This window comes from Methylobacterium sp. JK268 (assembly GCF_054052225.1).
Genome location: NZ_JBSVZN010000007.1, coordinates 166523 through 221691, shown reverse-complemented (window position 1 = coordinate 221691; position 55169 = coordinate 166523). Strand labels below are relative to the sequence as shown.

The window sequence follows — 55169 nt, the reverse complement described above, 5'->3', positions numbered from 1 at the left end:
TCGCGTATCCTCGCCGCCGGCACCGCCTCGTTGACCTTACGTTCCATCGCGTGATACATGTTGCATCGGGTGCAACACGACTCGATGGACGGCGTGGCGATCCTCGGGTTCCACGATCGGCTGACCGAGGCCGTCTTCCGTGGGAGGCGCCTCAAAGGGTTCCCGCCGGATCTCTTCAGGGCCACCCAGCGCAAGCTGAACGCGCTGAACGCCGCGGTCGCCCTGAACGACCTCAAGGTTCCGGCCTCGAACAGGCTCCATCCCCTGACGATGGACCGCAGCGGGCAACATGCCATCGCCGTGAACGATCAGTTCCGGATCTGTTTCGTATGGACCGATGGTGGTTCCACTCGAGTTGAGTTCACGGATTACCATCGATGAGTCGAAGGAGATAACGATGTCTGGAGAGGCCGTTGGCATCGAGGCTTTGCGGCAAGCCTTCGAACAGGCCGAGATCGCGGAGGTTCTTCCGCCGATCCATCCCGGCGAGATCCTGCGCGAAGAGTTCATGGCGCCGCTCGGCCTCACCGCGGGCGCCATCGCTCGCGCGCTTCACCTGCCGCGCTCGCGGATCGAGCGCATCGTGAAGGAAGAGGTCGGCATCAGCACGGATACGGCGCTTCGCCTCTCTCGATTCTTCGGGAACTCACATCAGTTCTGGCTCAACCTCCAGAACCAGTTCGAGAGCGAGGTGCTGATGTCCGAGATCGGGAAGGATTTGGAGAAGATCGAACCCGCCGTGTGGCCGGACGTCGCCTGACGGGATCAACACGGGTCCACGAGCCCTACGGCGACCCGTGCGCACCGTGCGGCATCGGCATCGTCATGCTCCCGCCCATCCCGGGCTCCGGCATCATGTTGCTGTTCATGTGGTGCATGATCCAGACCGAGCCGCCGAACAGCAGCAGGACGATCAGCACCCCGAAGCCGAGCGCCATGACGTTGTTGGTGTTGTCGGGCCCCGTGGTGATGTGCAGGAAGAACACGAGGTGGACGCCCATCTGCGCGATGGCGAAGACGAAGAGGGCGATCGGGATCGCGGGAGCCCACAGGAAATGCGCCTTGAGCACCGCGAAGGACGCCGCGGTGAGCAGGGTGGCGAGGCCCAGCCCGATCAGGTAGCTGCGCAGGCCGCCGCCGGTCTCCTCCTCGGCGAGTTCGTCGCCGGGCGCGAGGTCGGCCTCGTTGCGGGCGTCGTGATGCACCTGGCTCATGCGATCGTTCCCATGAGGTAGACGACGGTGAAGACCGCCACCCAGACGATGTCGAGGGCGTGCCAGAACAGGCTGAAGCACATCACGCGGCGCAGGATGTCGGGGCGAAAGCCCTTGGCGAGCACCTGCGCCATCATGGTCAGAAGCCAGAGCAGGCCGGCGGTGACGTGCAGGCCGTGGCAGCCCACCAGCGTGAAGAAGGCGGACAGGAAGGCGCTGCGGGTTGGGCCGGCGCCCCGCGCCACGAAATCCATGAACTCGCGCAGTTCCAGCACCAGGAAGGCGGCGCCGAACACGAAGGTGGCCGCCATGGCGAGCTGGAAGGCGAAGGCCCGGCGCCGGTCCACCGCGACGGTGGCGAGCCCGCACAGGAAGCTCGAGATCAGGAGGCAGCCGGTCTCGATCGCCGTGTTGGTGAGGTCGAACAGGTCCGGGCCGGTCGGCCCCCCGGCGGTCCCGCCCTGCAGCACGGCGTAGGCCGCGAAGAAGGCCGAGAACATCACGATGTCGCTGAGGAGGAAGATCCAGAACCCGTAGCCGACGACGATGTGCTTGGGCGCCGGGCCGCCGACGCCCCGGCCGGTGGCCCGGGCGTGGCCGGCGCCGCTTGCGTGGTGGCCGAGCTGCGCCGGGTCGGTGCGGTGGCCGGCGATGGGCGGCGAGACGACGGCGCTGTCGGTCATGCCGCCGCCTTCCGGGTCGCCTGCGCCAGGGCCTCCGCGCGGGTCGCCCGGTTGGCGCGGTTGACCCGGGCCACCGTCTCGCGCGGGATCTCGTGCTCGACCCGGTCGCGCCACGCGAAGACCACGAAGGTCGCGAAGGCTCCGGCCAGGCCGAGCCCCGCCATCCACCAGATGTGCCAGATCATGGCGAAGCCGATCACCGTCGCGAAGAAGGCGCAGACGAAGCCGGTCGGGTTGTTGAGCGGCATCTCGATCGGCTCGTAGTCGGGCTCCTCGCGCAGCCGTGCGTGCGCGATGGCGCGCTGCTTGATCGACCAGTAGGCCTCCTCGCCGTGCACGTGCGGCAGGGTCGCGAAGTTGAAGACCGGCGGCGGGGAGGCGGTGGCCCATTCCAGGGAGCGCCCGTCCCAGGGATCGCCGGTGATGTCGCGCAGGCTCTCGCGGTGCCGGATGCTGACCACGAGCTGGATCACCTGGCAGACGACGCCGATCAGCATCACCACGACCCCGCAGCTCGCCGCCAGCACCCAGGGCCGCCAGCCGGCGACGTCGTAGTGCTGCATCCGCCGCGTCATGCCGAGCAGGCCGACGACGTAAAGGGGGATGAACACGATCAGGTAGCCGGCGAGCGAGAACCAGAAGGCCCGCCGGCCCCAGGTCTCGTCCAGGCAAAAGCCGAAGGCCTTCGGGAACCAGTAGGTGTAGCCGGCAAAGCCCGCGAACAGCACGGCGCTGACCATCACGTTGTGGAAGTGGGCCACCAGGAACATGCTGTTGTGCAGGACGAAGTCGGCCGGGGGCACCGCCAGGAGCACGCCCGTGGCGCCGCCCACCACGAAGGTCACCATGAAGGCCAGCGTCCACAGCATCGGGACGGAGATCCGAACCCGGCCCCCGTACATCGTGAACATCCAGTCGAAGATCTTCACGCCGGTCGGCACCGCGATGATCATCGAGGTGATGCCGAAGACGCCGTTGACGTCGCCGCCCGCGCCCATGGTGAAGAAGTGGTGCAGCCAGACCATGAACGAGAGGAGGAAGATCGCCATCGTCGCCAGCACCATCGAGCGGTAGGCGAAGAGCGGTTTCCCCGAGAAGGTCGAGACCACCTCCGAGAACACCCCGTAGGCGGGCAGCGCCAGGATGTAGACCTCCGGGTGCCCCCAGGCCCAGAACAGGTTCATGAACATCATCGAGTTGCCGCCGGCCTCGTCCGTGAAGAAGTGGAAGCCGAGGTAGCGGTCGAGGGTCAGCATCGTCAGCGTCGCGGTCAGGATCGGGAAGGCGGCGACGATGAGCAGGTTCGAGGCCAGCGCGGTCCAGCAGAACATCGGCATGCGCAGGTAGCTCATGCCGGGCGCGCGCATCTTCAGGATGGTGGTGACGAGGTTGACCCCCGAGAGCAGCGTCCCGACGCCGGAGATCTGGACGGCCCAGAGGTAGTAGTCGACGCCGACGCCCGGCGAGTAGGTGACCTCGCTCAAGGGCGGCGCCGGCCACCAGCCGGTGCGGGCGAACTCGCCGATCACCAGGGAGACGTTGACGAGCAGCGCGCCGGTCGCCGTGAGCCAGAAGCTCACCGAGTTCAGGGTCGGGAAGGCGACGTCGCGCACCCCGAGCTGCAGCGGCACCACGAAGTTCATCAGCCCGACCATGAACGGCATGGCGCCGAACAGGATCATGATGGTGCCGTGGGCCGAGAAGATCTGGTCGTAATGCTCGGGCGGCAGGTAGCCGGGGGCCTGGTAGGCGAGGGCCTGCTGCGAGCGCATCAGCATCGCGTCCGTGAAGCCGCGGAGCAGCATCAGGAGGCCGAGGAGGACGTACATTACGCCGATGCGCTTGTGGTCGACGCTGGTGATCCACTCCCGCCACAGGTACGGCAGGTGGCCGGCGAGCACGATCCAGGCGATGACGGCGAGCATGATGGCGACGACCGCGCCGCCGGCCGCGAGCGGGATCGGCTGGTCGAAGGGGATCGCCGACCAGGTGAGCTTGCCCAGCATCCTCACTGTCCTCCCTTGGGCTTCACGCCCGGGCCGGCGCCGTTGCCGGCCGCCTGGGCCGGTCCCGGCCCCGGCGGTACGGTCTGGTCCACGATCTGGCGGAAGAGGTCGGGATCGACCGACCCGTAGGTCCGCGGCGGATCGCCCTGGCTCTGCTTGGCGAGCTCGGCGTAGGCGGCCTTGTCGAGGGCCGGCCCTCCCTGCGCGGAGCGCACCCAGGCCTCGAACGCCGCGGCCGAGACCGATCTCAGCGGGAAATTCATGTCGGAGAAGCCGTCCCCGCTGAAATGCGTCGAGAGGCCGTGCAGCTGCGTCTCCCGATCGGTCATCAGGTTGAGCCGCGTCACCATCCCGCGCATCGTGTAGATCATGCTGCCGAGGCCGGGCACGAAGAACGAGTTCCAGACGCTGCTCGACGTGAGGTGGAAGCGGATCGGCGTCGCGGCCGGCACGACGAGCTGGTTCACCGCCGCGACCTTCTGGTCGGGGTAGATGAACAGCCACTTCCAATCGAGGGAGACGACCTGCACGTCGATCGGCTTGGCGTCGGAGGCGAGCGGCTCGGCGGGATCGAGCTGATGCGCGCCGATCCAGGCGATGCCGCCCAGGAACACGATCGTCAGGAAGGGCACCGACCAGATCACGATCTCGATCCGGCCCGAGAAGGCCCAGTCCGGGCGGTAGCGGGCGCGGGTGTTCGACTCCCGGAACCACCACGCAAAGGCCAGCGTCCCGACGATCGTCGGCACGATGATGGCCAGCATGATGACCGAGGCGATGAGCAGGATGTTGCTCTCGGCCGCGCCCACCGGACCCTGGCCCGCAAGGATATTGGGCTGGCAACCCGCGAGGAGCAGGGGGGTCGCCAGGATGGCGAGGCCCGGGCGCGCGCCGCGCCTCATCGCCGCGTCGGTCGGATCGGCAACGGCCAGCGGTCGGTCTGCCGCATCCTGCTCTCCAGCATGTCAGAGGTCAGCGGCAGATATGGATCCCGGCCCTGCCGCCTCCATGCGGCCGAATAGCGCGGGACGAAATAATTCATGTATGTAAGTCTGCACATTCTCGGCCATGAACCCGCGTTTATTTGAAAATAAAACTCCTGCATCGATAATGAGATACAAATACATGATGTGCAGTGTCGGAGATGTTTGAAGCAGACGGAGCCATGAGGACGGATATTGGCTCGATATACATCAGTTGCCGACGTGGCTACGATCGATCCGGTCGTGCGGCGGCGGCGCGGCGATCCGATCGGATCGCGGCGAGTGCGCCCTCGCCCTGACCTTTCGCCCGGCAACCGGGATGGTCGGGCTACGCGCAATCGTATCGGGTTCCGATCCATCTTACGACGACCGGAACCCGCACCCGCGGATCTCCGCGAAGACGGGCCCGGTCAGTCCGCCGCGCGTCCCTGACCCGGATAATCCGCGTCGAGCACGAAGGGGAACGGTCCCGGATACCGCTCGACATACGCCATGTGGGACACCAGCCCCGTCTCCGGCGCGTAGCGGTGGAGATGGAAGGCCGGGGGCTCCAGCACCAGGCCGCTCTCGCGCCCTGGCACGAGGTCGAGGCCGACCTGGTGCGCGACGCCCGGCGCCACCATGGCGAGGGTGCCGGCGTAGCGCATCTGGATCGGCCGGTGGTGGTGGCCGCAGAGCACCCGCTCGACATTCCGATTGGCGTCGATCAGGGCCCGGAACCGCTCCTCCCCGTCGAGGAGCCGGATCTTGTCCATGCCCTCCATGCCGCAATCGAAGGGCGGGTGGTGCAGGAACACCACCGTGGGCCGGTCGCGGCCGGCGGCCAGCGCATCCTCCAGGAAGGCGAGGCGCCGCTCGCACAGCGCCCCGTGGCTGGCCCCGGACACCAGCGTGTCGAGGCCGATCAGCCGCACGGGCCAGTCCTCGACCACGTACTGGACGAACTCCTCCATCGCGCCCGGCAGCCAGGCCGCCGGCAGCCCGGCGCGCAGGGTCTCGCGGCGGTCGTGGTTGCCCGGCACCACGAAGACCGGGATCGGCAGCCGCCCGAGCAGGCTGCGCAGGAGGGCGTATTCCTCCGGCAGCCCACAATCGGTGAGGTCGCCGGTCACCAGCACCACGTCCGGCCGCGGCTGCAGGGCGATGAGCGCGTCGACGGCGCGCTCCACCAGCATGTTGGTCTCGGCCACCCGGTAGGCGGCCTTGCCGCGGGGCCGCAGGTGCAGGTCCGAGATCTGGGCGATCAGCATGGGCTCACTCCGCGCCCGGCAGGTGCAGGGCCGTGTCCTCGACGTAGGGGCGCATGATCGCGTCCGCGCTCTTCTGCGCGGCGGCGAGCGCCTCCTTGGGCTGGCGCTTGCCCGAGAGCACCGCTTGCAGCTCGTCCTCGATCGCCTTGCGCACCGGCACCGTGCGGTAGGTGGCGAACCAGGGCCGCGCGTTGGCGAGCTGGTCGACGGCGATCTTCGCGTCCGGGTTCTTGTCCAGGAAGGCCTTCATGTCGGGCAGGTCGTAGGCGGCGCGGTTGGGCGCGAAGTAGCCGGTGGCGCGGCTCCAGCGTCCCGAGACCTCCGGCGAGGTCAGCCACTGGATCAGGGTCCAGCCGCCCTTGCGCATCTCCGGGTCGAGGCCGGTCGGCTGCACCAGGGAGGCACCGCCGATCGGCACCGCCTGACGGACGTTCATCGGCACGAAGGCGACCCGGAACGGGAACTTGGCGCTGTCGCGGATGAAGGTGAGCGAGCCCGTCGAGAGGATCATCATCGAGGCCTGGCCCGACAGGAACGAGGCGGTCACCGTCGGCCCCTTGGTCTCGCCCGCCGGGTGGACCTTGGCCTTGTGCACGAGGTCTGACCAGAAGGTCAAGGCGCCGAGCGTGGAGGGGGCGTCGTAGTAGACCTCGCCGCCGTAATCCTCGTTGTACCAGCGCCCGCCATTCGACAGCGTCAGCGCCTGGAGCAGCCAGCCGCCGTAATCGTAGGCGGAGGGCATCATCAGGCCCCAGCGGGTGACGCGCTCGCCCTCGCGCTTGGTGAGCTTGCGGGCGGCCGCCTCCAGCTCGGCCCAGGTCCGCGGCGGCTTGTCGGGGTCGAGGCCGGCCTCCCGGAACTGGTCCGCGTTGTAGTAGAGGAGGGGCGTCGAGTTGTGGAACGGCACCCCGTAGACCTTGCGCTCGACGACCGCGTTGCCCTTCAGGGCCGGGAAGAACTGGTCCATGAAGGCGTCGGGCGTCTTGCCCTCGGCCGCGATCAGGTCGTCGAGGGGCGCGATCTCCCTCTCGATGGCGAGGTCGGTGAGGAAGTTCGCCGACATGATCACCGCGCCCGGCGGCTTGCCGGCCTTGATGGCGGCGCGGGTCTTGAGCAGCGTGTCGTCGTAGGAGCCGGTGAAGACCGGGGTCACCTTCGTGCCGGGATGGCCGTCGTTGAACTCCTTGATCAGCCCCGTCATGGTCTTGGCGAGCGCCCCGTCGACCGGCACCGGGAAGAACAGGTCGAGATCCGCCGCGGACGCGGCGGCCGCGCTGCCGGCGACGAGCGCCGCCGCAAGGCGGGCGGCCTTCCACCAGGAGGTCATGGGTTCGATCCCTCTTACTTGAGCCCGGAGGCCAGGAAGCTGTTCACGAAGCGGCGCTGGAACAGCAGGAAGGCGACGAGGAGCGGCGCGCTCACGATGAGCGTCCCGGCGGCGATCACGCCCCAGGCCTGGGTGCCCTCGGCGGAGAGCGTGAAGCTCGCGAGCCCGAGGGTGAGGGGTCGCCGGTCGGGGGAGTTGATCACCATCAGCGGCCAGACGAACTCGTTCCAGTGCGTCGTCACCGAGACGATCGAGAAGGCGACGAGGGTCGGCTTGGTCAGCGGCAGGTAGACGTGGCGGACGCGCTGGAACCAGCCCGCCCCGTCGATCAGCGCGGCGTCCTCCAGTTCCCGCGGCACCTCGCGGAAGCTCTGGCGGAGCAGGAAGGTCCCGAAGGCCGTGGCGCAGTAGGGCGCCATCACGCCCGGCAGGGTGTCGTAGAGGCCGAGCGCCGCCACCGTCCTGAGGTTCGGCACGATCAGCACCACCGGCACCAGCATGAGCTGGATCAGGAAGGCGTAGAACAGGAGTGTGCGGCCCGGGAAGTCGAGCCGCGCGAAGGCGTAGGCGGCGAGCGACGCCGTGACGAGCTGCACCGCGAGCGTGCCGGCGCAGATGACGAGCGTGTTGAGGAAGTAGAGCGGGAACTCCGCCGAGGCCCAGGCCTCCGCGAGGTTGGCGAGGCTCGGGGCAGCGTCCGGCACCAGTGAGGCCATCGCGGCGGCGAGGCCCGGCGGCCGGAGCGTCGCGACCAGCATCCACAGGAAGGGGACCGCCCAGACGAGGGCGAGGAGAGCCGTCGCGGCGCGGCCGGCGGCGGGGAGCCACTCGCGGGTCACGGCGCGTCCTCCAGGCGCTGCTCGACCTTGCGGAGCGAGGCGGCGGTGAGCGCCACGAGGAGCGCGAGCGTCACGACCGTGGCGGCGGCGGCGCGCCCGGCATCGTAGCGCTCCACCGCCTGCTCGTAGATGTAGAACAGCACGAGCTTGGTGGCGTCGGAAGGGCCGCCCTTGGTGAGCACGAAGACGTGGTCGACCTGCGTCACCACGTTGAGGAGCGCGATCACCAGCACGAAGGCGAGGGTCGGGCGCAGGGCCGGCAGGGTCACGTAAAGCAGCCGCTGCCAGGGACCGGCCCCGTCGAGGAGGGCCGCCTCGCGGTGCTCGGCCGGGATCGCCTGCAGCCCCGCCAGGAAGAACAGCATGTAGTAGCCGGCGTTCTTCCACACGGTGAGCACGCTGATCGACAGGAGCGCGAGGTCCGGATCGCCGAGCCAGTTCGCGCCCGAGAGGCCGAGCTTGGCGAGGTGGTAGTCGATCAGGCCGAGCCCCGGCAGGAACAGGAACAGGAACAGGGCCGCCGCGCCGACGAGCGGGATCATCACCGGCAGGAAGAACACGGCCCGCATCAGGGCCCGCAGGCGGCCGCTGCCGTCGAGGGCGAGCGCGAAGCCGAGCGCCAGGACGAGGCTCGGCCCCACGGTCAGAAGCGCGTAGAGCCCGGTGTGGAGGAGCGAGGTCCGGAAGGTCTCGTCCGCGAACAGGGCGGCGAAGTTGTCGAGCCCGACGAAGCGGGTGCCCCGGCGCGTCGTGGCGTGGGTCGCGTCCCACAGCACCTCGACCACCGGCCAGTAGGTGAAGAGCGCCAGGAAGACGAGCGAGGGCAGCAGCAGGGCGAAGGGCAGGAGCGGCCGGGCCGACACCCTCAGGCCGAGCGGCCGGGCGGCGGCTGCCATGGACTCGGTCTGTGGGAGTGCGTGCGACACGGGAATCCGCCTGGAACCTCGACGGCGCCCTCATCGGAGCCTTCGATGACAAGGGGATGAAGGTGCCGCCCGGGCAAGGGGACGCGGTGGCGAGGCCGACGGGTCTGTCCGTCTCCCGCCCCGGGCACCGCGCCGGGTCCGCGGTGGAGATCCGCGCGCCCGGTGCTCCTGACGCGTTCCGACGGCCTCGTTCGCTCCGACCGGAGGCGCGTGTCCCCTATTCGATGGAGGCCGAGAGCTCAGATCGCATCCAGAATTCGTGTCCATGGCGAAGCTGAGATCCGATGAACGCCTGCCGGATTGGGCGTCTTGAGCGGGATGGAGGCGCTTCATGGATAACATAATACTGTTATTTTCATGTCTGATCGTCGGAATGATCTTGCGCCGCTACGGTCGTGTGCCCGAAAATGCGCATACATCGCTGAATATGTTCATTATACATATCTCGCTTCCGGCATTGATATTATTTCAGATCCACAACATGCAATTCAATACTGGTCTCCTCTACGCGATAGCGATGCCGTGGATCGTCTTCGTGATGAGTATTGCCCTCTTCTGCTTGATCGGAGTGGCGCTGAAGTTGAACAAGAACACGGTCGGCGCATTGGGAGTTGTTTCCGGGCTGGGCAATACGTCCTTCATCGGCTTGCCGATGATCGAAACATTCTACGGCGCGGACAAGATGCAGCTCGGAATCATCATCGACCAACTAGGAACATATCTCGTATTGAGCACGCTCGGCGTGCTCACGATCTGCTTCTATGCTGGAGAAGGCTCGATTTCGAATCGGGAAATTGCAAAGAGGGTGATAACCTTTCTACCTTTGATCGCACTGATCGTGGCATTATGTCTGCTGCCGCTGAGCTATCCGGCTTGGTTTTCGTCCGTTTTGTTGCGCCTTGGAAACACATTGGCGCCATTGGCTCTTGTCTCGGTGGGGCTTCAACTCAAGATGTCGGCATTGCCGGGTAACAAGCTGCCGCTGTCTTTGGGCATCGCTTACAAGCTTGTGATCGCTCCTTTCGTGATCGGAGTCTTGTATATCGGTTTGCTGGGGCTTAGAGGGGTATCGGTGCAAGTCACCTTGCTCGAGGCCGCGATGGCACCGCAAATCGGCGGCTCGATCGTTGCCATTCAGTATGGATTGGATGCGAAGCTCATCACCCTCCTCGTCGGCATCGGAACGTTCTTGTCGTTCCTGACTTTGCCATTTTGGTGGGATATGTTTTTCTATATATGAGTCATACTCTCAATGTGGATAGCATGTTCATCCGCAGCGCGCTTCGACCACGCCGGTCGGTTCCGCTTCGGTCGCGCGCAGGACTGGCGATCCCCGCATGGTGCGGCCGGGGCGGATCAACGACAGCAGAGGGCGGCGCGGTCCGGCCTTGATACCGTCCCCCGGCGCAGCGGCGGCCTCGTCGCCGGGATCGGCTTGCCCGCGCGCCGCTTCGAGAGGGTCTCATGAAGCGGCGGGACGTCGTCACCGGGCTCGCGACGGCCGCGGGCGCGCTGGCCTGCGGCGGGGCTCGCGGCCAGACTCCCTCGCGGGTGTATCGCGTCGGACTGCTTCACGCGGCCGTGCCCCCGAGCGACACCAGCGAGTTCGGAGCCGCGTTCCTGCGGGGCCTCGCCCGGAACGGCTACGAGCTCGGGCGCAACCTCGTCATCGAGCGGCGGGGCGCACAGAGGCAACTCGACCGCTTGCCGTCCCTGCTCCGGGAGTTGATCGACAGCGGCGTCGATGTCGTCGTCGTCCAGTCCTATCCCGCGGCCCTCGTGGCGAAGCAGGAAGGGACGATTCCGACCGTGATCATCTTCGGGACCGGCGATCCCGTCGCGACCGGCCTGGTGGAGAGCTTGTCCAGGCCGGCAGGCAACATCACCGGCATCTCGGACGAGTCGGTTCGCCTGTCGCCGAAGCGTCTGGAAATCCTGAAGCAGCTCCAGCCGACGATGACGCGCGTGGCGATGCTGTGGAACCTCGACGATCTCGGAATGACCCTGAGGGTTCGCGAAGCCGAGAGTGCCGCGGCCGCGCTCGGCCTCGCCGTCCAGGCGGTCGGCGTGCGCGAGCCGGACGACTTCACGCGCGCCTTCGCGGACATCGAACGCGACCGCCCCGACGGCCTTCTGATGGTCAGCGACAGTCTCACCCTGCTGAACCGGAGCCGGGTGCTCGATTTCGCCGCTCGCCTGCGCCTGCCCGCCGTCTACGAGTTCGCATTCCTCGTTCGCGACGGCGGCCTGATGGCCTACGGTCCCGACCTTGTCGGCAGCTTCGAGCGGGCGGCGGGCATGGTCGCGCGTGTTCTGGAAGGGGCGCGGCCGGCCGAACTGCCGTTCGAAGAACCGACGCGGTTCACGTTCACGGTCAATCTCACGACCGCGCGATCGCTCGGGCTCGCCGTGCCCGAGATCCTGCTGGCGCTCGCGACGGAGGTGATCGAGTGACGGGGACCCGGGCGGCGCCATCGGACCACCGCCCGGCGGGCTTCGGACGCGACGCCCCGCGGGGACGGCGGCGAGGGCCAGGGCGGAGGCGACGTTGCGGGCGAACTCGTCGGAGCGGGTGGCGATGCGGCGAAAGTCCTTGAGGCGGCAGAAGACCGCCTCGACCCGCCATCGGTCGCGAGAGCGCCGCGTGTCGAGGCGGATCTTGCGCTTGCGGGCGCGCGTGCCGGGAATGACCACGCGGATGCCCTGCTGACGCCGGTCCTGGCTCAGCCAGTCGGCATCGTAGCCCGTGTCGCCGATCAGCCGGCGCGCGCGGCCGGGCGCCTTTTTCAGGACTGCGGGCGCGGTCGCGTGCTGCTGATATCGTCGCCGCAAGAGACGTCCGACACCGGCATCACTCCGTCACGCCGGTCCGCGCCGCCCGCACCTCCGCCAGGAACGCCCGCGCCAGGCGCGACAGCGGCTCGGCCTCCGACCACAGCATGAAGGCTTCGACCGGCGTGCGAGGTGCGAACGGACGCACCACCACCGGATGCGCGCTCCCTTGCGCGGGCGAGAACGGGTCGACCACCGCGACGCCGACCCCGGCCCCGGCCAGCACGCAGGCGGTGTTGCAGTAGCGCACCTCGACGCTGGCGTCGAACGGCACGCCGGCCCGCGCGAAGGCGTCCCGCACGGCCTCGCCGAGCCGCGTCCCGCGCTCCAGCCCGATGAAGGGGTGGCGGGCGAGATCCGCCGGCGTGACGCTCGGCGTCAGGCTCAGCGGATGGTCGGGGGCCATGACGCAGACCATCTCGCCCCGGTGCACCACCTCGTGGGCGATGCCGACGTGGTTCGACAGGCCGAGTGCGAACCCGAGTTCCGCGACCCGGCTGGATACGCCCTCGATCACCCCCTCGTAGCGGCGCACGTCGAAGAACAGCCGCGTCTGCGGCCGCCCGCGCACGAAGGCGGCGAGCGCGCGGGGCAGCAGGCCGTAGGCCAGCGGCGGGGTCGCCATGATGGCGAGGTGCCCGTGCCGGTTCTCGCGCAGGTCATGCAGGCGGTTCTCCAGCTTGGCATGGAGCGCGAAGATCGCCTCGCTCTCTCGGTAGAGCGTCATCGCCTCGGCGGTCGGAAACAGTCGGTTGTTGATGCGGTCGAACAGGGGAAAGCCGACCTGCGCCTCCATCGCCTTGAGGGCGTTGCTCACCGCCGGCTGCGACACCGCCAGTTCCTCGGCCGCCGCCAGGGTGGTGCGGTGCCGAACCACGGCCCGCAGGATCTCAAGCTGCCGCAGGTTCATCATCACCTCAGCTTATAGTCTGGCGGAATTTATCATAGGCCGCAGGATTGTAGGGGCGTAAGGGATATGCATGATCGGGACATCGCAGGGGGTCGATACGACGTAATGCTTACAGATTAAGCATATCGCCCACGCAGAGGTCATGATGTCCCGTGTCGTCACCGTCGCGGCGGCCCAAATGGGGCCGATCCAGCGCGCCGATTCCCGCGCCCACACCCTCGACCGGTTGATCCGCCTGCTCGAGACGGCGGCGGGGCGCGGCGCGACGCTGGTGGTCTTCCCCGAACTCGCCTTCACGACGTTCTTCCCGCGCTGGCTCCTCGAAGGCGACGCGCTCGACCGGTATTTCGAGCGCGCGATGCCCAATCCGGCGGTCCAGGCGCTGTTCGACCGCGCCCGGGAGCTGAAGGTCGGCTTCAACATCGGCTACGCCGAGCTGACACCGGAGGGGGAGCGCTTCAACAGCACGATCCTGGTCCAACCGGACGGGTCGATTCTCGGGCGCTACCGCAAGGTCCACCTGCCGGGCTCGGTCGAGCCGCGGCCGGGCGCCCGCTTCCAGCAGCTCGAGAAGCGCTACTTCTCCTACGGCAATGCCGGATTCCCGGCCTTCCGGGCCGGCGCGGACTGGGCCGGCGCGATCGTCGGCATGATGATCTGCAACGATCGGCGCTGGCCCGAGGCCTGGCGGGTCCTGGGGCTGCAAGGTGTCGAGCTGGTCTGCGTCGGCTACAACTCGGCCGCCTACGATCCCAACGGCGGCACGAGCGAGGACGCCGCCTTGCGCACCTTCCACTCGACGCTGGTCGTCCAGGCCAACGCCTACATGAACGCCACCTGGGCGGTGGCGGTGGCGAAAGCCGGGGACGAGGACGGATCGGGCCTGATCGGCGGCTCCTGCATCGTCGATCCCGACGGCCGCATCGTCACGCAGGCGCGGAGCCTCGGCGACGAGGTGGTGGTGGCCGAATGCGACCTCGATCGCTGCCGCCAGGGCAAGGAGAAGATGTTCAATTTCGGCCAGCACCGCCAGCCGGCGCAGTACGGGCCGATCACCGAGCGGGCGGGCGTGATCGAGCCGGCGCCGCTCGCGGCGGAGTGACGGCGATGCGGAACGCCCTCGTCCTCGTCATCCTGGCCGCCCTCGCGGCCGGCCGCGCCGCCGCCGCCGGCCTGCCCGACGAGATCCGCCAGCGCGGCAGCTTGCGGCTCTCCGTCAACGCCACCTACGCGCCGATGGAGTACCGCGACCCCGAGACCAACACGCTGAAAGGCCTCGACATCGACCTCGCGACCGAGATGGCCAAGCGCCTCGGGGTCGGCATCGCCTGGAGCGAGGTGCCTTTCGCCGAGCTGATCCTGTCGCTGCAATCCGGCCGGTCGGACTTCATCATCAGCGGCATCTCGGACCGCGCCTCGCGCCGGGACAAGGCCGACTTCATCGACTACCTGACGACCGGCGCGCAGTTCTTCGCCCTCGCCGGCAGCCCGGCACAAGTCCCGGCGGATCTCTGCGGCAAGCGGATCGGAACCACCCGCAGCACCTCGTTCCCGGCCCAGATCGAGGAGTGGAGCAGGACGGCCTGCACCGCCGCCGGCAAGCCGCCGGCCGTCGTCGCACCGGGCGAGAACAGCATCGACGTGCGCAACCAGCTCAAGCAGGGCCGCATCGACGCCGCGGTCCAGGGCAGCGAGACGCTACCCTACGCACAGAGCCTGGAGGCCGGCCGCTACCGCGTGCTCGGCACGCCCTTCACCAAGGGCTACCAGGGCATCATGGTGCGCAAGGAGGATGCTGCCCTGCGCGAGACCCTGACCGCGACCCTGCGGGCGATGATCGCCGACGGCAGCTACGGCACGATCCTGGCCCGATACGGTCTGTCGGCCAATGCCGTGCCCGAACCTCTCCTGAACGCGAGCGAGCAATGAGCAGCGGGCGCGCCCTGGCCGAGGGGTTTCCGGATCTCACCGGCTTGCCGACCGCAAGGCAGCCCCATTGGGGCCGCTGGATCGCGGCCGCCCTGATCCTGATCGTGCTGGCGCTGATCGGGCGCGCCTTCGCGCATGGCCAGATCGAGTGGGCTTACGTCGCCCGCTTCCTCACGGTGCCGGTGATCCTGCACGGCATCGTCAACACCCTGGTGATGGCGGGGCTGGCGATGAGCCTCGGCATCGTGCTCGGCCTCGTCGTGGCGGTGATGCGGCTCTCGCCCAACCCGCTGCTGAAGGGGGTAGCGGTCGGCTATACGTGGCTGTTTCGCGGCACCCCACTGATCCTGCAACTCCTGTTGTGGTTCAACCTGGCGCTGGTCTTTCCGGTCATCGGCATCCCGGGCCTGTGGTCGGCGAAGTCGGTCGAGGTGATGACGCCGTTCCTCGCCGCGCTGCTCGGCCTCGGCATCAACCAGGGCGCCTATACCTCGGAGGTGATGCGGGCCGGCCTGCTCTCGGTCGATGCCGGGCAGTACGAGGCCGCGCAGGCGATCGGCATGGGCCAGCTGAAGGCGCTCCACCGGATCATCCTGCCCCAGGCGATGCGGGTGGTGCTGCCGCCCCTTGGCAACGAGTTCATCGGCCTGGTCAAGGCGACCTCGCTCGCCAGCGTGATCCAGTACCCGGAGGTGCTGCACGCCGCCGAGAACATCTACTACGCCAATTCCCGCGTCATCGAACTGCTGATCGTCGCCGGGCTCTGGTACCTGCTGGTGGTGTCGGCCCTGACGCCCCTGCAGATGTTGCTCGAGCGCCGCTTCTCCCGCGGCACCGCGAGGATCACCCGATGAGCGCGCCGCCCCTCGTCGCCGTCCGCCGCGTCTCGAAGAGCTTCGGCACGTTCAAGGCCCTCGACGACGTCTCCCTCGACGTGCACGCGGGCGAGGTGATGTGCCTGATCGGCGCCTCGGGCTCGGGCAAGACGACGCTCCTGCGCTGCGTCAACCAGCTCACCCGGATCGATGCCGGCGGCATCTGGCTCGACGGCGAGCTTTTAGGGATGCGCGAGGCCGGCGGGCGGCTGCACGGCTTGAGCGAGCGCGAGGTGGCGCGCCAGCGCCTCAAGACCGGCATGGTGTTCCAGCGCTTCAACCTCTTCCCGCACAAGACCGCGCTGGAGAACGTCATCGAGGGCCCGGTCCAGGTCCAGGGCCGCCGGCCGGCGGAGGTGCGGGACGAGGCGGTGGCGCTGCTGGCCCGGGTCGGCCTCGCCGCCAAGGCGGGCAACTATCCCGCCCAGCTCTCCGGCGGGCAGCAGCAGCGCGTCGCCATCGCGCGGGCGCTCGCCATGAAGCCGCGGCTGATGCTGTTCGACGAGCCGACCTCGGCCCTCGACCCCGAGCTCGTCGGCGAGGTGCTGGCGGTGATGCGCGAGCTCGCGCGTTCCGGCATGACCATGATGGTCGTCACCCACGAGCTGGGCTTCGCCCGCGAGGTCGCCGACACCGTCGTCTACATGGACCACGGCGGCATCGTCGAAGCGGGCACGCCGGCCGAGGTCCTGGGCGGGCCGCGCGAGGCCCGCACCCGCAGCTTCCTCTCGGCGGTGATCGGCTGAGAGTTTTCGAGGAGGGTCTGGTGAAGCGCCTGATCGCGATCGGTCTCTTGAGCCTGTCCGCCACGATGGCCGCGGCGCAGGACGCTCCGAAAGCCGCCCTGCCGCCCGAGATCGCCAAGAGCGGCACGCTCAAGGTCGCGATCGTGCCGAACTACCCGCCGATGGAGTTCAAGGACCCGGCGACCGGGCAGCTCACCGGCTTCGACGTCGATCTCGGCGATGCCCTGGCCAAGACGCTCGGGGTCAAGCTCGCCTGGCAGGAGACGAGCTTCGACCAGATGATGCCGGCGCTCGCGACCGGCCGGGTCGACGCCATCCTCTCCGGAATGACCGATCTCGCGACCCGGCACGACACCGCGGCCTTCGTCGACTACCTGCGCAGCGGCCCGCAATTCTTCGTCCGCAAGGCCCGCGAGGGCGACTTCAAGGACGTGACCTCGCTCTGCGGCAAGAAGGCCGGGGCGAGCCGGCGCACCTCTTTCCCGCGCGAGATCGCGGCCTGGAGCGAACAGAACTGCAAGGACAACCCGGTGGTGTTCGTCGGCACGGAAGGCTCGGCCGATGCCCGCACCCAGCTCAAGCAGGGCCGCATCGACGCCGCCGTGCAGGGCAACGAGACGCTGCCCTACGTGATGGGGCTTGAGCCCGACACCTACCTGGCCATCGGCACCCCGATCGCGCTCCAGTACACCGGCATCGCGCTTCCTGTGAAGGAGACCGGCCTGCACCAGGCCGTGGCCGGCGCCCTCGACGCGCTGATCGCCGACGGGACCTACAAGGCGCTCCTGAAGAAATGGATGCTCACCGAGAACGGCGTCGACAAGGCGCTGGTCAACGGGGCGAAATGAACAACCGACTATTATCGGCTGTCCTTTGCAGAATAAAGCGCGGGATCCCCTCTCCCGTGTGGGAGAGGGGAGAGCGCGAACGCGTCGAAGCCGGCGCTCCGCAGTAACCCGACCACACGAGACCGCCCATGAATCGCGCCGCCCTCGACAGCATCCCGCTCACCCCCGCCAATCTCGCCCCGCCGGCCCCGGACTACCCCTGGCCGGCACCGTACCGCTCGGCCATGTTCCTCTCCTTCGACGTCGACGCCGAGAGCGCCTGGACCAGCAAGGATGCCGGCCACGCCGAGCGCCTGGTCACCATGAGCTACGGTGCCTACGAGGCCCGGGTCGGCACGCCGAAGCTCCTCGACCTCCTCGACCAACTCGGCCTCAAGGGCACCTTCTTCATCACCGGCTGGGCGGTCGATGCCTATCCGGCGATGGCCGAGGCGATCGTGCGGGCCGGCCACGAGATCGGGCACCACGGCTACCACCACCTGATGCCGGATCCGGGCGCGCCCTTCATGGAGGAGGAGATCGAGCGCGGCTTCGAGACCCTGAGGCGCCGCCTCGGCGTGGTGCCGACGGGCTACCGCGCCCCCTACGGCGAGTTCACCGAAGACCTGCGCAAGACGCTGGTCGCGCACGGCATCGTCTACACGTCGTCTTTCCGCGACGACGTGCGGCCATACCGCCACGTGCTTCGTGACGGCACCCCGGGCCCGATCGAATTGCCGGTGACGGCGAGCTATGACGACTGGATGCACGGCCTCTCGACCCGGTTCAGCCCGCGCTCGATCTTTCCCAAGGAGCACGTCCTGTCGCTGTGGAAGGACGAGCTCGACGAGGTGCGCGACTGGGGGGCGATGGTGACGACGGTCCTCCATCCCCAGTGCAGCGGCCGGCCGATGCGGCTGCGCCTGCTGCGCGAGTTCCTGACCTACGCCCAGGGCTGCCCCGATCTCTGGATCACCACCGGCGCGGCGATCGCCGGCAACTTCTTGAAGCACGAGAGGGCAGCGTGACCACGGTCGCGATCTTCGGCACGTACCTCCTCACCCTCCAGGACGGCGCGCCGCGCATCCTGCGCGACCGCTGGGTGCTGGTCGAGGGCGGTCGCATTGCCGCGGTCACGCCGGACCGGCCGGCGGCGGACGAGATCTACGACCAGCCCGGCCGCCTCGTGCTGCCGGGCCTGCTCAACCTGCACAACCACTGCTTCAGCGAAGCGATCGCGCGCTCGCACACCGAGGACGGGCGGGGCCGCAAGGGCGGCAAGAGCATCGTCTACACGGTGCTGCTGCCGCTCTCGAAGATCGCGCTCCACGTCCTGTCGCCGCAGGAGCGCTTGGCCGCCGCCCGGCTCGGCGTCCTGCAACTCCTCAAGGGGGGCGCCACGACGGTGATGGAGCCGTTCCGGAACGGCTTGCCCGAGATGTTCGAGGCGGCCGAGGAGATGGGCCTGCGCTTCTATGGCGCGCCCTACCTGTTCTCCACCGCCGACGCCAAGGCCGGCCCGGACGGGCGCGTGACGTACAGGGGCGACGACGGCGAGGCCGACCTCGCGGTGTGGGACGCGCTTCACGCCCGCTGGGAGGGCAAGGGGCAGGGGCGCATCCGCCTCGCGATGAGCCCGCACGCCACCGACACCTGCGGCCCGGACTTGCTCCGCGCCTGCGCCGCCCGGGCTCGCGAACTCGGCGTGCCGATGACCATCCACCTCGCCCAGAGCGACGACGAGGTCGCGACCATCCGGGCGCGCCACGACGGGCGCAGTCCCGCCGAATACCTCGACTGGCTGGGCCTGCTGGCGCCGGACCTGCTGGCCGCCCACTGCGTTGCCAGCAGCGACGACGACCTGCGCCTGATGGCGGCACGGGGCGCCACGGTGCTCAACTGTCCGCGGGTCTTCGCCCGGGCCGGCCGCACCGCAGCCTTCGGTCGCTTCGCCGCCCACGGCCTGCGCACCCTGGTGGGCACCGACGGCTACAACATGGACCTGCTGGGCGAGCTGAACGCCGCCTCGCTGATCTCGAAGGTCGCCGCTGGCCGGGCCGAGGTCGCGGATTCCGCCGCCCTCATCGATGCCGTGACGCGACAGGCCGCCGCGGCCATCCGGCGTCCGGATCTCGGCGTGATCGCGCCGGGCGCCACCGCCGACCTGACGGTGGTGGACATGACGCACCCGCACCTGCAGCCGCTGTACGATCCCTTGCGCGCCCTGATCGCACTGGCCAACCGGGCCGACATCGCCCAGGTCCTCGTCGATGGCCGGGTCCTCATCAACGAAGGCCGCTACCTGGCAGGCGACGAAGGCGCGATCGTTCGCGAGGGCGCCGCCGCGATCGAGCGGGTCTGGGACCTGCCGGAGGTCCGGGCGGCTCTCGCCGAAGACGCCTGAACCGCGGGAGGGACGGGCAAAGTCGCGCCGCAGGCGCCGGGACCGTGCCGCAGAAGGCGGTCGATCGCCGCCTCGATCGCTCGATCGGGGCCGCGAGTTCCACCACCGGTCATTCCCCCTGGCCCGCGGTTCCGTTCTTCCGCCCTTGAGAGGCGTCTCCACGACGGGCAGAGAACCATCCGCAGCGGCCCTTCGCCCGGCCGAGGTGGTTGAGGGTCGACCCTACGCCGCCTCGCGCGACAGTTTCAGCGTCTCGCGCTGGATGAGGTCGCGGTAGAAGCCGTCGAGGTGGACCAGCCGCTCGGGCGAGCCGTCCTGGATCACCTGGCCGCCGTCCAGCACCACGATCCGGTCGAAATCCTTCAGGGTCGACAGGCGGTGCGCGATGGCGATGACGGTGCGACCCTGCATCAGGTTGTGCAGCGCCTCGCGGATCGCCTCCTCGGATTCGGTGTCGAGGGCGGAGGTGGCCTCGTCGAGGAGCAGGATCGGCGAATTCTTCAGGATGGCCCGGGCCACCGCGATGCGCTGGCGCTGCCCGCCCGAGAGCTTCACGCCGCGGTCGCCCACGATCGTGTCGAAGCCCTGCGGCAGGTCGTTGATGAAGTCCGTGCAGCGCGCGGCCTCGGCGGCGGCCCAGACCTCCTCGTCGGTCGCGTCGGGCCGGCCGTAGCGGATGTTCTCGCGCAGGGAGCGGTGGAACAGCGAGATGTCCTGCGGCACCACCGTGATCGCCTCGCGCAGGGATTCCTGCGTGACCCGGCCGATATCCTGGCCGTCGATCAGGATGCGCCCGCCCTGCGGGTCGTAGAAGCGCTGCAGCAGCGTGAACAGGGTCGACTTGCCGCCGCCCGAGCGCCCCACCAGGCCGACGGTCTGGCCCGGCTCGATCGTCAGGGTGAAGTCGCGGAACACCTCCCGCCCGTCCGGGTAGCTGAAGGCGACGCGGTCGAATTCCAGGCGCGCGCCCCCGCCCACCAGGGGCTTCGCCTCCGGATGGTCGCGCAGGTCGTGCGGCTGCAGCAGGGTCTTCAGCGCCTCCGACAGGCGGGCGGTGTGCTGGGTGACGTCGACGAGGGCCACCGCGAGGTCGCGGGTCGCGGCCAGGATGGTGATGCCCAGCGTACAGACCAGCACCACCTGGCCGGCCGTCGCGCTGCCCGCCTCCCACATCTTGACCGCCCAGTAGAGCAGGCCGAGCACCGCCACCACGGTGATCACCGCGTGCATGATGCGCAGCTTCTCCAGGTAGAGCAGGCTGCGGCGGCGGGCCTTCATCTCGGTCCCGATGGTGCCGTCGAAGCGCACGAATTCCCGCTTGAAGGCCGAGAAGGCGCGCACGAGTGGCATGTTGCTGACGAGGTCGACCATCTCGCCGTCGACGGAGGCGGCCTTCTCGGCGAAGTCGTGGTGCAGCGGCTTGCCGGCCGCCGCGATGCGGAACATCAGCACCACGACGCCGCCGCAGATCACCAGCAGCCCGGCCGCCATCGGCACCGAGACCGCGCCCACGTACAGGATCGCCCCGAACGCCGCCGCGCAGGGCGGCATCACGTTCCAGACGAACATGTTCTCGGCGGTGAAGATCGCGTTCGAGGTCGCCGTGATCCGGCTCGCCAGCGTGCCGGGCTGCCGGTCGGCGAAGTAGGAGGGGGAGTGGCCGGTCATGTGCCGGAACAGGTCGCGCCGGATGTCGCCCGTCACCGCCACGAAGGTGAAGCTCGCCACCAGGCTCGCCACGCGCCAGAGCATGTTGTCGGCCGCGATGAAGGCGATCAGCACGCCCAGGGCGCCCCAGATCTCGCCCGATTGCGGCCCCTTGCCGAGCGCGTCGACCACGCCCTTGATCCCGTACTGCGTGCTCACCGAGCAGGTCACGGCGGCCAGGACCGACACCACGATGGCGGCGTGGGGAACCACGCGCCGCCGCAGGTAGCGGGCCACGAAGGCCCAGGGCCGTTCAGCGTAGGCGCAGAGGTCTTCCATCTGGCGATCGATCCCGGTTCTTCGTCCGCGCGCGGCCGGTCGTGGAACGAAAGGGCCGACCCGGTGCCCCGGACCAACCCGCCTTAGCCGCAACGCGAAAGCGTCGCCTTATGTTGCAGGCAAAAACTCGCGGCGCGCAGGATTTATAGCGGGCCTACATGAACGGGAGTTGAGCGGCCCTGCCGCGCTGCGAAAAAAGCCCCGCGCCGCAGCAGGGTGCCGCCGCTCAACCGCCGCGCCCCCGCCGCGTCTCGGGCATCACCAGCAGCAGCAGCACGAGGGCCAGCATCGCCACCCCGGCGAGCCCCAGGAAGGCCGCGTGGGTGCCGAGATGGTCGGCCATGGCGCCCGACAGGGTCGTGCTGATCGCGGCGCCGACGCCCATGCCGGTGCCGATCGCCCCGAGGGCGAGGTTGAAGCGGCCGGTGCCCCGCGTCGCGTCGGCGACCACGAGCGGCACCATGACGCCGATCACCGCCGCCGAGATCCCGTCGAGCACCTGGATCAGCACCAGCACCTCGGGCTCCTGCGTGTAGGCGAAGAGCAGCCCGCGCAGGGGCAGGGCGGCGAAGCCCAGGATCAGGAGCGGGCGGCGGCCGTAGGTCTGCGCCGCCCGGCCGACCGCCGGGGCGATCAGCGCCATCACGATCTGCGGCGCCATGATGCAGGCGGCGATCAGGATGGTGGCGGTCTGGCTCGCCCGCATGGTCAGCACGCTGCCGACGAGCGGCAGCATCGCGGCGTTCGCCACGTAGAAGAGCAGGATGCAGGCGGAGAAGCAGAGCAGCGCCCGGTTGGTGAGGACGAGCCGCAGGCTCGCCCAGCCGCTCGGCGGCGGCGCGCCCTCCCGGCCCTGCGGCCGCACCACCTCGATCTCGCCGGGGCGGATGAAGGACAGGGCGACCAGGGTCGGCACCACGAGCGCCGCCGTCACGTAGAAGACCGCGGCGTTGGACAGGTAGTAGCCGCAGGCTCCCATTCCGGCCGCCGCCAGCGCGTTGCCGATCGAGGAGAACCGGGCGTTGCGCCCGAGCCGCTCGCCGAGCCGGGCATGGCCCGACAGGCCGAGGCTGATCGCCGCGATGGCCGGCGTGAGCGTGCAGCTCGCGACCGAGTGCGCCGCCATGGCGAGCGCCGCGATCAGGAAGCTCGGCCACAGGCCGAGCCCGGCCGCGCTCGCCCCGATGATCGCGACCGAGAGGGCGGCGACGAGGCGCTTGCGCCTCACCCAATCCACGAAGGCGCCGCCCGGCACCTGCCCGAACAGGCTGAACAGGCCCCCGATGGTGAGCACGAGGCCGATATCGGCCTGGGTCCACTGGTGAGCCGTGAAGTGGACGGCGATGAAGGGGCCGAACCCGGTCTGCAGGTTGGCGACGAAGAACGTGAAGGCGTCGAGGCCCCGGCTGCTCGCCGCCGAGGGCGCGGGCTTCTCCCGGCGCGTGCCCGGGAGGGGCACCGCGGGGGCGGGCCTCTCCCGGACCGGCTCGCGGGCCACGGCCTCCGCCCGTGTCTCGAAGCGGGGGATGTCCCGGTGGGCGAGCGCCCGGCGCTGGGATCGGCGCGCCGCCGTCATTTCTCTTGTGGGCCGCGCGCGGCGGCCTGATCCGCGTCGGGCGCGGGCGCCGAGGGGGTCGCGGCCGCCGGAGCCGGCGAGGCCGGGCCCAGCACCACGATCGGGTCGCCGGGCTTGTACTCGGGCGAGACGCGCACCTGGTTGCGATTGAGCTGGAGCACGGCCCGGCCGGGCTTGTTGTCGGCCGCGAAGTGCAGGGCGCGCCAATCCACGGCGATCTTGCGCGAGCCGACGCCGAGGAAGCCGCCGAAATCGATGATCGCGGCGCGCGGCCGGCCGTCCTTGTCCACGATGATGTCGATGATCCGCCCCATATCCTCGCCGGCCGCGCTGCGCACGGGCTTGCCCAGCACGCCGTCGTAATCCTGCGCGTCGAGGACGGTCGCAGGCGTACCGGGGGGCGGGGCCGCGGCGGCCGGCGGGGCCGCGGCGGCCGGCGGGGCGGCGGGAGGCGGCGGGGAAGCGGGGGGCGCGGCGGCGGGCGGCGAGGCCGGGCCGGACGCCGCCGGCGCGGGGGGCGTCTCGGCCGGCTTGGCGGGCGGCGCCTCCGGCTTGGCCGGCGCTGCGTCGGGCTTGGCGGGCGGCGCCTCCGGCTTGGCGGTCGGGGCGGGCGGGGCGGCGGGCGGGGGCACCGATCCGGTCTGGGCCGCCGCGGCGACGGCCCAGAGGCCCGCGAGCGCCGCGAGCGCGTTCCTCAGGATCGTCACCAAAGCTGCTCCTCGTCTCGCTCGCATCGCCGTTCGGTCGGCAACCGCGACGCTCGGCAGGGGTTCCGCCGCGGCGCGCAGGGCGTCTGCGTAGCCGCGGATCGCGGCGAAGTTGTGGGGCCGGGCCTTCGGGCGCAAGCCGCGGTCGGGCCGTCGAACGGACATCGTCGCTCTGTCTCCGTGGCGGGCCCGCGGCCGGCCCGGCCTGCGCGAGGGGGCTCCCGTGCGCCGACGGGGGAGGCGGACCGCCCCGCCGCTGCCGCGCGGCCATCCTTGGCGGGGCGTCGGCGAGGTGTCCAGGCGCGACCGGCCGCGCTGGCCGCGAAACGCACAGGGCGCGACGCTGGCCCTCGGCGCCCGCCTCCGCTACACCGCGCCCACCTCCGGGAGCCTTCGACCGATGTCCCCGTCCCCGCTTCGCCTCGGCGTCAACATCGACCACATCGCCACCCTCCGGAACGCCCGCGGCGGCGTGATCCCGGACCCGCTGCGCGCCGCGCGCATCGCGGTCGCGGCGGGGGCCGACGGGATCACCGCGCACCTGCGCGAGGACCGCCGCCACATCCGCGACGAGGACGTGGAGCGGCTCAAGCGCGAGATCGACCGGCCCCTGAACCTGGAGATGGCGATCACCGAGGAGATGGTCGCCATCGCCCTGCGGCTCGTCCCGCACGCCGCCTGCCTCGTGCCCGAGCGCCGCGAGGAGCGCACCACCGAGGGCGGACTCGACATCGTGGCGGCCCGCGAGCCCGTGCGGGCGGCCGTCGCCCGCCTGACGGAGGCGGGCATCCGCGTCTCGCTCTTCGTGGAGGCGGATGTGCACATCATGGAGGCGGCGCGCGGCCTCGGCGCGCCGGTGGTGGAGCTGCATACCGGCCGCTACTGCGAGGCGGTGGCGGCCGGGGATGCCGAGGCGGCGCGGCGCGAACTCGCCCGCATCGCCCGGGCGGCGACCCACGGCACCGAACTCGGCCTCGAGGTCCATGCGGGCCACGGCCTCACCCTCGACAGCGTCGGGCCGGTCGCGGCGATCCCGCACCTGCGCGAACTCAATATCGGGCATTCCATCGTGGCCGAATCCGTCTTCGTCGGGTTCGACGAGGCGGTGCGCGCCATGCGGGCGGCCATGGAGGCGGGCCGGGCGGGAGCGGGGGCGTGATCGTCGGGATCGGCTCCGACCTCTGCGACATCCGCCGGATCGAGCGCTCGCTCGCCCGGTTCGGCGAGCGCTTCACGCACCGGGTCTTCACGGAGGGCGAGCGCGCCCGCAGCGACCGGCGGGCGGCCCGGGCACCGTCCTACGCGCGACGCTTCGCCGCCAAGGAGGCCTGCGCCAAGGCCCTGGGCACCGGCCTCTCCCGCGGCGTGTTCTGGCGGGACATGGAGGTGGTGAACTTGCCCGGCGGCCAGCCGACCCTGCGCCTCACCGGCGGAGCCGCGACGCGGCTCGCCGCCCTGATCCCGGAGGGGCACCTGGCCCGGGTCCACGTCTCGCTGACCGACGACCCGCCCCTCGCCCAGGCCTTCGTGGTGATCGAGGCCGTGCCGGCCGCGTGAGGGCCGCGCGGAACGCCGCGTCCCGCGGATGCCTCCCGCGTTGCGGGCGGAGAGGCGTTGGTTTAGACCCCGCGCACCGCGGCTTCCTTCCCCGCGTCTCGGCGGTCGCTCCGGCGAGGGGCGGACCGCCGGAGACGAGAACCATGGATCGCGTGCGCACCAATCCGGACCTCAAGCCCGCCAAGGAGGCGGGGCCCTGGGACTCCGTCAAGGAATTCGTGAAGGTCGGCCTCCAGGCGCTGCTCATCGCCGTCGTGGTGCGTACCCTCCTGTTCCAGCCCTTCAACATTCCGTCCGGCTCGCTGGTGCCGACCCTGCTGATCGGCGACTATCTCTTCGTGTCGAAGTACTCGCTCGGCTACTCCAAGTACTCGCTCCCCTTGAGCGACTATCTGCCCTTCGAGATGCACGGCCGCATCTGGGGCGCCGAGCCGAAGCGCGGCGACATCGTGGTGTTCAAGCTGCCGAAGGACAACTCGACCGATTACATCAAGCGGGTGATCGGGCTGCCCGGCGACCGGATCCAGATGATCAACGGGATCCTGAACATCAACGGCAAGCCGGTGAAGCGCGAGCAGGTCGAGGATTACGCCACCACCGACGCGTTCGGGCAGCCTACCGCCGTGCCGCAATACGCGGAGACGCTGCCGAACGGCGTGACGCACCGGATCATCGAGCGCGACGGCGACCGCGGCCTGTGGGACAACACCAACGTCTACACGGTGCCGGCCAATCACTTCTTCATGATGGGCGACAACCGCGACAACTCCACCGATTCGCGCGACCTGTCGAGCGTCGGCTACGTGCCCTTCGAGAACCTGGTCGGGCGGGCCGAGGTGATCTTCTTCTCGATCGACGAGGGCGCCTCGCCGCTCCAGATCTGGAACTGGCCCTGGACGGTGCGCTGGACCCGGCTGTTCCACACCATCCACTGAGCGAGGGCGCGATGGGCGCGATCCGCCGGGGGAAGCGCAGGAGCGAGCCCGCCGACCTCTCTGCCCTGGAGGCGCGGATCGGCCACGTCTTCGCCGACAAGGACCTGCTGCGGCGGGCGCTGACCCATGTCAGCGCCGGCTCCGGGCTCGAGAGCTACCAGCGCCTCGAATTCCTCGGCGACCGGGTGCTCGGCCTCGCCGTGGCGGACGGGCTCTATGCGGCGCTGCCCGAGGCGGACGAGGGCGACCTGTCGCGGCGCCTCTCCGGGCTGGTGCGCCGGGAGAGCTGCGCGGCGGTGGCGGGCACCTGGGACGTCGGTCCCCACCTCAAGCTCGGGGCCGGGGAGGTGCACGGGGGCGGGCGGCGCAACCCCGCCATCCTGGCCGATGTCTGCGAGGCGATCCTCGGCGGCATCTTCCTCGACGCCGGCTACGACGCCGCCAAGGCGGTGATCGACCGCGCCTTCGGGGCCGCCGGGGAGGCGGAGGCCACGAGCGGCCGCGACCCGAAATCGGCCCTGCAGGAATGGGCCCAGGGGCTCGGCCTGCCGACCCCGACCTACGCGGTCGTGGAGCGGGCCGGGCCGGACCACGCGCCGATCTTCCGCATCGAGGCGCGGGTCTCGGGCGTGGAACCCAGCCTCGGCGTCGGCGGCTCGAAGCGGCTGGCCGAGCAGGAGGCCGCGCGCCTGCTCCTCGTGCGCGAGGGCGTCTGGCGCGAGGAGGCCGCGGCGGCTACGGAGTAGGCCCATGTCCGATCCCAAGTCCGATTCCAAGTCCGATCTCAACTCCGAACCGCTCTCCGGTCCCGTCTCCGAGCCCGCGTCGCCGCTTCCCGCCGCCACGCGCGCGGGCTTCGTCGCGCTGATCGGGGTGCCGAATGCGGGCAAGTCGACGCTCCTCAACAGCCTCGTGGGCAGCAAGGTCTCGATCGTCTCCCGGAAGGTGCAGACGACGCGGGCGCTCGTGCGCGGCATCGCCATCGAGGGGCCGGCCCAGATCGTCTTCGTCGACACGCCCGGCATCTTCGCGCCCAAGCGCCGCCTCGACCGGGCCATGGTGACCTCCGCCTGGAGCGGGGCAGCGGACGCGGACGCGGTCTGCCTGCTGGTCGATGCCCGCAAGGGCGTCGACCCGGAGGTCGAGGCGGTGCTGGGCAAGCTGCCGGACCTGCGCCGCCCTAAGATCCTCGTCCTCAACAAGATCGACGTGATCGCCCGCGAGCGGCTGCTCGACCTCGCCGCCGCGCTGAACGCGCGGCTGACCTTCGACCACACCTTCATGATCTCGGCGCTGACCGGCGACGGCGTGCCGGACCTGCGCCGGGTTCTGGCCGGGCTGATGCCGCCGGGTCCCTGGCTCTACCCGGAGGACCAGGTCTCGGACGCGCCTTTGCGCATGCTCGCCGCCGAGATCACCCGCGAGAAGATCTACGACCGCCTGCACGAGGAACTGCCCTATTCCTCCACGGTCGAGACCGACCAGTGGCAGGCGCGGCCGGACGGCTCGGTGCGCATCGAGCAGACGATCTTCGTCGAGCGTGAGAGCCAGCGGAAGATCGTGCTCGGCAAGGGCGGCCAGACCATCAAGGCGATCGGGCAGGCGGCGCGCGTGGAGATCGCCGAGGCGGCCGAGGCGCCGGTGCACCTGTTCCTGTACGTGAAGGTGCGCGAGAATTGGGCCGACGATCCCGAGCGCTACCGCGAGATGGGGCTGGACTTTCCGCGGGGGTGATGACCCGCGGCGGCTTTAACCGTTCATTAACCCCACCTGCCCGACGCTGTCCGCGCCGGGCGCCATCGACGGCTTCGGCACGCGGCGGTGGTCCGGTCTCGCACCGGACCGAACCGCTCCCCTCCGGACCCGCGAGGCGTCGATGGGCCTGAACCAGATCCGCAAGACCTCGGCCGCCCGGGCCATGGCGACCACCCGCGCCCTCGCGGAGCAGCGGGCCGACGCGCTCGCGCCCGTCCTGGCGGCGATCCGGGCGGAGGGCATCACCTCCGTGGCGGGCATCGCCCGGGCGCTCGCCGCGCGCGGGGTGCCCGCCCCTCGGGGCGCGGTCTGGTACCGGGGCGCCGTGGAGGCGGCCCTGCGCCGGGCGCACTGAGCCTCAGGCGACCTCCGGTTCCCAGCCGATCGCGCGGCGCAGGAAGGCCGCCCCGAGCGCCGCGAAGGTCGCGGTCTCCTGGCTGTTCTTGCCGTAGGAATGCCCGCCGGCCTCCGGCTCGTAGAAGCGGGCCGGGTAGCCCATGGCCTGGAGCTTCGCGGCCATCTTGCGGGCGTGGCCCGGATGCACGCGGTCGTCCCGGCGGGTGGTGGCGATTAGGATCGGGGGGTAGGGCCGGCCGGGCGCGGCGACGTGGTAGGCCGAGATGTGCTGCAGGAAGTCCCAGTCCGCCGGCACTTCCGGGTCGCCGTACTCGGCCACCCAGCTCGCCCCGGCCAGCAGCCGGTGGTAGCGGCGCATGTCGATGAGCGGGATGGTGCAGAGCAGCGCCCCGAACCGCTCGGGGTAGCGGGTCAGCATGTTGGCGATGAGGAGGCCGCCGTTCGAGCCGCCCTCCGCGGCGATGCGGCCGGGCCGCGTCACGCCGCGGCGCACGAGGTCGGCCGCCACCGCGGCGAAGTCGTCGTGCGAGCGCGCCTTGCCCTCGCGCCGGCCCGCCTCGTGCCAGCGCGTGCCGAACTCGCCGCCGCCGCGGATATTGGCGACGACCCGGGTGCCGCCCTTGGCCAGCCACAGCCGCCCGAGCACCGCCGAGTAGCCGGCGAGGTTCGTGACTTGGAAGCCGCCGTAGCCCGACAGGTGCACGGGCGCCTCGCCGGTCTCCCCCGGCGGCCCGGCCTGGACGTAGGGGATGCGCTCGCCGTCGGCGGAGACCGCCTCGTGGCGCGTCACCACCAGCCCGTCGGCGTCGAACAGGGCGGGGGCCTGTTTGAGGATCGCGGGGGCGGCGAGGCCCGCCCGGGTCAGCAGCAGCGTCGAGGGCGTGATCGGGTCGTTGGTGGCCGCCAGGAGGTCGCCGTTCGACTCCTCCTCGTCCGCGTCGAGGGACCAGACGCTGACGACCCCGAGTTCCGGCAGGCCCTCGATCCGGCTCTCCCGCCAGTCCTCGGCGGGGGCGAAGGCCGGGAACTGCGCCCGAAGGTCGTCGAGCACCGCGACGACGAGGTGCGCCCCGCTCCAGAAGAAGCCCTGCAGGGCGCGGCGCGGCCCCGGCGCGAACAGGACCCGGAAGGCCCGGTCCCCGGCCAGGAAGGCGTCGAGCCCGATGCCGAGCACGCTGTCGGCGGGGTACTCCGTGCCGCCGACGGCCCAGGGCGTGCGGGTGCGGATCGCGAGGAAGCCGCGGTGCCAGCCGGCATCCGCGTCGGTCGGAAGGTCGAGGCGGGTCTTGGGGCCGGTGCGGTCGCCGAGATCGATGGTGCCGTCGAAGAATCCGGTGCGCTCCACGAACACCACCCGCTCGGGCGAGGCCTCCCGGTCGGGATAGGCGTAGACCACCATGCTCCCTTCCGCGGCCGTGAAGATCACCGGGGCGGAGAGCGGGTCGGTGCCGCGCCGCCACAGGCGGACGGTGCGGGCGTAGCCCGAGGGCGTGGCGTGGTCCGGCCCGCCGAGGGGGCTCGCCAGCAGCATCGTGTCCCGGTCGAGCCAGACCGGGCTGCTCTTGCCCTCCGGCAGGGCGAAGCCGTCCGGCACGAAGGCCCGGGACGGAAGGTCGAACTCGCGCGCCACGGTGGCGTCGCCGCCGCCGCGGGAGAGCTTCAGCAGCGCCCGGTCGTGGGAGCCGGGCAGGCTGACGGCGCCGGCCCAGACCCAGTCCTCGTCCTCCGCGCGGGCGAGGGCGTCGAGGTCGAGGAGCAGTTCCCAGGCGGGCTCCGGCTCCCGGTAGGCGTCGAGGGTCGTGCGCCGCCACAGGCCGCGGGGATGCGCCGCATCCTGCCAGAAGTTGTAGACGAGGCCGCCGCGCCGGGTGATGCCCGGGATCTTGTCGGGCCGGTCGAGGGCGGCCTTGAGGCCGTCGCGGTCCGCCGCGAAGCGCCCGTCCGCATAGGCCTCCAGGGTGGCGGCGTTCTGCGCCTCGACCCAGGCGAGGGCGCGGGCGCCGTCGACCTCCTCCAGCCACAGGTAGGGATCGTCGTCGGGCGCCGCGAGGGTCGGGCGGGGATCGGGCGAGAGGGTGGACGAGGCGGTCATCGGGGCATCCCGGGGCGTGGCACCCGGAACCTAACCGCGTGCCGGCCGGCGTCCACCGTCACACGGTTGCAATACGCCGTCTGTTTGAACGGCAGGCGTCCGGCCCGCGCCGCGCGCGGACCTGCCTACGTGCCGACGGGACACGCATGACCGCCATCTGGCTCGCCGCCCTCTGCCTCGGGCTGACGGCGATCAACCTCCTCAGCCTCACGATCGGCCTCTGGCGCATCGGCCGCCGCCGCGGCGGGACGGCGCCCGCTCCGGTGCCGGTCTCGATCGTGCGCCCGCTCTGCGGCCTGGAGACCTTCAGCGAGGAGACGCTGACCGCGGGCTTCCGCCTCGCGTATCCGGATTACGAGCTGATCTTCTGCGTGGCGCGGGGGAGCGACCCGATCCTGCCCCTGGTGCGGCGGCTGATGGCGGCCCATCCGGGGATCCCCGCGCGGCTGATCGTCGGGGACGAGCCGGTGAGCGAGAACCCGAAGTTGAACAACTGCGTGCGCGGCTGGGAGGCGGCGCGCCACGACTGGGTGATCCTGGCGGATTCCAACGTGCTGATGCCGCGGGACTACGTGCAGCAGCTCCTGGCGGCCTGGCGGCCCGATACCGGGCTCGTCTGCTCGACGCCCGTGGGCGCGCGGCCGCGGGGGTTCTGGGCCGAGGTCGAGTGCGCCTTCCTCAACACGCTCCAGGCGCGCTGGCAGTATGTCGGCGAGAGCCTGGGGCTCGGCTTCGCGCAGGGCAAGAGCATGCTCTGGCACAAGCCCTTCCTGGAGGCGCGGGGCGGCATCCGGGCCCTCGGGGCGGAGATCGCCGAGGACGCGGCGGCGACGAAGCTGGTCCGCGCGGCCGGCCGGCGCGTGCACCTCGTGGGAGCGCCGTTCCCGCAGCCGCTGGGGCCGCGCCGCGCGGCGGAGGTGTGGGCGCGCCAGCTGCGCTGGGCGCGGCTGCGCCGCGTGACCTTCCCGCTGTTCTTCGCGCCGGAGATCGGCATCGGCGCCGCGATCCCGCTGGCCTGCGCCTACCCGGCGGCCGGGGGCGGCCTGGCCGGTCTGTTGGCGGTGCTGGGCGTGGGAGGGCTGTGGTACGGGGCCGAGTGGGGGCTCGCCGCCCGCAACGGCTGGCATCGCTCCTGGCGCTGGCCGGCCGCCTGTCTGGCCCGGGACGTGATGCTGCTCGGCATCTGGGCCGCCGCCTGGGTGGCGCGGGACATCGTCTGGCGCGGGAACGCCATGGACATCCGCACCAAGGATCCGCGCACCAAGGATCCGAAGCCGGCCCCGGCCCTCGACGCGGATCCGCGCACGGCCTGACCCCGGGATTGACTCCACCGGGCCGGCGCGGCACAGCGGGATCCGTGCCCGCATGGCGGAATTGGTAGACGCGGACGACTCAAAATCGTCAGCCGAAAGGCGTGGGGGTTCGATTCCCTCTGCGGGCACCATATGTTTTGCAAGATATTGAAATCATAGGTGTTTTCAGCCCGGGTCCAGCGCCCCGGACACGGGTACCGGAATGACCGGGGCTTAACGGGCGAGCTGCGCGGTGTCGGCGGTCCGCGTGAGCGTCGCGCGGCGTAGCCCCGCCTTGCGCAAGCCAAGCGCCGAGCTCGGGACCTTGGCCGCCCGTCTGTCGCGCGATGCCTTCGGGACGAGCCGGGCCTTCGCGCGCCCGGAATCCGGCCGGCTTCGCGGCGCAACTTTGACCGATTGCCCGCGCGCCTTCCCCGGCTTCGTCTCGATCGAGTTCGCTGCGCGCGAGCGCTTCGGCCACGATGCGTCGGCATCCCGGGCCGTTGCCGGCATGCGCGACGGGGGGCGGGGCGGGCCGCGCCACGCGCCGCTCGAACGCCGTGACGGAGGGCACGCGCCGCGCCAGGATCGTGCTCCTGGCCACACGACCGCTCACGGCATCAGGCTCGCCAGGTCGAACACCTGCGACCGGAGCCCTGCGGCCGACGAGACCCCTGCTTGCGAGCGCAGGGTGCGCTCACCGCGCGGGAGAGATCTCGCTCTCTCGGACAGCGCGCTCGCCCATGCGGGAGCGGATCCGGTAGGTGGCTTCCCCAGCGCGATCCAACGGCATCAGCCGCACGATCTCGAACACCTCGCTGATACTTGCGAGATTATCCGAGAATCCAGCCTGGAGCATCTTCACGTTCTGATGGAGTTTGAACTTGTGTGACATGGATGAAAACTCCTGACTTGGGGAGGGATGACGGCGCGGCGTCGAGCGCGTGGCTGTTCCTGTTCTCGCATCGCGGTCTGCGCGGCCGCCAGGCAGGCTGCTTCCGCTCGCCAGGCGACCTCCCGCGCGGCAAGCCTCGCGGGTCGTGCCTCGGCGCGCCGCGCCGCGAGCGGCCGCGTCCGGCGCCGGGCTTCGTGTCCGCGAGCGCACCAGCCTGCGCCGGGCGTCGGAGGAGGACGTCAGCCGCTGGCCGATTTGGTCCTCCTTGAACCCGGCCAAAAATCAGGCCCGGCTCAGGCGGAGGGAGCGGACGGGGCTCGAGAACCGGTCGGCCAAGTGCCAGCGCAACTCACGCACCGATTGATAGTGGTAGGTGCGATCAATAAGATGACTGACATCCAGGCGTTCATCTGCCTGCTGCTTCCAGAGCCGCTCGACTTGGAAGCTCTCAGCATCATTTGAGGTTGTTTGCTGACCAGCGTTGCTGATAAATGAAAAATGCACTAAGATAAATCCATCGGAGTTCGGGCTGCTCGGGACGAAGATGAGGTGCGGTCCTAAGGTCCGCACCTGATGTGACGGGCTACGCGGTCTTGAGATTGCCGGCCGACTGCTTTCCGGTGCGACGGTCGGTTTCCATCTCGTAGGAGACCTTCTGGCCTTCGGCGAGAGTGTGCAGCCCCGAGCGCTCAACGGCGGAGATGTGGACGAAGACGTCCTTGCTGCCATCCTCCGGCTGAATGAAACCGAAGCCCTTTTGGCCATTGAACCACTTTACGGTGCCATTGCTCATAGTCGTGTCCATATTTTCCCAAGCGTGGGCGTGAGCTTGGCACGCGATCAGCGACGCCAAGCCTCGGATGATCGATAGGATTTGGAGAGAGTGTCGGAGCATGCGCCCCAATGAGGGGGCGGCGAGGCCCGGAAGTCCGGCCAAAGATCGATTCAACGAGTATGGGCCGCTCCCGGCACAATAGCAAGGCGCCCAGGCGAACGACCTTGCCGTCGGGCTCGGAGGCCGTCATGGACCGCAGCCCGACGGTGTGCCGCATGGCGGTCCGGGCAGAACCCGGGATGCGCCTTCCGAACCGGCGCAACCCAGGCCGAGAGGGCCTTTCCCGCTACAGCACCGCGTGGATGTCGTAGACCGGCCCGGTCGGCGGGCGCTGGCCGATCCCGACCGCCAGCAGGCGGTTGAGCCACGCGAGGTCGTCCGCGCCGGTCTCGAAGCGGACCGCCGTGCGGAAGTAGTACGCGGCCGGGTCCACCGGCTCGCCGCGGGCGAGGCGCTCCATCACCTCGGGCGGGCCCGCCCGCAGGCCCGTGTACTGGCAGAAGATCAGCCCGCCCCCGCTCTCCCGGAGGGTGAGGCGCACGTCGAGATGCGTGGTGCCGTCGGGCTCGACGCGCAGCCAGTCGCCCGCCGCGCTCCCCGCCACCACCGCACCGCGCAGGCGCGGCCCCTCGAAGGTCCCGCCGGTGACCGGCACGATGCGCAGGCTGCCGCCGCGGGTCGGGCCGATCGCCTGCGGCGTGTCGACCGTCAGGCTCAGGCGGAACAGGAATTCGGCTCTCAGCGGAAGGGGGGCGTCCATGGCGGCGTCTCCGTGCGTCCGGCGGGCGGGACCGCCCCATGAACGCCGCCGCGCGCCGGCGCGCAAGCCGCCTCCGGGCTCCCGGCCCGTCCGGCATCGACGTCTCGCGGGGCGGCCGGAAGCACCGGCCCTCGTCTCGGATGGACGGTCGCTTGCCAGTCGAGGGCAGGATGATAAAGCATCAGGGGATGCGGTTTCTCGCGTCTTGTTGGCGGGGAATGATCGGATGAGGCGCGCCGTCACTCCTCTGGCCGTCGTCCTGGCGGCGCTCGTCGCATCCTCCGCCGGCCGGGCGGTCGAACCCTCAGGGGCGCTCCCGCCCGGCCGCGAGGGCGCGGATCCGGGCCGGGACGACCGCCGCGTCGCCGAGATGCTGGCCGCCATGCTGCGGGCGGGCCGCACCGTCATCTCGCAGGCCCAGGACGCGATCAACGATCCGGCGCCCGGGCCCAAGGGCCTCGACGGCGACGCCGTGCTGGCCCGGTCCGTCGCGATCTACCGGCGCACCACCGGCACGGACCCGGAGACCCTGCCGCCGGACAGCCGCGAGGGCCGGCTGCTGCGCCACGAGATGGCGGCCATCAAGGAGGTGGTCGACGCCAACCAGGGCACGATCGAGGCGGCCGGGACCGGCTTCAAGGGCTTCATCCCGGCGGTGTTCGCGCGGCTCGTCAGCGAGTCCTTCTCGCGCCGGGCCGAGGGCGAGGCGACCATGAAGGTCACGGCGCCCGCCCGCCTCGTGCGCAACCGCAAGGCCCGGCCGGATGCCTGGGAGGCCGCGGTGATCGACACGCGGTTCCTGATGCCGGACTGGCCGACCGGCAAGTCCTACGAGGCGGTCGTCGAGGATGCGGCCGCACCCCTCTTCCGGGTCGCCGTGCCCGAATATTACAGCGCCTCCTGCCTCGGCTGCCACGGCGCGCCCAAGGGGGACCTCGACGTCACCGGCTACCCCAAGGAGGGGGCGGCGGTCGGGGATCTCGGCGGCGTCATCAGCATCAAGCTGAGACGCTCGTGACGCCGGCCCCCGTCGCGCCCCCGGCGCAGGCGCGGGGCCCGGCGCCGGGCGTCGCGCTCGACCCGTCGCGCCTCCTCGGCCGCGTCTCCATCCGGACCCGGCTCGTGCTGCTGGCCGTGATCCTGATGGCCGGCATCATCGGCACCAACCTCTACCTCTGCGGCGCGCTCAACCGGGCGGCCGCCGCGGCGATCCGCGCGGACCGCGCCATGGTCCGGATCGAGGTCGCCAACGACGTCCGCAACGCCTTCGCGGACCTGCGCTACTGGACGACGGACCTCGCCGTCAGCCTGCTCACCCAGTCCGAGCGCAACGCCGCGGAGGCTCGCCGCAAGCTCGACGCGCAGCTCGCGATCCTGGCCCGGACCGACCCGGTCACCGCCGCGCGGATCGCCGCGGAGGCCGCCGCCTTCGTGCAGACCGCCGAGCGCGGCGTCGAGGCCTACACCAACGACCAGCGGGTGATCGGCAATTCCCTGGTGGCCGAGGCCCGCCGCCACGGCCTGGAGGTCGACCGCATCCTCGGCGACCTCGACGGCCAGCTCTCGAGCCAGGCCCACAGCGCCCGCGACCTCGTCCTCGCCCGGACCATGACGGCGACGCGGGTCTCCCTGGCGGTGGTGGGGCTCGCGGTCCTGTTCGGCATCGGGCTGACCGCGCTGGTGCTGCGCTCGATCCTGGTGCCGCTGCGGCAGGTGGTCGCCTCCCTGAGCGCCATCAGCGCCGGGCGCTACGACGTCCCGCTCCCGCAGACCCGGGACGCGGAGATCCGCGGCATGGTCGAGGTCGTGGCGCTGCTGCGCAGCGCCCAGGCCGAGCGCGCGCGGCTCGCCCTGGAGGCCGAGCACCAGCGGCTCACCCTCGAGGACGCGGTGGCCTGCATGCGCGAGGGGTTCGCCCTCTACGACCGCGAGGACCGCCTCGTCCTGGCCAATGCGCGCTACGCCGAGATGCTCACCGGCCGCTCCGTCGTGCTGCCCGCCGGCACCCCCTTCGCGGCGCTGATCCGCGAGGTCGCGGCGGGCCGCGACGCGGCGGATGAAGAGGCCGATCTCGACCGCGATGCCTGGATCGCGCAGCGGCTGGCGGACCACCGCCGCTCCGGCAGCACGACCGAGACGCGCATCCGCGGCCACTGGATCCAGATCACCAAGCACCGCACCCACGACCAGGGCACGGTGACGCTGGTCATGGACATCACCGACCTCAAGCAGCGGGAGCTCGACCTCGACCTGGCGCGGTCCGAGGCGGAGCGCGCCAACCAGGTCAAGTCGGAGTTCCTGGCCAACATGAGCCACGAACTGCGCACGCCGCTCAACGCCATCATCGGCTACAGCCAGATGCTGCGCGAGGACGCGGCCGACGACGGCAACGCGGCCGCCGCCGCCGACCTCACCAAGATCGAGGGCGCGGGCCAGCACCTGCTCGGCCTGATCAACGACATCCTCGACCTGTCGAAGATCGAGGCGGGCAAGATGGAGCTGTTCTTCGAGGAGGTCGAGATCCCGGCCCTCCTGGAGGATGTGCGCCTGCTGATCGAGCCGGTGGCGGCCCGCAACGACAACCGGCTGACGGTGACCTGCGCCGAGGGCGTGACGCGGATGGTCACGGACGTCACGAAGCTGAAGCAGAGCCTGCTCAACCTGCTCAGCAACGCGGCGAAGTTCACCAAGGGCGGGCAGGTCGGGCTCGCGGTGACGCCGGACCCGGAGCGGCCCGGCACCCTGCGCTTCGCGGTGAGCGACACCGGCATCGGCCTCTCGCCGGAGCAGGTCGGGCGCCTGTTCCAGGCCTTCCAGCAGGCGGACACCTCGACGACCCGCCGCTTCGGCGGGACCGGCCTCGGCCTCGCGATCACGCGCAGCTTCGCCCGCATGCTCGGCGGGGATGTCGCCGTGACGAGCATGCTCGGGGAGGGCAGCACCTTCGTGATCACGCTGCCCCTCCGGCCACCCGCGGCCGCGCTCCCGGCGGCGCCCGACGCGTCGCCCGCCGAGGCGGCGGGCCCGGTGCCCGCGGAGGCCGAGCCGGCCGGCGCCGAGGGGCCGGAGATCCTGGTCGTCGACGACGAGGTGGCCTCGCGCCGCATCATCGGCTCGCTCCTGGTGCGCGAGGGCTACCGGCCGATCTACGCGGAGACCGGCGAGGAGGCCCTGCGGGTGGCCCGCGACCGGCGGCCCGCCGCCATCACGCTCGACGTCATGATGCCCCGCCTCGACGGCTGGGCCGTGCTGCAGGCCCTCAAGGCGGATCCGGACCTGACCCCGATCCCGGTGGTCCTGGTGTCGATCGCGGCGGATCGCGGGCTCGGCTTCTCGCTCGGCGCGGCGGCGGTGTTGAGCAAGCCCGTCGACCGCGGGCAACTCGCCGCCGCCATCCGGGTTCACCGTCTGCAAGGGGAGGGCGAGCCCGTCCTCATCGTCGAGGACGACCGCGCCATGCAGGTCCTGACCGCCCGGACGGTGGAGCGCCTCGGCTGCCGGGCGGCGAGCGTCGGCAACGGGCGCGAGGCCCTCGACTGGCTGGAGCGCCACCCGCCGCCCCGGCTGATCCTGCTCGACCTGATGATGCCGGTGATGGACGGTTTCGCCTTCCTGCGCGTGTTGCGCGCCCGGCCGGAGCACAGGGAGATCCCGGTCGTCGTCCTCACCGCGCGGTCCCTCTCGGAGGCGGAGCGGGCGGAGCTCGTCACCATGGCCGAGGGCGTGGTGGCGAAGGGCGAGGCCGGCCGCCTCGACCTGAGATCGGTCCTCCAGGAGGCGCTGGCGGGTCACCAGGGGCCCGCGATCCGGGTGACCCGCGCGCGGCCCGCGGCAGAGGAGGTCCCATGACCCGCATCCTGCTCGTCGAGGACAACGAACTCAACCGCGACATGCTGAGCCGCCGGCTCGTGCGCAGCGGCTACGAGGTGCTGTTCGCCGAGGACGGCCAGCAGGCGGTGGACGTGGCCGCCGCCGAACTGCCGGATCTGATCCTGATGGACCTGAGCCTGCCGACCATGGACGGGTTCGAGGCCACGCGGGCGCTGCGGGCGAACGCGCGGACGGCGACGCTGCGCATCATCGCCCTGACCTCGCACGCCATGTCGGGGGACCGCGAGCGGGCGTTGGCGGCCGGCTGCGACGACTACGACACCAAGCCGGTCGACCTGCCGCGCCTCCTGGCCAAGGTGACGGCGCTGCTCGAGGGCGGGCGCCCGGCCACGGGCTGAGCGCGGCCTCAAGAGCATCTTCCGACGGAGTGGATACCGGTTCGTCGCAGAAAGTGCGTAAAAAATCAAAGACCTGGAGCAGTATCCGATTGCAGCGCGATCGGATACTGCTCTAGTCCGGGGCCGCGAGCAGGAAGTAGGTCTCCATCGGCCCCTTGCCCTTGATCTCCATGACGCCCCGCGACGCGCAGGGGACGTCCGCGCCGAGGGCCCGGCGCGTGCTCTCCGAGAGGTGGATCCGCCCCGGCTGCCCGTTCGATTCCATCCGGGCGGCGACGTTCACGCTGTCGCCCCAGACGTCGTAGGCGAAGCGGTTCTGGCCGATCACGCCCGCCACCGCCTCGCCCGAGTGGATCCCGATCCGAACCGCGAGGTCGAGGCCGTGCCGCCGCCCGACCGCCTCGGCCTCCGCCAGCATGTCGAAGGCGAGCTGGGCGATGCGCCGGGCGTGGTCGGGCACCGCCTCCGGGACGCCGCCCACCGCCATGTAGGCGTCGCCGATCGTCTTGATCTTCTCGACCCCGCGCCGCGCCACCGCGCGGTCGAAGGCCGAGAAGATCTCGCCGAGGAGGGCCACGGTCGCCCCGGGCGCGAGCCGCGCGGCGAGGGGCGTGAAGCCGACGAGGTCGCAGAACAGCACGGTCACGTCCGCGAACCGGTCGGCGATGGTCGCCTCGCCCCCGCGCATCCGGTCGAGGATCCGGCGCGGCAGGACGTTGAGGAGGAGCCGCTCCTCCCGCTCCCGCAGGAACTTGCGCTCGATCGCCATCGAGATGCGGGTGCGCAGGATGGTCGGGTCGAAGGTCTTCGGGAGGTAATCCTCGGCCCCGGCCTCCAGGCAGCGGACGATGCTGCCGATGTCGTCGATGCCCGAGATCACCACGACCGGGATGTGGCGGTGGGCCTCCGAGTCCTTCAGGCGGCAGAGCACCTCGAAGCCCGACAGGCCGGGCATGATCAGGTCGAGGAGGATGAGGTCGACATCCTGCGCGGCGACCGCCGCGAGGGCGGCCTCGCCGGTCTCGGCGAGCGTCACCGCGTGCCCCTCGCGGGTGAGGCGGCGCTGCAGCAGGTCGCGGTTGATGGGGTCGTCGTCCGTCACCAGGATCCGCCCGACGAGCCCGGGCGCGTCCCGGCCCGGCACGGTCCGGGCGACCTTGTGCAGGAACTCCGCGATGGCCGCGCTCGCCAGCGCCGGCTCGGTCTCGAGCCCCTCGCAAGGGCCGCCGAACTGGGTGAGCCGGTCGATCCGCGCGAGCATCCGGTCGGCGCAGTCGCGGACATGGGTGAGGTCGGCGACGAAGGGCTGGCCGTCGAGGACGGCCATGTCCTCGATCCACATCTCGCTGTAGCCCTTGATGGCGGTCAGGGGCGTGCGCAGGTCGTGCTTCAGGCGGGAGAGGGCGACGGCGCGCTCCCCGCCCTCCGCGGCGAGCAGGAGCCCCGCCGAGCCGGCCTCCCCGATCAAGCGGCCGAGCTGGACATTCGCCATCTTGATGCGCTGCAGGTCCGCCACGAACTCGGCGAACTGCCCGTGCCACGCATCCTCGACCATCATGTCGACGAAGCCGTCGATCGCCGCGCTCGGGGCCGAGAGGGTCTGGTCCAGGTAGGACCGGACGACCCGTGCCACGCGCCCGGCCGCCTCATCCGCGTCGCCGGATCGCATCGGCGCATCCTCCCTCATCGCGGGGGATCACCCCATCACGACGACCTGCGCGCCCACCGCCACCCGGGCATAGAGATCGATCACGTCCTGGTTGATCATGCGGATGCAGCCCGACGAGACGCTGCGGCCGATGCTCTCCGGCTCGGTGGTGCCGTGGATGCGGTAGAGCGTGTCCTTGTTGTTCTGCCACAGGTACATGGCCCGCGCGCCGAGCGGGTTGTGCGGGCCGCCCGGGACGCCGAGGCCGCTCTGGAGCTGGCTCACCTGCCGGGCGAGGCCGGGCTGGCGCGCGATCATCTCCTTGGGCGGGTACCAGTCCGGCCAGGCCTGCTTGGAGTTGATCGTCGCGTTCCCGGCCCACGCGAAGCCCTGGCGCCCGACGCCGACCCCGTAGCGGCGCGCCCGCCCGCCCGTCTGGACGAGGTAGAGGTGATGGGCGCGCGGGTCGATCACCACCGTCCCGGGCTCGTAGCGCCCGCCATAGGCGACGTCCTGCCGCAGGAAGGCCGGGTTCGCCCGCTGCCAGCGGAAGCCCGGGATCGGGAAGGGTTCGCCCGCCACCGGAGCGTAGGCGCGCGCGTAGTCGATCGGGCCGTCGTCGACGGCCTGGGCCTGATCCTGGGGCTGCTCCTGCGGCACCGGGCGGCGCGGGGAGCCCCAGAACGGGTCCGGCTCCGGCTCGACCGGGCGGCGCGAGCCGAACGGCCAGTCGTCCTCCGGCTCCGGCGCGGGAACCGGCGCGCGCTGCGGCCAAGCCGCGGCGGGGCGCGACAGGAGCGAGACGGCAAGGCCCGTCACGGCGCTCGCGACGAGGGTGCGGCGGGTCTGGTCGGTCATGGTCGGTACGCTCGGTCGACGGGACGGCCGATGGCCGCCTTCCGTGAGAAACTACAAGGGCTTGTCGACCGAAATGAGACCAAGAGGGCCTGCCGTCAAGATTGCCGCGGCGCCGCGTTCACCCCCGGCGGGCGCGCCCGGCATGACCGTGGCGCAACAGTCGATCGCGCGCAATATGCTGTTTCGTAGATTCTTATCCTATGAGGTAAAAACTTGAGTCTCGACAACTAAGTTGACCTTTGGAAAAAGTCATGCACATCGTGGAGTCAGACCAACATTGCGGTGTCGCATGACCAACGACGATGCAACCTCCACGCTCGACCTCGTCGGGCTCACCGCCGACATCGTGTCGGCCTACGTGTCGAACAACTCGGTACCGGCTTCCGAAGTGGCTGGGCTGATCGGCGCGATTCACGGCTCGCTGAACCAGCTCGTCGCCCCGGCGGAGCCGGAACCCGAGAAGCTGGTGCCCCCCGTGCCGATCAAGAAGACCGTCACGCCGGACCACATCATCTCGCTGGAGGACGGCAAACCCTACAAGACGCTGAAGCGTCACCTCGCGGGGCGCGGGCTCTCCCCCGAGCAGTACCGCACCAAGTGGGGCCTGCCGCCGGACTACCCGATGGTGGCGGCGAACTACGCCGCGCAGCGCTCCGAACTCGCCAAGACGAGCGGGCTCGGGCAGAGCCGGCGGGTGCGCAGCGCCGCCCGCAGCGCCGCGCCCGACCCGACCGTCTCCGGCGACGGCGCCCCGCGCCGCGGGCGGCCGCGCAAGGGCTGAGTGCCCGACGCGACCGGGTCAGCTGAACGATTGCGCGGGCCTGCACTCAGGAAGCGTTCAACTCGCGTGCCGTAACCAGGGCGGGAGTGCGGGCGGCCAAGCCCGGCCGTCCGGCCCTGAGTGGAGTGTGCACGCGATGACGCAGGTCAAGGTGTTCGGCCTCGCCGCCCTGGTGGCGGCCGGCCTCGGGTTGTCGTCGGCGGCGAGCGCGGCCCCGATCGGGCTCGGCGCCGCGGACGGTCTGTCGGGCGCGCCGGTGGCGATCCCGGTGCTGGGCGGCTGCGGTCCGGGCTTCGCGCCGGGCCGGTTCGGCTATTGCCGGCCGTTCTACGGGCCGCGCCCGTTCTACGGGCCGCGCTACTATTACGGCGGTCCGCGGCCGTACTGGCGGCGCCCGTATTACGGGCCGCGCCGCTTCTACTACGGGTACTGACCGCGCGGGGATCCGGCGCGGGAGGCGCCGGGTCCCGTCACGCCTCCGGGTCGGTGCGGCAGGAGAACCGGTCGCGGGCGGTGAAGCGGTCCGCGGCCAGGCCCGGCAGGGCGCCGCCGTAGATCTCCCGCGACAGGAAGGAGCGCTCGATCTCGATCTGCTCCTCGTCGAGGTCGACGTACCAGCAGCGCCGCCGGCTCGACCAGCGGTAGTTGCGATCCTTCAGCCGCTCCTTGAGGGCGAAGGGCGCCTCGGAGGCCCAGAGCCGCACGGTCGGGCGGCGGGCCGCGTCGAGCAGGGCCGCGAGGCCGAGCCGGCCCGAGCGCCGCAGGGGCTGGGCCAGGAGCCAGAGCAGCGCCTCGCAATCGTCGATCGCCCGGTGGCCGTTGTGGAAGCGGCCGTGATCGGCCAGCAGCCCGCCCAGCCGCGCCGCCTCGTGGCCCTCCTCGCGCCAGTCGATCTGGTGGCAGGAACAGGCCCAGGCGAGGCCCGCGAAGAAGGGCCAGCGCATCTCGCACATCCGCCGGTCGAAGCGCGCGTTGTGCGCGATCACGAGCTGCGCCTTGCCCGCCAGGGCCTCCACGGCGGCATCGTCGATGCGGTGGCCGGCCACGTCCGTATCCGTGATCCCGGTGAGGCGCGTCACCGTCTCGGGGATCGGCCCGCGCGGCTGATGGAGCTGGTTGAACCGCTCACGGACCCGGTAGATCCGGCCGCTGCGGCCATACGTGAAGGCCACCATCCCGAGCTCGATGACCTCGTCGGTGGCCGGGTCGAGGCCCGTCGTCTCCGTGTCGAGGACGAGGCCCAGATAGGTCGGCTCCGCGGGCGGCTCCGCCTCGGGCGCGAGCGGCTGCAGGCGCCGCAGCACCCGGTACTCCCCGGTCCGCTCCAGGATCCCGGCTATGTCGTCGAGCGCGTCCGTCACGCTTCACCCAACCGGACGTTTCATCATTGCCCGACTTAGCGTCGCCCGGGCCGGCGCGGAAGGCCGGCCCGGACGTCATCCACCGCGGGATCGCGATGGAGACGGGCCTCGCTCCAGTGTGCGGAGCGGGGCTCCCGGGCAGATCAGCCCGAGGCGGGCAGCGCGGCGCCGATCTCGGTGGGCTGGTCGGCGAGGCGGCTCGCGACGAGGATCCCGATGAGGGCGACCGCCGCGATGATGAGGGCGGGGGCCGCGTTCCAGCCGGTCGTGGCGATGAGCTGGTTCGCCGCCAGCGGGCCGAGGCCGGAGAGCAGCGTGAAGCCGAGATTGAGCGAGAGGGCGACGCCGCTGAACCGCACCCGGGTCGGGAACAGCCCGGCGAGCAGATAGGCGAAGGTGCCGTTGGCGCCCGCCACCGCCACCGTGAGGAGCGGCAGGACCAGGAACAGGTTGGCGTCGCCCGCGGCCAGCGCCCGGTAGGCCGGCACCACCCCGACCAGCAGGAGGAGGGCCGAGCCCTGCATCAGCCGCCGCGGCGGGACCCGGTCCGCGAAGGTGGAGGCGAGGAGCAGCGAGGCGGACATGCACAGGAGCGCCACGTTCATCGCCAGCGCCACCGCCTTGCCCGGGTAGTGCAGCACGCCGATCAGGTAGGCCGGCATGTGGGCGAACAGGATGCCGTTGAAGCCCGCCGTCAGCGCCACGATGCCGATGCCCTTGAGCACCGCGCCGCGGTGCAGGCGGATGACCTCGCCGACCGGGGAGCGGGCGGCCATGTGGCGCAGCCGCAGGAATTCGGGCGTCTCCTCGAGGGTGCGCCGCAGCCAGAAGCTGACGAAGCCGAGGAGGCCGCCGAACAGGAAGGCGGCGCGCCAGCCGTACTCGGCCATCGCGGCGGGCGGCAGCCAGGTCTGCAGGGCGAGGTTCGCCATGGCGGCGAGGAGCACGCCCGCATTCACGAGGCAGAACACGATGCCGCAGGCGAGGCCGGGCCGGCGCGAGGCGGTCTCGACCACGAAGGTGATGGCGCCGGGCAGTTCCCCGCCGATACAGAGTCCCTGAAGGAAGCGCAGGGCGACGAGCAGCAGCGTCGCCCCGACGCCCCAGCTCGCGTAGGTGGGCACCAGCCCCATGCCGAAGGTGCAGGCCGACATGGTGAAGACCGTGACCACGAACACGGTCTTGCGCCCGTAGCGGTCGCCGAAATGGCTCAGCACCATGCCGCCGAGGGGCCGGGCGAGGTAGCCGACCGCGAAGACCGCGAGCGATAGCGACAGCGCCGCGACCGGGTCGCTCGCCGGGAAGAAGGCGGCGGCGATGTCCTTGGCGAAGATCCCGTAGACGATGAAGTCGTAGTACTCGAGCCCGCCGCCCAGGCTCGCGAGCAGGGTCATCCTCCATTGGCGGCGGGTCATGTCGCGGCCGGCGGCTTCGGGTGTCATACCGGTGTCCCTCCCGGGCCTCTTGCAGGGGCCCCACGGGGCCCCATAGCCCGGTTCGCCGCCCGCGACTACTCGCCGCCCGCGGCTACATCACGGCGCCGATCTGCCAGGGCACGAACTCGGCGTCCCCGTAGCCGAGCGCCTCCGACTTCGAGCGCTCGCCCGAGGCCACCGCCAGGATCTTGGCGAAGATCTCGTCGCCCTTCTGCCGGATCGAGACGCCGTCGAGCACGTCGCCGCAATCGATGTCCATGTCGTCCTGCATGCGGCGGTAGATCTCGCTGTTCGTCGCGAGCTTGATCGAGGGCGTGGGCTTGCAGCCATAGGCCGAGCCGCGGCCGGTGGTGAAGCACAGGATATTGGCGCCCCCCGCCACCTGGCCGGTGGCCGAGACCGGGTCGAAGCCGGGCGTGTCCATGTAGACGAAGCCCCGCGCGGTCACCGGCTCGGCGTAGCGGAACACGCCTTCGAGCCGCGTGGTGCCGCCCTTGGCGGTGGCGCCCAGCGACTTCTCCAGGATGGTGGTCAGGCCACCGGCCTTGTTGCCGGGGGAGGGGTTGTTGTTCATCTCGCCGCCGTTGCGGGCCGTGTAGGCCTCCCACCAGTGAATCATGTCGACGAGCCGCTCGCCGACCTCGCGGCTGGCGGCGCGGCGGGTGAGGAGGTGCTCGGCCCCGTAGATCTCGGGCGTCTCGGACAGGATCGCGGTGCCGCCCTCGGCCACCAGCCGGTCGACGGCGGCGCCGAGCGCCGGGTTCGCGGTGATGCCCGAATAGCCGTCCGAGCCGCCGCACTGGAGGGCGAGCATCAGTTCGGAGGCCGGCACGGTCTCGCGCCGGACCGCTGCGACGGCCGGCAGCATCTCGCGGATCGCCGCGACGCCGGCCTCGACGCTGCGGCGGGTGCCGCCGGTCTCCTGGATGGTGAAGCTGCGGAAGGTGTCGCTCTCGCTGATGCCGTAGGCGCGCTTCCAGCGGTCGATCTGGAAGCCCTCGCAGCCGAGGCCGACCATGATCACGCCGCCCATGTTCGGGTTGGCCGCGTAGCCCCACTGGGTGCGCTTGAGGATCTCGCTGCCCTCGCCCTGGATGTCGTAGCCGCAGCCGGTGCCGTGGACGAGGGGGATGATCCCGTCGATGGTCGGGTAGGCGTCGAGGAGGCCGGAGCGGCGCACCTCCTCGGCGATGAAGCGCGCGACCGAGGCCGAGCAGTTCACCGAGGTGAGCACGCCGATGTAGTTGCGGGTGCCGACGCGCCCGTTCGCCCGGCGGTAGCCCTGGAAGGTGGCGCGCTCCACCTCCGGCACCATCGCGGTCGGGCGGGCCTCCTCGGCGAACCGGTAGTCGCGGGCGAAGTCGCCCTTGGCCTCGCCGAGGCCGACATTGTGCTCGTGCACCCACTCGCCCGGCGCGATGGCGCGGCTTGCGAAGCCGATGACCTGGCCGAACTTGCGGATGGGCTGGCCCTCCGGGATCGGCGCCGTGGCGATCTTGTGGCCCTTCGGCACGCGCCCGCCCGCCGTGATGCCCTCGACGGGATCGCCGGCCGCGATCGCGTCGACGGCGACCACGACGTTGTCCTCGGGGCTCAGGCGCACGGTGCGGGGCGGGACGGGGAGGGCGGTGGCGGCGGACATGGGTGGTTTCCTCGACGGGTGTGGTGTCGGGCGCGGGATCGCCCCGGTCCGTTCGGGCTGTCCGGGGAAAGGGAGAGACGCCTCCCCTCTCCCGGGTGGGAGAGGGGCCGGGGGTGAGGGTGGCTCGGCCTCAGCAAGAAGTCTGAACCGTGCCGCTCGCAGCTCGACCTTCGGAGTTCAATCCTGAACCCGAGCCACCCTCACCCCTGCCCCTCTCCCACCCGGGAGAGGGGTTCCCGCGCCCCATCCCGTCCCCGCACAGCTACACCGGGACCGAGGACAGTTTCCCGCGCCCTCATCGGAACGGTTCTTGTTTAGCCCACCGCCGCGGCCTTGGCGCGTCCCCCGAGATAGGCCGCCCGGATGTCGTCGTTGGCCCAGAGCTGCTCCGGTGCGCCGCTGAGCACCAGCTGCCCGGTCTCGAGCACGTAGCCGCGGTCGGCCACCGAGAGGCCCATGCGGGCGTTCTGCTCGACGAGGAGCACCGTGGTCCCGCGGCGACGCACCTCGGCGATGATCGCGAACACCGCCTGGACGATCACCGGCGCCAGCCCGAGCGAGGGCTCGTCGAGGAGCAGGATCCGGGGCTTGGCCATCAGCCCGCGGGCGAGCGCCACCATCTGGAGCTGGCCGCCGGACAGGGTCCAGCCGAGCGCGTCGCCGAAGCGGCGGATGTCGGGGAAGAGGTCGAACATCCCCTCCGCCTCGTCCCGGATCTGCCGGGCCGAGAGGCCCTTCCGGTTCGACGCGCCGAGCATGATGTTCTCGCGCACGGTCAGGCCCGGGAAGACCCGGCGCCCCTCCGGCACGTGCGCCACGCCGCGGCGGACGATGTCCTCGGGCTTCAGGCCGAGGAGCGACTGCCCCTCGAACAGGATCTCCCCGGAGGCGGGCTTCACCAGCCCGGAGATGGACTTGAGCGTCGTCGACTTGCCGGCGCCGTTGGAGCCGAGCAGCGTCACCACCTCGCCCGGTTCGACCGAGAAGGAGATGCCGCGCACGGCCTCGATCTCGCCGTAACGGACGGTGAGGTCGCGGATCTCGAGGAGTGCCATGGTCGTCCTCCTCAGGTCGGCGCCAGATCGGTCTTCAGGCCCGGATCGGGCAGGCCCGCCGCGCCCGGAGTCCCGGAATCCTGGCCCAGATAGGCCTCGATGACAGCGGGCTCCCGGAGCACCTCCGCGGTGACCCCGTCGGCGATGCGCCGGCCGAAATTGAGCACCGTGATGTGGCTCGCGACGTCGCTGACGAGCGTCATGTCGTGGTCGATGATCAGGATCGTCACGCCCTTGGCGGCGACCCGGCGCAGCAGCCCCGTCAGCGCCACCTTCTCGGTGCTGTTGAGCCCCGCCGCTGGCTCGTCGAGGAGCAGCAGCACCGGATTGCCGGCGAGCGCCCGGGCGATCTCGATCAGGCGCTGGTGGCCATAGGCGAAGGCCGAGACCGGCTCGTCCGCCCGGGCCTCCAGTCCCACGAAGGCCAGCGCGGCGCGGGCCCGCGCCTCCAGCGTCGCCCGGTCGTGGCCCTCGATCGGGTTCCCGGGCCGCTCGGCGCCGATGACCACGTTCTCCAGGGCGCTCATCGACCGGAACAGCCGGATGTTCTGGAAGGTCCGCCCGAGCCCGGCGGCCGAGCGGGCGTGGGGCGCCGCGTGGGTGATGTCCTGCCCGTCGAGGCGGACCCGGCCGGCCGTGGGCCGGTAGAGGCCCGAGAGCACGTTCAGCGTCGTGGTCTTGCCCGAGCCGTTCGGGCCGATCAGCGCGTGGATGCCCCCGCGCGTCACCGTGAACGACACTTGATCCACGGCCTTGAGGCCTCCGAAATGCTTGGCGAGCGCCTCGACCTCCAGCACGGGCGCCGGGCTTGCCGGCCCCTGCGTGAGGACGAGGTCGGCGGCCCGCGGCGGGGCCGCGCGGCGCGCCCGCAGGCGCGTCACCTGGTCGCCGAGGAAGCCCCAGATGCCCTCCGGCATGAACACGACGATCAGGATCACGGCGAGCCCGTAGATGGCGAGGTAGAGCCCCGGGATCTCCTTCAAGAACCGCAGCCATTCGGGGATCAGGATCAGGAGCCCGGTGCCGATCACCGCACCGGCCGGCGAGCCGACGCCGCCGAGCAGCGCCATGGTCAGGAAGACGATGGATTCCGCGAAGGAGAACTGGTCGGGGCTGACATAGGTGAAGCTGCCCGCGAACAGTCCGCCGCCGAGGCCGGCGAGCAGCGCGCCGATCGCGAAGGCCGAGACCTTGGTGCGGTAGACGTCGATGCCGGTGACGCCGGCCGCGAGCTCGTTGTCGCGCACCGCCCGCATGGCCCGGCCGAGCCGGGTCCGCGGCATGTGCCAGACCAGCCAGGCCACCACCGCCAGCATCGCGAGGCACAGGCCCAGATAGGCCTGGCCGTCGGTGAACAGGGAGGGGCGCTGGATGCGCGGCACCCCGTCCGGCCCGTGCGTGACCGGGATCCAGTTGGTGAGGACCAGGGTGAGGATCTGCTGGAAGCTGATCGTCACCATGGCGAGGTAGTGCCCGCCGAGCCGCAGCGTCGAGGCGCCGAGGAAGGCGCCGGCGACGAGGCAGGCGATCATGCCGGCGACGAGGCAGAGCCAGAAGCTCACGCCCGCATCCACCGTGCCGAGCCCGACCGCGTAGGCGCCGATCCCGAAGAAGGCCGCCTGCGCGAGGTTGATCTGCCCGCACAGGCCCAGCACCACGGTGAGCCCGATCACCGCGATGGCGTAGGTGGCGGCCTGCATCAGGATGTTGAGCAGGTAGCCGTTGAGCGGGGTCGCGACGGCGGCCGCCACGATCCCGGCCGCGGCGAGCGCGTAGACCAGGGAGCCGAGGGGGAAGCGCCGCGGCGCGGGGGCGGCCGAGGCCGCGACGCCCGCCTGGGGAAGGGGTGAGCCGGTCATGCCTTCTCCGCGATGCGTTCGCCGAACAGGCCCTGGGGCCGCAGAGCCAGGAAGGCGACGAGGACGATGAACGCGAAGGCGTCCTTGTAGGGCACCGAGACGTAGGCGGCCCCGAAGGTCTCGATGATGCCGAGCGCCAGCCCGCCGATGATCGCCCCGGTGACGTCGCCGAAGCCGCCGATGATCGTGGCCGCGAAGGCCTTGAGCGCGATCGTCGCCCCCATCTGGATCGACACGAACAGCACCGGCGCCACCAGGATGCCGGCGATGCCGCCGAGCACCGCGCTGTACACGAAGGTCAGCATGATCATGCCGGCCACCGGGATGCCGAGCAGCGCCGCCATCTCCTTGTCCTGGGAGGTGGCCTGCAGCTTCTTGCCGATCAGCGTGTGCTCGAAGAACCAGTACTGGAAGGCGACCAGCACCGCCGTGACCGCGATGATCAGCAGGTACTGGCTGTCGAGGAAGACCGGCCCGAGCAGGATCCCCTGCGTCTCGAAGACCGGCGGCAGCACCTGCGGCTGCGGCCCGTAGAGGGCGAGCGTGGTGTTGGCGAGGAAGATCGAGGCGCCGATGGTCGAGATGATCACCGGCAGGTAGCTGCGGTGGCGCAGCGGGTAGTAGACGCCGAGGTTGAACAGGGCCCCGAGCAGCGCCATGCCGCCGATCGCGAGCAGGAAGGACAGCCAGTAGGGCCATTCCAGGTCGACCGCGAAGACGACCATCAGGAAGGCGGCCACCATCGAGAACTCGCCCTGGGCGAAGTTCACCACGTTGGTGGCGCGGAAGATCAGCACGAAGCCGAGCGCCACGAGGGCGTAGACGGCGCCGATGCCGATCCCGGTGAAGAGGAGCTGGAGGACGAGGTCCATGCGATCCGCCCGGGCCGAGGGGTGAGGGGCCCGCCGGGACGGGCGGGCCGACGGGGGCGAATTAGCCCTGGTTGAAGTCGATCCGCTTCTCGAACGTGATCGTGCCCTTCTCGTTCTTGACGACGTTGTAGCCGTGCAGGCCGTCGCCGTTCTTGTCGAAATTGTAGGTGCCCTCGGCCCCCTCGTGGCCGCGCACGGCGAGCAGCGCCTCGCGGATGGCCTGCGGGTCGGTCTTGCCGGCCTTGTTGATCGCCTGGGCGAGGACCGTGACCGCGTCGAAGGTCCAGGAGGATTGGTTGTCGGGGGCGAGCTTCGTCACCGCCCGGTAGGCCTTGCCGAAGTTGCGCGCCGCGTCGCTCGATTCCTCGGCGTAGTCGGCGACCCCGAAGGTGCCGAACAGCGAGGGGCCGGCGAGCTTCAGCGCCGTCACGTTGGTGATCGAGGGCGAGCCGACCCAGGGCACCGTGACGCCGAGCTGGCGCAGCTGCCGGGCGAAGATGCCGAGGTCGTTCTCGAAGGTGAAGTAGGAGCCGATCACCTCGGCACCCGACTGGCGGATCGCCAGCACCACCGGCGTGAAGTCCTGGCTCTGGTTGGCGTAGCCCTGGTCCAGCGCCACCGTCGCGCCGGCCTTGCCGAGCGCCTCGGTGAGCGCCTTGGCGCCGCTCGTCCCGAACGCGTCGGTGGAGTGGATCACCGCCCACTTCTTCTTCTGCAGGGTGGTGACGCCGTAATCGGCGATCACCCGGGCCGAGAAGCTGTCGTTCGGCCGGAACCGGAACATCCAGGGATTGCCCATCTGGGTCAGCACCGGGTCGGTGCCGCCGAAGCAGACGGGCTTGCCCGTCTTCAGGATGTCGGGCGCCATGGCGTGGTTCTGGGTCGAGCGGATCGACCCGACGAAGCCGACGAGGTCGGGCTGCGAGGCGAGCTTGGAGAAGGCGAGCACCGCGCCCGGATTGGTGGTCTGGTCGTCCTCGGTGACGATCTCCAGGGGCTTGCCGAGCACGCCGCCGGCCTTGTTCACGGCCTCCAGCGCGATCTTGGCGCCGTTCAGGGCGAAGCGCCCGGCATCCGCGCCGGGGCCCGTCACCGGCAGCACCATGCCGATCCGGGTCGTCGACCCGGCGCCCTGCGCCCAGGCGGAGCGGATCACGCCGGGCGCTGCCGCACCCATCGCCGCCGATGCGGCGCCGCCCAGGAACACGCGACGCGTCGTCCTCATGAGGATTTCCTCCCGTCAGGCCCGGTATCGTTGCCCGGTTCTTGGCCGAGATAGGACACGGGCAGCGCTGCCATGTCCAGTCCCCGGGGCGCGCGAATGGCGAATAGCGAGTGGCGAATGGGGAAGATGGGGACAGGGCCGATCCGGATTGATGATCGCCGGGCGCCGATTGGATCCGTGCGGCTTGGATCCCCATTCGCCATTCGCTATTCGCCATTGGCCAACAAGAATCCTTCGGGAGGATCGCATGCTCATCGCCGCCACCGGCCTGACCGCCTTCGTGCGGGACATCTTCGTCGGGGAGGGCTGCTCGCCCGGGGAGGCCGAGCGGATCGGCCGCTACCTGGTCGCCGCCAACCTTACCGGGCACGACAGTCACGGGGTGATCCGAGTGCCGCGCTACGTGGCGTGGCTGCGCGAGGGCGAGGTCGTGGCCGACCGGACCCCGGAGGTGGTCACGGACTCTCCCTCCTTCGTGCTGATCGACGCGCAGTACGGCTTCGGCCAGACCGCCGGTCCCGTCGCGACGCGGACCGGGATCGCCCGGGCCAAGGCGAACGGGGTGGCGATCGTGGCGCTCCGTCATTCGGGCCATCTCGGGCGGATCGGCGAGTGGGCCGAGCAGGCCGCGGCCGAGGGGCTGGTCTCGGTGCATTTCGTGAACGTGGCCGGGAGCCTGCTCGTGGCGCCCTTCGGCTCGGTCGACCGGCGCTATTCGACGGCGCCCTTCGCGGCGGGCTTCCCGGTCGCGGGCGGGGAGCCGATCATCCTCGACTTCGCCACCTCGGCGGTGGCCGAGGGCAAGGTGCTGGTGGCCTCGCAGGGCGGCAAGCCGCTGCCCGAGGGCGTGCTGATCGAGCCCGACGGGCGGCACAGCGGCGATCCGCGGACCCTGTTCGGGGATTACGAGGGCACGCCGGATCGCGACAACCGCCGCGGCGCCGGGGCGATCCGGGCCTTCGGCGAGCACAAGGGCTCGGGCCTCGCCCTGATGTGCGAGCTCCTGGCCGGCGCGCTCACCGGTTCGGGCACGGCCGGGCCGGGGCCGAAGCGGTTCTGCAACGGCATGCTGTCGATCTACATGACGCCGGAGGCCTTCGGCTCCGCGGACGCGGTCGCGACCGAGACCCGCACCTATCTCGACTTCTTCAAGAGCGCCCGCGCGGCCTCCCCGGGCGGGGAGGTGCTTCTGCCCGGCGAGCCCGAGCGGCGCACCCGCGCGCAGCGCCTCGCCGAGGGCGTGCCGCTGCCCGACCCGGTCTGGGCGACGCTCCTCGACGCGGGGAAGCCGCACGGGCTCGACGGGGAGGCGTATCGGGGCGAGGTGCGCTGAGCGCACGAGGGGGCTGGCCTCGCTCCGGATGGAGCGGGGCTGTCCGGGAACGATGTGAGGTCCTTCTCCCCTCTCCCGAGTGGCGGAGGGGCCGGGGGATCGGAGATCCCGCGTGAGGGACGGACGCTTCAGCAAGTGGACTGAACCATCAAGCTGCCAGCGGCGCGGTTGTCTTCTTGCTGAGACCGAGCCACCCTGCGCGATCTTCGATCGCCCCTACCCCTCTCGCACTCGGGCTACCGTGTGCACACAGCCGTCGAGAAACGCTCTTTTTCAACAGGATGATCGATCACATCGATCAGATATCGGGCCGACCCGTCATCGCTCATCCGCACTCGCTGCACGATCGCCTGCATGGCATCCGAAGGCTCGACCGACGCCGACCAGGCTGACGCCCGGTAGATGTCATCCAGCCAGGCGATGGTGATCCACAGCATTAGGCCCGGTCGATGGCAACAAACCAAAATCCTCATGCTGAGGTGCGACCGTAGGGAGCCTCGAAGCACCCCAGAACAGTCCGTCAAAGTCGGCATCGTGCTGGATCTATGGTCAGGAGTGCTTCGAGGCTGCGCGCGATCTTCGATCGCCGCAGTACCTCAGCATGAGGGGTGTTGTGCGGTCCAGATACGTTCAGCCGATGAGCCGGCTACAACGGTGTGCACACACGGTAGCCCGCACGGGAGAGGGGTTCCTGCGCCTCATTTAATGTTATGCGTGCCCAATACCGCGCGTCGGCCTTCCGGCCGCGACGCTACCCCTCGCCCGCCCGGGCGACCGGCGCCGTGTCGGCCCGCATCCGCTCCGCCACCGTCCGCGCGAGCGCCGTGGCCTGGCCGCGGATGTCGGGCACGGCGGTGCATTCCCAGAGCGTGCCGCGCAGGAGCGGCCCGAGGGTCCAGAGCGGGCGGCCCGCCGCGCCGTCGGCGCTGAGCACGGTGAAATCCTCCGCGACGGCGAGCCCGAGCCCGAGCGCGTCCGGGCGCGCCAAGCCCCGCTGCATCAGCCGGCGCAGGAGCGGGTCGTCCGTCCGCGCCACGCTGCCGAGGCCCGAGGCGTCGACCAGCCGCTGCACGCCAAGTTCCCGCACCGCCTGGCCGCCATGCCCGCGGATCCGCACCGCCGCGAACCCCGCCTGATCGGTCACCGCCTCGATCCGCCCGCGCAGCAGCGAGAGCCCGCCCGCGTCGATCTCCCGCCGCACGATCTCGGCCGCCGGAGGCGCCATCCGGTGCCGGTGCGCGTCCCAGACGCTGCGCAGGTGGCGCAGGAAGCGCCGCTGCTCGGCGAGGGGCAGGCCCCGCCACAAGGCCACGCTGACCGGGCGCAGGGCGTCGATGACGGCGCGCCAGTCGCTGCCCTCCTGGGCGGCCCGGGCCGCCTCGGCGCGCAGCCGCCGCAGCAGCGCCCGCACGGAGCCGCGCTCGGCCTCCGCGAGGACGGGTGCCGGCCAGGGCGCCGCCGGCGCGTGCACCTGCGGCAGGTAGCCGTGCCGGGACAGCGCCACCACCGGCCCGGCGAAACCCCGGCGCCGCAGGGCCGCGACCGCGTCCACCATGGTGAGGCCGGTGCCCACGATCAGCACCGGCATGTCCGCGCGCAGGCCGTCGAGCGGGCTCTCGTCCCAGGGGTCGATCTGGTAGCGGGTGCTCCAGGCCCGCCCGCCGCGCAGGTTGCCGGAGGCCAGGATCACGCCCGCCACGCTCCGCACCCGCCCGGCCGCCAGCGTCAGGCGGAAGCCCTCGGGCGCCGGCGCGAGGTCCACCACCGCGTCGTTCTCGAGGAGCAGCCGCGCGGAGGCCGGCTCGGTCAGGGCGCCGACCAGGAGTTCCGTGAGGTAGCGGCCGTACAGGCCGCGGGCCGCGAAGATGCCGGCCGGCGTCGCCCGGATGCCCGCGAGGTCGTCCCCCCCGCAGCTGTCGAGCCAGCGGGAGAAATGCTCCGGCTCGTCCGGGAAGGCGCTCATATTCGCCGCGCGGACGTTGAGGAGGTGGTCCGGGCACCCCGTCGCGTAGGCGAGGCCGCGGGCGAAGACGGCCGATTTCTCGCACAGGAGCACCGGCCGCTCGGGGGGCAGGAGCCGGCTGAGGTGCAGGGCCGCCATGGTGCCGCTGAAACCGGCACCGATCACCGCGACGGGGGGCAGGGACATTCGGACGATCCTGGCGAACCGGGCCCCGATGGGCGCGGCTCTCAATGGGCTCGGTCCGCGGCGTATGGTCAAGGGGCGCCAGCCGGCCCCGGCCCGCGAAGGCGGGCGGGACCGGTCGCGCGGCTTCGCCGCTCAGGTCTCCTGGCAGCGGATGAGGCGCGTCGCGCTCGCGCCGCCCTCCGGCACGATCGGCCGGAACTTGCCCGTCTCCGGATCGCGCACC

52 protein-coding genes, 1 tRNA gene and 1 pseudogene (1 of these 54 cut by a window edge) are annotated in these 55169 nt (G+C 70.9%); 25 read left to right on the top strand and 29 right to left on the bottom strand.

The window, feature by feature from the left end:
• Window positions 1–93 precede the first annotated feature (93 nt).
• A complete protein-coding gene (locus ACW9J6_RS09705) occupies window positions 94–381 on the top strand; it encodes a type II toxin-antitoxin system RelE/ParE family toxin (RefSeq protein ID WP_457116254.1) in 288 nt (95 codons plus the stop codon).
• On the top strand, window positions 338–760 hold the full coding sequence (locus ACW9J6_RS09700) for a HigA family addiction module antitoxin (protein ID WP_457116253.1): 423 nt from the start codon (window positions 338–340) through the stop codon (window positions 758–760). The genes ACW9J6_RS09705 and ACW9J6_RS09700 overlap by 44 nt, the downstream gene beginning before the upstream one ends.
• 25 nt (window positions 761–785) lie before the next feature.
• On the opposite strand, the gene cyoD is transcribed toward ACW9J6_RS09700, so the two are convergent.
• The 8 genes from cyoD to ACW9J6_RS09660 all read right to left on the bottom strand — a co-directional run bounded on the left by cyoD (window position 786) and on the right by ACW9J6_RS09660 (window position 9198).
• Complete coding sequence (gene cyoD / locus ACW9J6_RS09695; protein WP_457116252.1) at window positions 786–1214, bottom strand: cytochrome o ubiquinol oxidase subunit IV; 429 nt, start codon at window positions 1212–1214, stop codon at window positions 786–788.
• Window positions 1211–1897, bottom strand: a complete 687-nt coding sequence (locus ACW9J6_RS09690) for a cytochrome (ubi)quinol oxidase subunit III (protein ID WP_457116251.1) — start codon at window positions 1895–1897, stop codon at window positions 1211–1213. The genes cyoD and ACW9J6_RS09690 overlap by 4 nt, the downstream gene beginning before the upstream one ends.
• Window positions 1894–3903, bottom strand: a complete 2010-nt coding sequence (locus ACW9J6_RS09685; RefSeq protein ID WP_457116250.1) for a cbb3-type cytochrome c oxidase subunit I — start codon at window positions 3901–3903, stop codon at window positions 1894–1896. The genes ACW9J6_RS09690 and ACW9J6_RS09685 overlap by 4 nt, the downstream gene beginning before the upstream one ends.
• A 2-nt stretch (window positions 3904–3905) precedes the next feature.
• Window positions 3906–4805, bottom strand: coding sequence for a ubiquinol oxidase subunit II (gene cyoA, locus ACW9J6_RS09680; protein WP_457116249.1), 900 nt, complete (start codon window positions 4803–4805; stop codon window positions 3906–3908).
• A gap of 491 nt (window positions 4806–5296) precedes the next feature.
• The gene (locus ACW9J6_RS09675; RefSeq protein ID WP_457116248.1) at window positions 5297–6136 is read right to left on the bottom strand and encodes a phosphodiesterase; all 840 of its coding nucleotides are present in this window, start codon (window positions 6134–6136) and stop codon (window positions 5297–5299) included.
• 4 nt (window positions 6137–6140) lie between these two features.
• Window positions 6141–7463, bottom strand: a complete 1323-nt coding sequence (locus tag ACW9J6_RS09670; RefSeq protein ID WP_457116247.1) for an ABC transporter substrate-binding protein — start codon at window positions 7461–7463, stop codon at window positions 6141–6143.
• A gap of 14 nt (window positions 7464–7477) precedes the next feature.
• Window positions 7478–8302, bottom strand: a complete 825-nt coding sequence (locus tag ACW9J6_RS09665) for a carbohydrate ABC transporter permease (protein ID WP_457116246.1) — start codon at window positions 8300–8302, stop codon at window positions 7478–7480.
• The gene (locus ACW9J6_RS09660; protein WP_457116245.1) at window positions 8299–9198 is read right to left on the bottom strand and encodes a carbohydrate ABC transporter permease; all 900 of its coding nucleotides are present in this window, start codon (window positions 9196–9198) and stop codon (window positions 8299–8301) included. Before ACW9J6_RS09660 ends, ACW9J6_RS09665 begins: the two co-directional genes overlap by 4 nt.
• A gap of 361 nt (window positions 9199–9559) precedes the next feature.
• On the opposite strand from ACW9J6_RS09660, the gene ACW9J6_RS09655 reads away from it, so the two are divergent.
• Window positions 9560–10468: an AEC family transporter gene (locus ACW9J6_RS09655; protein WP_457116244.1), complete on the top strand. Its 909-nt coding sequence runs from the start codon at window positions 9560–9562 to the stop codon at window positions 10466–10468.
• Window positions 10469–10692: 224 nt separating this feature from the next.
• The gene (locus ACW9J6_RS09650; protein ID WP_457116243.1) at window positions 10693–11682 is read left to right on the top strand and encodes an ABC transporter substrate-binding protein; all 990 of its coding nucleotides are present in this window, start codon (window positions 10693–10695) and stop codon (window positions 11680–11682) included.
• A gap of 57 nt (window positions 11683–11739) precedes the next feature.
• Here ACW9J6_RS09650 and ACW9J6_RS09645 read toward each other — a convergent pair.
• Window positions 11740–12033 (bottom strand): annotated as a pseudogene (locus ACW9J6_RS09645) (transposase); the annotation flags it as partial.
• Between the two features lie 46 nt (window positions 12034–12079).
• On the bottom strand, window positions 12080–12970 hold the full coding sequence (locus ACW9J6_RS09640) for a LysR family transcriptional regulator (protein WP_457116299.1): 891 nt from the start codon (window positions 12968–12970) through the stop codon (window positions 12080–12082).
• Window positions 12971–13115: 145 nt separating this feature from the next.
• On the opposite strand from ACW9J6_RS09640, the gene ACW9J6_RS09635 reads away from it, so the two are divergent.
• From ACW9J6_RS09635 to ACW9J6_RS09605, 7 genes are all read left to right on the top strand, one after another.
• Window positions 13116–14072: an N-carbamoyl-D-amino-acid hydrolase gene (locus tag ACW9J6_RS09635; RefSeq protein ID WP_457116298.1), complete on the top strand. Its 957-nt coding sequence runs from the start codon at window positions 13116–13118 to the stop codon at window positions 14070–14072.
• Window positions 14073–14077: 5 nt separating this feature from the next.
• The gene (locus ACW9J6_RS09630) at window positions 14078–14899 is read left to right on the top strand and encodes an ABC transporter substrate-binding protein (RefSeq protein ID WP_457116242.1); all 822 of its coding nucleotides are present in this window, start codon (window positions 14078–14080) and stop codon (window positions 14897–14899) included.
• The gene (locus tag ACW9J6_RS09625) at window positions 14896–15753 is read left to right on the top strand and encodes an amino acid ABC transporter permease (RefSeq protein ID WP_457116241.1); all 858 of its coding nucleotides are present in this window, start codon (window positions 14896–14898) and stop codon (window positions 15751–15753) included. The genes ACW9J6_RS09630 and ACW9J6_RS09625 overlap by 4 nt, the downstream gene beginning before the upstream one ends.
• Window positions 15750–16520, top strand: a complete 771-nt coding sequence (locus ACW9J6_RS09620; RefSeq protein ID WP_457116240.1) for an amino acid ABC transporter ATP-binding protein — start codon at window positions 15750–15752, stop codon at window positions 16518–16520. Before ACW9J6_RS09625 ends, ACW9J6_RS09620 begins: the two co-directional genes overlap by 4 nt.
• A 65-nt stretch (window positions 16521–16585) precedes the next feature.
• Complete coding sequence (locus ACW9J6_RS09615) at window positions 16586–17368, top strand: ABC transporter substrate-binding protein (protein WP_457116297.1); 783 nt, start codon at window positions 16586–16588, stop codon at window positions 17366–17368.
• A 128-nt stretch (window positions 17369–17496) separates the two neighbouring features.
• A complete protein-coding gene (locus ACW9J6_RS09610; protein WP_457116239.1) occupies window positions 17497–18375 on the top strand; it encodes a polysaccharide deacetylase family protein in 879 nt (292 codons plus the stop codon).
• Entirely contained in the window at window positions 18372–19751 is a 1380-nt protein-coding gene (locus ACW9J6_RS09605) for an amidohydrolase family protein (RefSeq protein WP_457116238.1), read from the top strand. Before ACW9J6_RS09610 ends, ACW9J6_RS09605 begins: the two co-directional genes overlap by 4 nt.
• A 222-nt stretch (window positions 19752–19973) precedes the next feature.
• Here the strand turns inward: ACW9J6_RS09605 and ACW9J6_RS09600 are convergent, their stop codons facing one another.
• The 3 genes from ACW9J6_RS09600 to ACW9J6_RS09590 all read right to left on the bottom strand — a co-directional run bounded on the left by ACW9J6_RS09600 (window position 19974) and on the right by ACW9J6_RS09590 (window position 24020).
• Complete coding sequence (locus ACW9J6_RS09600) at window positions 19974–21737, bottom strand: ABC transporter ATP-binding protein (RefSeq protein ID WP_457116237.1); 1764 nt, start codon at window positions 21735–21737, stop codon at window positions 19974–19976.
• A gap of 226 nt (window positions 21738–21963) precedes the next feature.
• Window positions 21964–23313 (bottom strand): MFS transporter, encoded by a 1350-nt coding sequence (locus ACW9J6_RS09595; RefSeq protein WP_457116236.1) that lies wholly within the window; start codon window positions 23311–23313, stop codon window positions 21964–21966.
• Complete coding sequence (locus ACW9J6_RS09590; protein ID WP_457116235.1) at window positions 23310–24020, bottom strand: PRC-barrel domain-containing protein; 711 nt, start codon at window positions 24018–24020, stop codon at window positions 23310–23312. The genes ACW9J6_RS09595 and ACW9J6_RS09590 overlap by 4 nt, the downstream gene beginning before the upstream one ends.
• Window positions 24021–24420: 400 nt before the next feature.
• Here ACW9J6_RS09590 and ACW9J6_RS09585 point away from each other — a divergent pair, with 400 nt between their 5' ends.
• From ACW9J6_RS09585 to ACW9J6_RS09560, 6 genes are all read left to right on the top strand, one after another.
• A complete protein-coding gene (locus tag ACW9J6_RS09585) occupies window positions 24421–25179 on the top strand; it encodes a pyridoxine 5'-phosphate synthase (protein WP_457116234.1) in 759 nt (252 codons plus the stop codon).
• Window positions 25176–25577, top strand: a complete 402-nt coding sequence (gene acpS, locus ACW9J6_RS09580; RefSeq protein ID WP_457116233.1) for a holo-ACP synthase — start codon at window positions 25176–25178, stop codon at window positions 25575–25577. Before ACW9J6_RS09585 ends, acpS begins: the two co-directional genes overlap by 4 nt.
• Window positions 25578–25720: 143 nt before the next feature.
• Window positions 25721–26512, top strand: a complete 792-nt coding sequence (gene lepB / locus ACW9J6_RS09575) for a signal peptidase I (RefSeq protein ID WP_457116232.1) — start codon at window positions 25721–25723, stop codon at window positions 26510–26512.
• An 11-nt stretch (window positions 26513–26523) separates the two neighbouring features.
• Window positions 26524–27258: a ribonuclease III gene (gene rnc / locus ACW9J6_RS09570; protein ID WP_457116231.1), complete on the top strand. Its 735-nt coding sequence runs from the start codon at window positions 26524–26526 to the stop codon at window positions 27256–27258.
• Between the two features lie 4 nt (window positions 27259–27262).
• On the top strand, window positions 27263–28246 hold the full coding sequence (era, locus tag ACW9J6_RS09565; RefSeq protein ID WP_457116230.1) for a GTPase Era: 984 nt from the start codon (window positions 27263–27265) through the stop codon (window positions 28244–28246).
• Between the two features lie 142 nt (window positions 28247–28388).
• A complete protein-coding gene (locus ACW9J6_RS09560; protein WP_457116229.1) occupies window positions 28389–28622 on the top strand; it encodes a hypothetical protein in 234 nt (77 codons plus the stop codon).
• Window positions 28623–28625: 3 nt separating this feature from the next.
• On the opposite strand, the gene ACW9J6_RS09555 is transcribed toward ACW9J6_RS09560, so the two are convergent.
• A complete protein-coding gene (locus ACW9J6_RS09555; protein ID WP_457116228.1) occupies window positions 28626–30716 on the bottom strand; it encodes a prolyl oligopeptidase family serine peptidase in 2091 nt (696 codons plus the stop codon).
• A 146-nt stretch (window positions 30717–30862) separates the two neighbouring features.
• On the opposite strand from ACW9J6_RS09555, the gene ACW9J6_RS09550 reads away from it, so the two are divergent.
• Both ACW9J6_RS09550 and ACW9J6_RS09545 read left to right on the top strand, forming a co-directional pair.
• Window positions 30863–32029, top strand: coding sequence for a ceramide glucosyltransferase (locus ACW9J6_RS09550; RefSeq protein WP_457116227.1), 1167 nt, complete (start codon window positions 30863–30865; stop codon window positions 32027–32029).
• A gap of 46 nt (window positions 32030–32075) precedes the next feature.
• Window positions 32076–32160: transfer RNA gene (locus ACW9J6_RS09545), tRNA-Leu, on the top strand.
• A 545-nt stretch (window positions 32161–32705) separates the two neighbouring features.
• Here the strand turns inward: ACW9J6_RS09545 and ACW9J6_RS09540 are convergent.
• The 3 genes from ACW9J6_RS09540 to ACW9J6_RS09530 form a co-directional block, all read right to left on the bottom strand.
• On the bottom strand, window positions 32706–32903 hold the full coding sequence (locus ACW9J6_RS09540; RefSeq protein WP_457116226.1) for a hypothetical protein: 198 nt from the start codon (window positions 32901–32903) through the stop codon (window positions 32706–32708).
• A gap of 583 nt (window positions 32904–33486) precedes the next feature.
• A complete protein-coding gene (locus tag ACW9J6_RS09535) occupies window positions 33487–33696 on the bottom strand; it encodes a cold-shock protein (protein WP_457116225.1) in 210 nt (69 codons plus the stop codon).
• Between the two features lie 328 nt (window positions 33697–34024).
• Window positions 34025–34498: a DUF3237 domain-containing protein gene (locus ACW9J6_RS09530; RefSeq protein ID WP_457116224.1), complete on the bottom strand. Its 474-nt coding sequence runs from the start codon at window positions 34496–34498 to the stop codon at window positions 34025–34027.
• A gap of 226 nt (window positions 34499–34724) precedes the next feature.
• Here ACW9J6_RS09530 and ACW9J6_RS09525 point away from each other — a divergent pair, with 226 nt between their 5' ends.
• Genes ACW9J6_RS09525 through ACW9J6_RS09515 form a run of 3 tightly spaced genes read left to right on the top strand, consistent with a single transcriptional unit; the run spans window position 34725 to window position 38727 of the window.
• Window positions 34725–35516, top strand: a complete 792-nt coding sequence (locus ACW9J6_RS09525) for a Tll0287-like domain-containing protein (protein WP_457116223.1) — start codon at window positions 34725–34727, stop codon at window positions 35514–35516.
• Window positions 35513–38347: an ATP-binding response regulator gene (locus ACW9J6_RS09520; RefSeq protein WP_457116222.1), complete on the top strand. Its 2835-nt coding sequence runs from the start codon at window positions 35513–35515 to the stop codon at window positions 38345–38347. The genes ACW9J6_RS09525 and ACW9J6_RS09520 overlap by 4 nt, the downstream gene beginning before the upstream one ends.
• On the top strand, window positions 38344–38727 hold the full coding sequence (locus ACW9J6_RS09515) for a response regulator (protein ID WP_457116221.1): 384 nt from the start codon (window positions 38344–38346) through the stop codon (window positions 38725–38727). The genes ACW9J6_RS09520 and ACW9J6_RS09515 overlap by 4 nt, the downstream gene beginning before the upstream one ends.
• A gap of 112 nt (window positions 38728–38839) precedes the next feature.
• Here the strand turns inward: ACW9J6_RS09515 and ACW9J6_RS09510 are convergent, their stop codons facing one another.
• Both ACW9J6_RS09510 and ACW9J6_RS09505 read right to left on the bottom strand, forming a co-directional pair.
• Window positions 38840–40396 (bottom strand): adenylate/guanylate cyclase domain-containing protein, encoded by a 1557-nt coding sequence (locus ACW9J6_RS09510; protein ID WP_457116220.1) that lies wholly within the window; start codon window positions 40394–40396, stop codon window positions 38840–38842.
• Between the two features lie 27 nt (window positions 40397–40423).
• Window positions 40424–41233 carry a L,D-transpeptidase gene (locus ACW9J6_RS09505; protein WP_457116219.1) on the bottom strand — a complete coding sequence of 270 codons (810 nt, stop codon included), beginning with the start codon at window positions 41231–41233 and terminating at the stop codon, window positions 40424–40426.
• Between the two features lie 289 nt (window positions 41234–41522).
• Between ACW9J6_RS09505 and ACW9J6_RS09500 the strand changes: the two genes are divergently transcribed.
• Window positions 41523–42014, top strand: coding sequence for a MucR family transcriptional regulator (locus tag ACW9J6_RS09500; protein ID WP_457116218.1), 492 nt, complete (start codon window positions 41523–41525; stop codon window positions 42012–42014).
• Window positions 42015–42150: 136 nt separating this feature from the next.
• Entirely contained in the window at window positions 42151–42447 is a 297-nt protein-coding gene (locus ACW9J6_RS09495) for a GCG_CRPN prefix-to-repeats domain-containing protein (protein ID WP_457116217.1), read from the top strand.
• A 37-nt stretch (window positions 42448–42484) separates the two neighbouring features.
• Here ACW9J6_RS09495 and ACW9J6_RS09490 read toward each other — a convergent pair whose 3' ends face one another.
• From ACW9J6_RS09490 to ACW9J6_RS09460, 7 genes are all read right to left on the bottom strand, one after another.
• Complete coding sequence (locus ACW9J6_RS09490) at window positions 42485–43375, bottom strand: 3'-5' exonuclease (protein ID WP_457116216.1); 891 nt, start codon at window positions 43373–43375, stop codon at window positions 42485–42487.
• 143 nt (window positions 43376–43518) lie between these two features.
• Window positions 43519–44817, bottom strand: coding sequence for an MFS transporter (locus ACW9J6_RS09485; RefSeq protein WP_457116215.1), 1299 nt, complete (start codon window positions 44815–44817; stop codon window positions 43519–43521).
• Between the two features lie 85 nt (window positions 44818–44902).
• Window positions 44903–46453 carry a UxaA family hydrolase gene (locus tag ACW9J6_RS09480; protein ID WP_457116214.1) on the bottom strand — a complete coding sequence of 517 codons (1551 nt, stop codon included), beginning with the start codon at window positions 46451–46453 and terminating at the stop codon, window positions 44903–44905.
• Between the two features lie 314 nt (window positions 46454–46767).
• A complete protein-coding gene (locus tag ACW9J6_RS09475) occupies window positions 46768–47508 on the bottom strand; it encodes an ABC transporter ATP-binding protein (RefSeq protein ID WP_457116213.1) in 741 nt (246 codons plus the stop codon).
• Between the two features lie 11 nt (window positions 47509–47519).
• Window positions 47520–49367: a branched-chain amino acid ABC transporter ATP-binding protein/permease gene (locus ACW9J6_RS09470; RefSeq protein ID WP_457116212.1), complete on the bottom strand. Its 1848-nt coding sequence runs from the start codon at window positions 49365–49367 to the stop codon at window positions 47520–47522.
• Window positions 49364–50239 carry a branched-chain amino acid ABC transporter permease gene (locus ACW9J6_RS09465; RefSeq protein ID WP_457116211.1) on the bottom strand — a complete coding sequence of 292 codons (876 nt, stop codon included), beginning with the start codon at window positions 50237–50239 and terminating at the stop codon, window positions 49364–49366. The genes ACW9J6_RS09470 and ACW9J6_RS09465 overlap by 4 nt, the downstream gene beginning before the upstream one ends.
• A gap of 61 nt (window positions 50240–50300) precedes the next feature.
• Window positions 50301–51464, bottom strand: a complete 1164-nt coding sequence (locus ACW9J6_RS09460) for an ABC transporter substrate-binding protein (protein ID WP_457116210.1) — start codon at window positions 51462–51464, stop codon at window positions 50301–50303.
• A 247-nt stretch (window positions 51465–51711) separates the two neighbouring features.
• Here ACW9J6_RS09460 and ACW9J6_RS09455 point away from each other — a divergent pair, with 247 nt between their 5' ends.
• On the top strand, window positions 51712–52797 hold the full coding sequence (locus ACW9J6_RS09455; protein ID WP_457116209.1) for a malate/lactate/ureidoglycolate dehydrogenase: 1086 nt from the start codon (window positions 51712–51714) through the stop codon (window positions 52795–52797).
• A gap of 236 nt (window positions 52798–53033) precedes the next feature.
• On the opposite strand, the gene ACW9J6_RS09450 is transcribed toward ACW9J6_RS09455, so the two are convergent.
• The 3 genes from ACW9J6_RS09450 to ACW9J6_RS09440 form a co-directional block, all read right to left on the bottom strand.
• The gene (locus tag ACW9J6_RS09450; RefSeq protein WP_457116208.1) at window positions 53034–53234 is read right to left on the bottom strand and encodes a hypothetical protein; all 201 of its coding nucleotides are present in this window, start codon (window positions 53232–53234) and stop codon (window positions 53034–53036) included.
• Window positions 53235–53548: 314 nt separating this feature from the next.
• Window positions 53549–54946 carry an FAD/NAD(P)-binding protein gene (locus ACW9J6_RS09445; RefSeq protein ID WP_457116207.1) on the bottom strand — a complete coding sequence of 466 codons (1398 nt, stop codon included), beginning with the start codon at window positions 54944–54946 and terminating at the stop codon, window positions 53549–53551.
• A gap of 132 nt (window positions 54947–55078) precedes the next feature.
• On the bottom strand, window positions 55079–55169 hold the final stretch of the coding sequence (locus ACW9J6_RS09440) for a carbonic anhydrase (RefSeq protein ID WP_457116206.1). 575 nt of this gene lie beyond the right edge of the window; only the last 91 of its 666 coding nucleotides appear in the window; the start codon falls outside the window, past its right edge; the stop codon is at window positions 55079–55081.

Excerpts from the sequence above, each read along its gene's own strand:
- ACW9J6_RS09700 (WP_457116253.1), top strand. The coding sequence starts at position 338 with ATGGTGGTTCCACTCGAGTTGAGTTCACGGATTACCATCGATGAGTCG.
- cyoD (WP_457116252.1), bottom strand. The coding sequence starts at position 1,214 with ATGAGCCAGGTGCATCACGACGCCCGCAACGAGGCCGACCTCGCGCCC.
- ACW9J6_RS09690 (WP_457116251.1), bottom strand. The coding sequence starts at position 1,897 with ATGACCGACAGCGCCGTCGTCTCGCCGCCCATCGCCGGCCACCGCACC.
- ACW9J6_RS09685 (WP_457116250.1), bottom strand. The coding sequence starts at position 3,903 with ATGCTGGGCAAGCTCACCTGGTCGGCGATCCCCTTCGACCAGCCGATC.
- cyoA (WP_457116249.1), bottom strand. The coding sequence starts at position 4,805 with ATGAGGCGCGGCGCGCGCCCGGGCCTCGCCATCCTGGCGACCCCCCTG.
- ACW9J6_RS09675 (WP_457116248.1), bottom strand. The coding sequence starts at position 6,136 with ATGCTGATCGCCCAGATCTCGGACCTGCACCTGCGGCCCCGCGGCAAG.
- ACW9J6_RS09670 (WP_457116247.1), bottom strand. The coding sequence starts at position 7,463 with ATGACCTCCTGGTGGAAGGCCGCCCGCCTTGCGGCGGCGCTCGTCGCC.
- ACW9J6_RS09660 (WP_457116245.1), bottom strand. The coding sequence starts at position 9,198 with ATGGCAGCCGCCGCCCGGCCGCTCGGCCTGAGGGTGTCGGCCCGGCCG.
- ACW9J6_RS09655 (WP_457116244.1), top strand. The coding sequence starts at position 9,560 with ATGGATAACATAATACTGTTATTTTCATGTCTGATCGTCGGAATGATC.
- ACW9J6_RS09650 (WP_457116243.1), top strand. The coding sequence starts at position 10,693 with ATGAAGCGGCGGGACGTCGTCACCGGGCTCGCGACGGCCGCGGGCGCG.
- ACW9J6_RS09640 (WP_457116299.1), bottom strand. The coding sequence starts at position 12,970 with ATGAACCTGCGGCAGCTTGAGATCCTGCGGGCCGTGGTTCGGCACCGC.
- ACW9J6_RS09635 (WP_457116298.1), top strand. The coding sequence starts at position 13,116 with ATGTCCCGTGTCGTCACCGTCGCGGCGGCCCAAATGGGGCCGATCCAG.
- ACW9J6_RS09630 (WP_457116242.1), top strand. The coding sequence starts at position 14,078 with ATGCGGAACGCCCTCGTCCTCGTCATCCTGGCCGCCCTCGCGGCCGGC.
- ACW9J6_RS09625 (WP_457116241.1), top strand. The coding sequence starts at position 14,896 with ATGAGCAGCGGGCGCGCCCTGGCCGAGGGGTTTCCGGATCTCACCGGC.
- ACW9J6_RS09620 (WP_457116240.1), top strand. The coding sequence starts at position 15,750 with ATGAGCGCGCCGCCCCTCGTCGCCGTCCGCCGCGTCTCGAAGAGCTTC.
- ACW9J6_RS09615 (WP_457116297.1), top strand. The coding sequence starts at position 16,586 with ATGGCCGCGGCGCAGGACGCTCCGAAAGCCGCCCTGCCGCCCGAGATC.
- ACW9J6_RS09610 (WP_457116239.1), top strand. The coding sequence starts at position 17,497 with ATGAATCGCGCCGCCCTCGACAGCATCCCGCTCACCCCCGCCAATCTC.
- ACW9J6_RS09600 (WP_457116237.1), bottom strand. The coding sequence starts at position 21,737 with ATGGAAGACCTCTGCGCCTACGCTGAACGGCCCTGGGCCTTCGTGGCC.
- ACW9J6_RS09595 (WP_457116236.1), bottom strand. The coding sequence starts at position 23,313 with ATGACGGCGGCGCGCCGATCCCAGCGCCGGGCGCTCGCCCACCGGGAC.
- ACW9J6_RS09585 (WP_457116234.1), top strand. The coding sequence starts at position 24,421 with ATGTCCCCGTCCCCGCTTCGCCTCGGCGTCAACATCGACCACATCGCC.
- lepB (WP_457116232.1), top strand. The coding sequence starts at position 25,721 with ATGGATCGCGTGCGCACCAATCCGGACCTCAAGCCCGCCAAGGAGGCG.
- rnc (WP_457116231.1), top strand. The coding sequence starts at position 26,524 with ATGGGCGCGATCCGCCGGGGGAAGCGCAGGAGCGAGCCCGCCGACCTC.
- era (WP_457116230.1), top strand. The coding sequence starts at position 27,263 with ATGTCCGATCCCAAGTCCGATTCCAAGTCCGATCTCAACTCCGAACCG.
- ACW9J6_RS09560 (WP_457116229.1), top strand. The coding sequence starts at position 28,389 with ATGGGCCTGAACCAGATCCGCAAGACCTCGGCCGCCCGGGCCATGGCG.
- ACW9J6_RS09555 (WP_457116228.1), bottom strand. The coding sequence starts at position 30,716 with ATGACCGCCTCGTCCACCCTCTCGCCCGATCCCCGCCCGACCCTCGCG.
- ACW9J6_RS09550 (WP_457116227.1), top strand. The coding sequence starts at position 30,863 with ATGACCGCCATCTGGCTCGCCGCCCTCTGCCTCGGGCTGACGGCGATC.
- ACW9J6_RS09540 (WP_457116226.1), bottom strand. The coding sequence starts at position 32,903 with ATGTCACACAAGTTCAAACTCCATCAGAACGTGAAGATGCTCCAGGCT.
- ACW9J6_RS09535 (WP_457116225.1), bottom strand. The coding sequence starts at position 33,696 with ATGAGCAATGGCACCGTAAAGTGGTTCAATGGCCAAAAGGGCTTCGGT.
- ACW9J6_RS09530 (WP_457116224.1), bottom strand. The coding sequence starts at position 34,498 with ATGGACGCCCCCCTTCCGCTGAGAGCCGAATTCCTGTTCCGCCTGAGC.
- ACW9J6_RS09525 (WP_457116223.1), top strand. The coding sequence starts at position 34,725 with ATGAGGCGCGCCGTCACTCCTCTGGCCGTCGTCCTGGCGGCGCTCGTC.
- ACW9J6_RS09515 (WP_457116221.1), top strand. The coding sequence starts at position 38,344 with ATGACCCGCATCCTGCTCGTCGAGGACAACGAACTCAACCGCGACATG.
- ACW9J6_RS09510 (WP_457116220.1), bottom strand. The coding sequence starts at position 40,396 with ATGCGATCCGGCGACGCGGATGAGGCGGCCGGGCGCGTGGCACGGGTC.
- ACW9J6_RS09505 (WP_457116219.1), bottom strand. The coding sequence starts at position 41,233 with ATGACCGACCAGACCCGCCGCACCCTCGTCGCGAGCGCCGTGACGGGC.
- ACW9J6_RS09500 (WP_457116218.1), top strand. The coding sequence starts at position 41,523 with ATGACCAACGACGATGCAACCTCCACGCTCGACCTCGTCGGGCTCACC.
- ACW9J6_RS09495 (WP_457116217.1), top strand. The coding sequence starts at position 42,151 with ATGACGCAGGTCAAGGTGTTCGGCCTCGCCGCCCTGGTGGCGGCCGGC.
- ACW9J6_RS09485 (WP_457116215.1), bottom strand. The coding sequence starts at position 44,817 with ATGACACCCGAAGCCGCCGGCCGCGACATGACCCGCCGCCAATGGAGG.
- ACW9J6_RS09480 (WP_457116214.1), bottom strand. The coding sequence starts at position 46,453 with ATGTCCGCCGCCACCGCCCTCCCCGTCCCGCCCCGCACCGTGCGCCTG.
- ACW9J6_RS09475 (WP_457116213.1), bottom strand. The coding sequence starts at position 47,508 with ATGGCACTCCTCGAGATCCGCGACCTCACCGTCCGTTACGGCGAGATC.
- ACW9J6_RS09470 (WP_457116212.1), bottom strand. The coding sequence starts at position 49,367 with ATGACCGGCTCACCCCTTCCCCAGGCGGGCGTCGCGGCCTCGGCCGCC.
- ACW9J6_RS09465 (WP_457116211.1), bottom strand. The coding sequence starts at position 50,239 with ATGGACCTCGTCCTCCAGCTCCTCTTCACCGGGATCGGCATCGGCGCC.
- ACW9J6_RS09460 (WP_457116210.1), bottom strand. The coding sequence starts at position 51,464 with ATGAGGACGACGCGTCGCGTGTTCCTGGGCGGCGCCGCATCGGCGGCG.
- ACW9J6_RS09455 (WP_457116209.1), top strand. The coding sequence starts at position 51,712 with ATGCTCATCGCCGCCACCGGCCTGACCGCCTTCGTGCGGGACATCTTC.
- ACW9J6_RS09450 (WP_457116208.1), bottom strand. The coding sequence starts at position 53,234 with ATGCTGTGGATCACCATCGCCTGGCTGGATGACATCTACCGGGCGTCA.
- ACW9J6_RS09445 (WP_457116207.1), bottom strand. The coding sequence starts at position 54,946 with ATGTCCCTGCCCCCCGTCGCGGTGATCGGTGCCGGTTTCAGCGGCACC.